The sequence below is a fragment of the Streptomyces wuyuanensis genome (genome assembly GCF_900103455.1).
Taxonomy (GTDB): domain Bacteria; phylum Actinomycetota; class Actinomycetes; order Streptomycetales; family Streptomycetaceae; genus Streptomyces; species Streptomyces wuyuanensis.
The window spans coordinates 341,303-397,547 of sequence record NZ_FNHI01000004.1 but is presented as its reverse complement, the minus strand read 5'-3'; the positions used below and the strand labels follow the sequence as shown (position 1 = coordinate 397,547).

Below are 56,245 nucleotides of genomic sequence, written 5' to 3'. Positions count from 1 at the left end.
ACTGGTCCTTCATGCTGGGTGAGGTCGCGCTCTACAGCTTCATCATCATCATCCTCACGGGTGTGTACCTGACGCTGTTCTTCCACCCGTCGATGAACGAGGTGGAGTACCACGGCTCGTACGTCCCGATGCAGGGCGTGCTGATGTCGGAGGCGTACGCCTCGACCCTGGACATCAGCTTCGACGTCCGCGGTGGTCTGCTGATCCGGCAGATCCACCACTGGGCGGCGCTGATCTTCCTCGCGGCCATGATGGTCCACATGATGCGCGTCTTCTTCACGGGCGCGTTCCGCAAGCCGCGTGAGATCAACTGGCTGTTCGGCTTCCTGCTGTTCGTCCTGGGCATGTTCACCGGTTTCACCGGCTACTCGCTCCCGGACGACCTGCTCTCCGGCACCGGTGTCCGCTTCATGCAGGGCGCGATCCTGTCCGTCCCGGTCGTCGGCACGTACCTGTCGATGTTCCTCTTCGGCGGGGAGTTCCCCGGCGGCGACATCGTGGCCCGGTTCTACTCGATCCACATCCTGCTGCTGCCGGGCATCATGCTCGGCCTGCTGGTGGCGCACCTGATCCTGGTCTTCTACCACAAGCACACGCAGTTCGCGGGTCCCGGCCGGACGAACAACAACGTGGTCGGCATGCCGCTGCTGCCGATCTACATGGCCAAGGCCGGCGGCTTCTTCTTCCTGGTCTTCGGCGTCATCTCGGTCATCTCGGCGATCGCCTCGATCAACCCGATCTGGGCGCTCGGCCCCTACCGGCCGGACCAGGTGTCCACGGGCGCCCAGCCCGACTGGTACATGGGCTTCTCCGAGGGTCTGATCCGTGTGATGCCCGGCTGGGAGATCAACCTGTGGGGTCACACCCTGGTCCTGGGCGTCTTCATCCCGCTGGTGATCTTCCCGCTGGTGCTGGCGACCATCGCGGTCTACCCGTTCATCGAGTCCTGGGTCACCGGGGACAAGCGCGAGCACCACATCCTGGACCGCCCGCGCAACGCCCCGACCCGTACGGCCTTCGGTGTGGCCTGGCTGACCTGGTACTTCGTCCTGCTGATCGGTGGTGGAAACGACCTCTGGGCGACCCACTTCCACCTGTCGATCAACTCGATCACCTGGTTCGTCCGGATCTTCTTCTTCGCCGGACCGGTCCTGGCCTTCATCATCACCAAGCGGATCTGCATGGGTCTGCAGCGGCGCGACAAGGACAAGGTGCTGCACGGACGCGAGTCCGGCATCATCAAGCGCCTGCCGCACGGTGAGTTCGTCGAGGTCCACGAGCCGTTGACGCAGGAGGCCCTGCACACGCTCACCGCCCACCAGCAGTACACGCCGCGCGAGATCGGCCCGACGGTCGACGAGAACGGCGTGGAGCGGAAGGTCTCCCGCACCGAGCGGCTGCGGGCGCGACTGAGCAAGGCGTACTACGGCAAGGACAACCAGGTCGCGAAGCCGACCGTCGAGGAGTACAAGGAGATCACGAGCGGCCACGGCCACCACTGATCCCCTTCGCCGGCCGCAGCGATCGCCACGGCTGCGGCACCACCCGGCGAGAGAGCCCCGTCCATCCGATGGACGGGGCTCTTCCGCGTCCCGGGGATCGATAGGGTGGAGGCATTCCCATCCGGACGGACCCAGGAGCGACCATGAGCGCTGTGACCCCCGCAGGAGGATCCACCGCGGCGGGCCTTTCCTGGCCCGAGGTGCTGGACTCCCTCCTGTACGGACGTGACCAGAGCGCGGAGGCGACCGCCTGGGCCATGGACCGGATCCTGCGGGGCGAGGCGACCGACGCGCAGATCGCGGGCTTCGCCGTGGCCCTGCGGGCCAAGGGCGAGACCGTCGAGGAGATCTCCGGGCTCGTGCGGACGATGTACGAGCACGCCCGGACGATCGAGGTGCCCGGGCACACCGTCGACATCGTGGGGACCGGCGGCGACGGCGCCAAGACCGTCAACATCTCCACCATGTCCGCGATCGTCGTGGCCGGCACCGGCGCGAAGGTGGTCAAGCACGGCAACCGGGCCGCGTCGAGCGCGAGCGGTGCCTCGGACGTGCTGGAGAAGCTCGGCGTCAATCTCGAACTGACGCCGGAGCGGGTCGCGGCGGTCGCCGAGGAGGCGGGGATCACCTTCTGCTTCGCGGTGAGGTTCCACCCCGCGCTGCGGCACGTGGCGGCGGCCCGCAAGGAGCTCGGCATCCGCACGACGTTCAATTTCCTGGGTCCGCTGACCAACCCCGCCCGGGTCAGGGCCCAGGCGACGGGCGTGGCGGACGCCCGGATGGCCCCGATCATGGCCGGTGTGCTGGCCGCGCGCGGCTCCAGCGCGCTGGTCTTCCGCGGCGACGACGGCCTGGACGAGCTCACCACGACCGCGACCTCGCGGGTGTGGGTGGTCCGGGACGGCGCCGTGCGCGAGGAGACCTTCGACCCCCGGGACGTGGGCATCGAGCTGGTCCCGGTGGAGGCGCTGCGCGGCGCGGACGCCTCGTACAACGCGGATGTCGCCCGCCGGCTGCTCGCCGGGGAGACCGGGCCCGTGCGGGACGCCGTGCTGCTGAACTCGGCCGCCGCGCTGGCCGCGGTGGGGGAGGGCGAGGGAGACCTCGTGGAGCAGCTCAGGGCCGGTATGGCCCGGGCCGCGGAGTCCATCGACTCGGGCGCGGCGAAGCGGGCGCTGGACCGCTGGGTGGCCGCGAGCAACGCATGATGTGACGCGGGGCGCAGTCCGGATGGCGGACTGCGCCTTGCGCGCGGTCGGACGTGTGGCAGGATGCTGCCCAAGGTCATGAGTGACAGCGACTACGGCCCCGGCCCGCTGTCCGGCAACCCTCCGTCCGTGGCGGGGTGCCCCGGGTGAAGACCAGGCCGTGGGCAGCGAGGTCCGCGGCAAGCGCGGACCCCGCGGACATCGGTGAATGTCGCAGCCCTGGGGTCCTGGTCCTCGAGGAGCTGTCTCGTGAGCAAGCGAATGCGTTAGGGCCCGTCGGCCCCTTTCCTCCTCCGTACGTGCCTCTTGTGCCGTGCGTCGAGGCAACACCCGTATGCGGAGCGGCCGTTGTGTGCCGTCGTGCCGCGGTGCGGGTCCTTCACGCCAATTCGCCCCCACCTGCCGGGAGATATCGCCATGTCCGTGCGCCCGCACACCGCCGACACCGCCGGCCCCGCCGCCACCGTCGACAACGACCCCTGCTGTGACGCCCCGCTGCCGGTGCTCGGCCGGGACGTCACCGTCCCGCTCGTCACCGGCGGTGAAGTCACCTACGCCGCACTCGACTACGCCGCCAGCGCCCCCGTCCTGCAACGCGTATGGGACGACGTCGCCGCGTACGCCCCGTACTACGGAAGCGTCCACCGGGGCGCCGGGTACCTGTCGCAGCTGTCCACCGACCTGTTCGAGAACAGCCGGCTCACGGTCCACGAGTTCCTCGACTGCCGCGAGGGCGACCAGGTCGTGTTCACCCGGTCGACGACCGACTCGCTGAACCTGCTGGCCCGCGCGCTCCCCGAGGGCTGCGAGGTCTTCGTCTTCGAGACCGAGCACCACGCCTCCCTGCTGCCGTGGACGAACGCGCGGGTGACGTACCTGAACGCCCCGCGCACCCCGGGCGAGGCGGTCCGGACGCTGGAGTCGGCGCTTGCCGGCCGCGACCCCCACGGCCCCGCCCTGGTCTGTGTGACCGGTGCGTCCAACGTGACCGGTGAACTGTGGCCGGTACGCGAACTGGCCGCCGCGGCGCACGCCCACGGGGCGCGCATCGTCCTGGACGCCGCCCAGCTCGCCCCGCACCACCGTGTCTCCGTGCGGGACCTGGACGTCGACTGGGTCGCCTTCTCCGGCCACAAGCTGTACGCGCCGTTCGGCTCCGGTGTGCTCGCCGGGCGGGCGGACTGGCTGCAGGGCGCCGAGCCGTACCTCGCGGGCGGCGGTGCCTCGCGGAGGGTCGCGCGCCGGACCGACGGCGGCGTGGACGTCGAGTGGCACACCACCGCGGCCCGCCACGAGGCCGGTTCGCCGAACGTGATCGGCGCCTACGCGATCGCCTCCGCCTGCAGGGCGCTCACGGAGGCCGGGTTCGACGCCCTCGTCGAGCGTGAGCGACACCTCGTCGCGAAGGTCCTCGCGGGTCTCGCCGAGGTGCCCGAGGTCCGGGTGCTGTCGTTGTTCGGCGACGACTCCCCCTCGCGTTCCGCCGGGGAGACCCCCACCCGGGTCGGCGTGATCTCCTTCGTCGTGGAGGGCTGGAACAGCTCGCACTTCGCCGCCGCCCTGTCCGCCGAGTACGGCATCGGCGTGCGCGACGGACTGTTCTGCGCCCACCCGCTGGTCCGCACGCTGCTGGGAAGCGAACCGCAGGAGGTGGGCGAGTGCGGTGCCCCGGATGCCGAGCCGGGCGAGCGGAGCGGCGTGGGAGGCTCCCCGGCCGACGGCCCGGCGAGGTCGCTGAACGCGATCCGGGTCAGCTTCGGGGCCGGCACGCCGGACGAGCACGTGGAGCGGTTCGTCACGGCGGTGAGGGAGCTGGTTCGCGACGGTGCGCGGTGGAACTACCGCACCGAGGACGGGCGTTGCGTTCCCGCCGTGTGAGCGGCTCGGGCTGACGGCGCCGGCCGGGGCGCGGGCGGGCTGCGCGGCCCGAGGGGCTCCGTCGGAGCCGGCGGCCACGGCGGTCCGGGCCGCCGGCGCCCTCCCGTTCGGGGGCCGTTCGGCGCCGCAGCGGCCGGCGGAGCGAGCCGCGCTCGCAGCAGGATCATCCGCATCGCGCGCTCGGCCGCGTCGGCGAGGAATTCGCCGGCGCGGCCGAGCGCCTCGTCCGCACGGGGGGCGGGCACGATCGTGGCGTACGCATCGACTCCGGCCCCCCGGACCTCGTGTGCGCCGTGCCCCAGCGTGCCGGCGAGCGCCGGCACCGGGCGCCCGGCCCGCTTGGCGCGACGTGCCGCCTCGGCCGGGATCTTGCCGTGCGGGGTCTGGCCGTCTAGGTCGCCCTCGTCGGTGACGACGAGATCGGCCGTGGCGAGGCGGGCGTCCAGGTCCGGATGGTCCAGCAGCACGTCGAACCGGGGCGGCAGCCGCGCCCCGACGGCGGCGAGTTCGGCGCCAGTCCGCCCGAGGCCCCGGTGCCGGGGACAGCCGGAGGTCGGGCGCATCGGCCGCCCCGGCACATCGCGGGTCAGTGGCCGCCGCCCACCGCTCCGGCACCGCCGACGGCTCCTCCACCCGGACCGGGCCGGTGCCGGCGGGGGCTTCGTGTCGGGGGACTCGCGTCCGGGCGCGGCGGCCCGCCCGTGGCGGCCCGGCCAGCCCCGAGGCAGCGGGGCTCATCCGCGGGCGGGGCGGCCGTGCGCAGGGGGCGGGCCGGTGCCCTCGAGTACCGCCCGTCGCGCCGACGCCGTCCGCCCCGGCTCCGCCCGTCCGCGGGGACGAGGCATACGGACGAGTGCGCCGGCCGGTGCCGGCCCCTTCGTCCGCCCGTCCGCCGGACTCCGGTCGTACCCGGTGCTACGCGTCGAGCCCGATCGCGAACGCGGCCTCCAGGTCGTGCTGGGAGTACGTGCGGAACGCGACATGGGTGTCGGTCGCTTCGACGCCGGGGATCTTGCTGATCCGGCCCGGGATCACATCGGCCAGGTCGTCGTGCTTCGCGACCCGCACCATCGCGATCAGGTCGTACGTGCCGGTGACCGAGAAGACCTCGCTGACGCTGTCCAGGGAGGCGATCGACTCGGCGATCTCGGGGATGCGGTCCACGCTGGTCTTGATGAGCACGATCGCAGTGATCACGGCTGTCTTTCTCCCTCGGTGGCCGCTGCTTGGGCCTTCACTCTAGCGGCCTGCCGGTAGCGGCCCCATGCGTAGAGGAACCCGATGCCGAACCCCACCAGATGCGCCAGATACGCCACCCCGGGGCCCGAGCCCGAGCTCTGCGCCTCCGCCAGCCACTGCAGCACGAACCAGAAGACCAGCACGATCCAGGCGGGGAAGCGCAGCGGCAGGAAGAAGAGGAAGGGGTAGAGGCTTGTCACCCGGGTCCTCGGGAAGAGGCAGAGAAAGGCGCCCAGCACACCCGAGATGGCTCCGGACGCCCCGACGAGCGTGTGGTCCGACTCGGCGTTGGCCGCCGCGTACGCGAGGAGCGCCAGATAGCCGCAGCCCAGGTAGAAGAGCGCGAACTCCACGTGCCCCATGCGCTCCTCGACCATGGCGCCGAAGACGTGGAGGAAGAGCACGTTGCCGAGCAGGTGCAGCCAGCTGCCGTGCACGAAGAGCGCGGTCAACGGGGTGAGCAGGGCCCTCGGGGAACCCTGAAGCAGCTCGCTCGGGATCACGCCCCAGCGTTCGAAGTAGAGGGTCTGGGCGGTGAGCAGGGTGTCCCCGGTGCCGTACGACGGGTTGAGCCCGGAGACCGGGCCGAAGAGGAACAGGAGGCAGCACAGGCCGATCGCTCCGTAGGTCACCACCGGGCCGGTCGCCACGCCCCGTACCGCCGTCCACCGATCGATCATGTCCAGAGCATGGCGTACCGGGACCGAAGCGGGCAGACCGCCTCGCCGTGTCACGGCGGACCCGTGAGGTCGTAGGGTTACGGGCAGTACGCACGAGGAGACGAGGACGGCTCGATGACGACGGTACCCATGCCGACGGCCACCACCCGGTGGCGCTGCACCCTGTGCGGCAACCTCACCCGCTTCGACGTGACCCGGTCGTCCAAGGTCGTCGAGTACGTCCATCTGGATCTCGCGGGGGAGCCCAAGGTGGAGGAGCGTGAGGTGGTGAGTGAGACCATCGAGTCGGTCCGCTGCCGCTGGTGCAACGCCGTGGACCAGATCGAACTGGTGGACAGGCCGGGCAGCGGTTCCTGACGGAGCCGCGCGGACCCGTGGGAAGACAGTGGGGTGACGGATCGTGGAGCAGCCCGAGAGCGGCACCGGGCCGGCCGGTGCCGGCGACGCCGCCGAGGCGCTCGACCGCCCGCTGCCGGAAGCTGTGCGGCGACGGGTCGTCGCACTGGTCTCGGACGCCTTCGGCGGGCTGACCGTCACCGAACTCCCCGCCCAGTTGCGGCAGTACGCCCGGTTCACCCCGACCCGGCGGGCGAAGTACGCGGGCAACGCCATGGCCGCGGCCCTGGAGGGCGACCCCGTCTTCCGGCAGCGCATCGGTGAACGACTCCGCGATTCCCAGCCCGAGCTCGCCGCCGCCCTGGAGTCCGGGACGCCGCCCGCGGCCGCCGACCCCGTGGACGTGGCGGCGGCCGCCTACGTGCTGCGGCCGGCCGGCTGGGTCAAGCTGGTGGCCGCCGCCGGCGAGGAGGCCCAGCGCGTCGACGCCGAGCGTGCGGACGAGGAGAGCCGGCGCGAGCTGGAACGGCTCCGCGAGGAACTGGACCGGCTGAAGGCGCAGCACAGGGCCGAAACCGAGCGGCTGCGCACCGAGCTGGACTCGGTCCGCAAGGAGTCGGACGCGCTGCACCGCAAGCTGCGCAGCGCCCAGAGCGACGTCAAGCGCGCGGAGGCGGCCGTGCGCCGCGGCAACGCCGAGAACGAGGGCGCCAGGGCCGAGGCGCACGCCCAGGTGTCCGCCGCCGAGAGCGAGGCGCGCCGGCTCAAGGCCAGGCTCGCCGAGGCGGAGGCCGCGGTCGAGGCCGGCCGCAAGGCCGCCCGCGAGGGCCGGTCCATCGAGGACATGCGGGTGCGGCTGCTGCTGGACACCGTGCTGGACGCGGCCTCCGGGCTGCGCCGTGAACTGGCCCTGCCGCCCGCCTCCCTGCACCCGGCCGACACCGTCGAGGCGGTGGAACCCGGCCGGATGACCCCCAAGGACATCGCGGCGCGCGCGCTGTCCGAGACCGACCCGGCGATGCTGGACCAGCTGCTCGCGCTGCCCCAGGTGCATCTGCTCGTGGACGGCTACAACGTCACGAAGACCGGCTATCCGACGATGCCGCTGGAGAAGCAGCGGCTGCGGCTGCTCGGCGGCCTCGCGATGCTGGCCGCGCAGACGGGCGCCGAGATCACCTGTGTCTTCGACGGGGCCGAGCTCGCCGCGCCGGTGCTGCTGGCGCCCCCGCGCGGGGTGCGGGTCCTCTTCTCCAAGCCCGGCGTGACCGCGGACGAGCTGATCCGTCAGCTGGTCCGGGCCGAGCCCCCGGGCCGGCCCGTCGTCGTGGTGTCGACGGACCGCGAAGTCGCCGACGGGGTGGCGAAGGCCGGGGCGAGGCCGGTCGCGTCCGCGATGTTGCTGAAGCGGCTTTCGCGCGTCTAGTGCGACTGGTAACTCCTGTACTTAATGCCCGATTTCGCGGAACGTACCGTCAAGTCGCCGCTACTGCCCGTGTGGTGTGTGTAAAGAATGCGCTTCGTGGGCCAGATTTTTCTCATGAGGATTTGAACTGATCACAGGAAGGTCACTAGGGTCAGGCCTCGAACCTTCGCGCGGTTGATCATCCATCCGGGATGACAGCGAAGGAACCGCCGATTTCGCGCAGTTCACCCCTTTTTCGCGGGGAGTCGAGTGTGCGCGGAGCCCGGGATCCAGCCCCCACGGCCCGGCAGGCGGCTCGAGGAAGAAGGAGCTCGCCTTCGTGGCGTCCCACCGTCGTCCCAAGCAGCCGAGCCGCACCCGTGTGACCGTGCTCACCGCGACCGCCGCGGCGGCCGTCGCCCTCACCTCGCAGGCCGCCCAGGCAGCTCCGGCCAAGCCGAGCAAGGACGAGGTCAAGGCCAAGGTCGACGCCCTCTACCACGAGGCGGAGAAGGCGACCGAGGACCACAGCCTGGCCAAGGAGCAGCAGACCAAGCTCCAGAAGGAGATCGACGCGATCCAGGACCGCGTCGCCCGTGGCCAGGACGAGCTCAACACCATGCGGGACAAGCTCGGTTCGGTGGCCAGCGCCCAGTACCGCTCCGGTGGCATAGACCCGTCCGTCCAGCTCTTCCTCTCCGGCGACCCGGACACGTACCTGGACAAGGCGTCCGCGATGGACCAGCTCGGGGCCAAGCAGGCCACCGCGCTCGAGGACATCCAGTCGAAGCAGCGCGACCTCGCCCAGCAGCGCGCCGAGGCCACCCGCAAGCTCGGCGACCTCCAGGACGTCCGCAAGACGCTGGGCGAGAAGAAGGCCAAGATCCAGGGCAAGCTCTCCGAGGCCCAGAAGCTCCTCAACACCCTGACCGCCGCCGAGCGGGCGAAGATGGCGGAGGAGGAGGAGCGCGCCAGCCGCGCCGCCGGTGAGCGCGTGGACCTCGGCAACGAGGTGCCGGCCTCCCAGCGCGGTGCCGCCGCCCTGAACGCCGCCGCCACCCAGCTGGGCAAGCCGTACGTCTCCGGCGCCGAGGGCCCCAACTCCTACGACTGCTCCGGGCTGACCCAGTGGGCGTACCGCCAGGCCGGCGTGGGTCTCAGCCGGACCACCTACACCCAGCAGAACGACGGCGTGAAGATCGGCCGCAGCCAGCTCAAGCCGGGCGACCTGGTCTTCTTCAACGGCCTTTCGCACGTGGGCCTGTACGCGGGCAACAACCAGATCCTCCACGCCCCGAAGCCCGGTACGGTCGTGCGCTACGAGTCCATGGACTACATGGGCACCTTCCAGTTCGGCGTCCGGATCTGACGCTCCTCCAACTGGCGCCCAATCGGGCGAATTACGGTATGCGCCGCTGACGGTGCGCCCCGCCGGTGACCTGTGGTCTCCCGCGGGGCGTCACTGTATGTGCCCGATGCCGCTTTTGGCCGACCTCTTCCCCCGCCGTTACTGTCTGCCGCGCAGCAGCCGCTCAGGCTGCGTCCAGCGGAAGGGAGTACGGCTCCTGTGGCGTCCCATCGCCGACCCTCAGCGTCCGGTTTCGACCGAGGCGCCCGGGTCACCCTCCTTTCGGCCGCGGCGGCGACCGCCGCGGCCGCGCTCGGTACCGCACCGGCCGGAGCCGACCCCGCCGGCGGTCCCGCCGCCACCCGCGCCCAGGTCGACCGGCTCTACGAGCAGGCCGAGAAGGCGACGGAGCAGTACAACGAGGCGGGGGAGCACGCCGGCGAACTGCGCGCGCAGGTGGCCCGGGCCCAGGACAGGGCGGCCCGCGGGCAGGAGGACATCAACCGGATGCGCGACACGCTCGGTTCCGTGGCCGGGGCCCAGTACCGCTCCGGCGGGGTGGACCCGGCGCTCGCCCTGCTGCTCTCGGGCGATCCCGACACGTACCTCGACCGGGCGGCGGTGCTGGACCGGCTCGGCGACCGGGAGGCGACCGTCCTGAGCGACCTCCGGCGGGCCCAGCGGCGGCTCGGCCAGGAGCGTTCCGAGGCCGCCCGCAAACTGTCCGAACTGGAGCGCACCAGGAGCGCCCTGGCCCGCCACAAGCGGACCGTCGAGGCGAAGCTCGCCACGGCCGAGCGGCTGCTGGCCTCCCTGCCGGCGTCGGATCGGGCGGCGTACGGCCGGGCGTCGCGCTCCGGCCGCATCCCCGACCTGTCGGGCGGGGCGGGGCCCTCGTCCGCGCGTGCGGCCGCGGCCGTGGCCGCCGCCCAGAGCGCCGTCGGGAGGCCGTACGTCTGGGGTGCCAACGGGCCGAGCGGCTTCGACTGTTCCGGCCTCACCCAGTGGTCCTACGCCCAGGCCGGCGTCGGACTGCCCCGCACCTCCCAGGCGCAGCGGTACGCCGGGCAGCAGGTGCCGCTGTCCCAGGCGCGGCCCGGCGACCTGGTCACGTACCGCTCCGACGCCAGTCACGTGGCCATGTACGTCGGCAACGGCCAGGTCGTCCACGCGCCCTACCCCGGGGCGGCGGTGCGCTACGACCCGGTGGGGATGATGCCGATCGCCTCGGTGACCCGGCCCTGAGCGGGGCGGGGGCCGGCCGGGTCCCACCAGCGGTCGGCCGGGTCCCACCGGGAGCGACGCTTTCCGGGCCCGCTCCCTGCCGGGCCGCGGTCCCTCACGGTCCGGGCCCGGACCGGCCCGGCCGACGGTTCGCCTACCATCGGCAGGGTGGCTGGTCAGGGGCGTTTCGGACGGACGGCGGGGCGGCGGCGCGGGGCGGCGCTCGTTCTGACCGCGCTCGTCCTGGCCGGGTCCCTGCTGACGGGCGGCTGCGCCGACGGGCCGCGCCGGGACACCACGGCCCAGGAGGTCCAGCGCACGCTCGACGCCCGTGCCGCCGCGGTGCTCCGCCACGACGAGGCGGGCTATCTGGCGGCACTCGACCCCTCGGCCCGGCAACTGGCGGCGGTGGGGCGCGCGGAGTTCGCGAACCTCGCGGAAGTGCCGCTGGGCTCCTGGGAGTACCGGGTCACCCACGCAAGGAGCTCCGGCGGCCGGGCCACCGCCGACGCCGAGCTGCGTTACCGGCTCGACGGGTACGACACCTCGCCCGTGACCGCCGAGCGCCGTCTGGAGCTGGCCGAGCGGGACGGCCGCTGGTACATCACCGCCGACCGCCCGGGCCACGGCGGCGGACAGCAGCTCTGGCAGCAGGGCGACGTCGAGGTGGTGCGCGGTACGCGCAGCCTGGTGCTCGGGGTCGGCCAGCCGTCGGCGCGGCTCGAGCAGATGGCGGCGGAAGCCGACCGGGCCGTCCCCGCGGTCTCGGCCGCCTGGGCCGGGGCCTGGGCGGGGCGGGTGGTGGTCATGGTGCCGGCGTCGCTGGAGGCCATGGGACGTCTGCTCGGTGCCCCCGCCGCGGAGTACCGGGGCATCGCGGCGGTCACCACGGGCAGGGCGGGCCCGCCGGGGAAGGGCGACGGCCCGCTGCCCGCGGACCGGGTGACCGTCAACCCGGAGGCGTACGGACTGCTCGGCGACCTCGGGCGGCGCGTCGTCCTCACCCATGAGACCGCGCACGTGGCGACCCGTGCGCACACGTCCGCGTCCACCCCGCTCTGGCTCTCCGAGGGCTTCGCCGACTGGGCCGCCTATCGCGGCACCGGCGGAGATCTCCGCCAGGCGGCCCCGGAACTGCGCCGAGCGGTCCTCGGCGGAGACGTCCCCGCCGCGCTCCCCACGGACGCCGACTTCCGCTTCGGCGGTGACGCCCGGGTGCTGGGCCGCGCCTACGAGGGCGGCCGGCTGGCCTGTGAGCTGATCGCCGACCGCTGGGGCGAGGACCGGCTGCGCGCGTTCTACCGGGCGGTCGGTGCTTCCGAGGCGCGCGACGGGGCGGTCGAGTCGGCGCTCGACGAGGTGCTGGGCACGAGTCCGGAACGCTTCACGGCGGACTGGCGGGAGTACATGGGCGAGCGGTTGGGGTGAGGCGTGCGGCGCCGCCGCGTGGGCGAGCGGGGCGCAGGGGTGCCGCCGTGGCGTGCGGAGCCGGACGCGGATCCCGCCGGCGTACGGACCCGGGCCGGGGTTCCGGCCGCGGGGCCGTGCCCGTACCGCGTCAGGAACCGACGGCGGCCGTGTCGCGGCCGGAACGGGCCGGCAGCGCTCGCCGGCGCCTCCGGCCCCGCGCCGGAACCGTGCTCGCCCAGAGGCGGCGGCACGCCAGCAGCGCGGCCGCGACGAGGAGGCCGTTGCGGGCCGCGAGGACCGCGATCCCCTGGGGGTCGCTGGAGACCACCTTGTCGAACCAGACGGGGAACTCCAGGAAGGTGAGCCCGGTGGCGACCAGCACCAGTAGCGCGGGCAGGGCCATCCGGCTCGACCGGAAGGCGAGACAGACCGCGGCCAGCCCGAGCAGCCAGATCATGTACTGGGGGCTGATCACGCGGCTCGTCGTCGTGAAGAGCAGCACGGCCGTGAAGGCCGCGTCCGCCGGGGTGGCCGCCGAGAAGTCCGACGCCCGCAGCCGCCACACCGCCAGCCAGCCGAACGCGGCCGCGGTGAGACCGAGCGCCATCGCGCTGACCAGGGGGACGTAGGGGCCGAGGAACTCCACCGAGCCGTAGTTCAGCAGCACCTGCCCCTCCCAGCCGAAGTGCCGTGCGACGTGGAAGACGAGCGCGCCCAGTGACTCGACCTCGGTGCCCCGGTCCCGCTGGAAGCCGAGGAACGCCAGCGCCCCGGGCATCGACGCGGTGAGGACCAGCAGCAGGGCCCCTGCCGTGACCGCCGCCGCGGCCCAGGCGCGCCTCTGCCGCAGCCCGGCCAGCAGCAGCACCGGCCACACCTTGAGCATCGCGCCGAACCCGGCCAGCGCACCGGCGACCGCGGGCCGGCGGGCGGCGGCGAACAGGGCCGCCACCGCGACCGCGGTCACCATCAGGTCGTAGCGGGCGTACGCGGTCGGACCGAGCAGCGGCACCCCCGCGATCCAGAACCACATCCCCTTCGTCGATCTGCCGGGCCGCCGCCCCGCGTACAGCAGCAGACCCAGGACCAGCGCGTCGCAGACCAGCGCCAGCACGAAGAAGGCGCGGACGTAGTCCAGGAACGGCAGCATGCCGGGGGAGAGGATCGCCAGGGCGGCCGCGGGCGGGTACTGCCAGGTGACGTCGTCCAGCGGGTACGTGCCGGTCCTCAGCACCTCGTACCAGCCCCGGTAGATCACGGCGACGTCGCTGGTCACATCGGGGCCGCGGACGGGGAGGGCCTTCAGGACCCAGAGCAGCAGCAGCGACCTGGTGAGGGCGAAGGCGGCGACGGCCGCGGCGAGAGAGCCCCCGGACGCGGAGGGACCGGCCGCGGTTCTCCCCGCTGCGGCGGAACGCCCTGTGCCTTTCATGATCACCCCGTGCCGTTCGATCGGTCCCGTGCCCTGCGCGCTGCCCCGGCTGCCATCCCGGCCCGGCTGCCATGATGCCGGTCACGCCGGTCCGCCCGCGATGAGGCGTGGCCGCCGTTGGTACTGTCGGCGGCGATGGACAAGACCCTGATCGTGACCAACGACTTCCCGCCGCGTCCCGGCGGCATCCAGGCATTCCTCCACAACATGGCGCTGCGCCTGGACCCCGAACATATCGTCGTCTACGCCTCGACCTGGAAGCGCGGTCGCGAGGGCGCCGAAGCGACGGCCGCGTTCGACGCCGAGCAGCCGTTCACGGTGGTCCGCGATCGCACGACGATGCTGCTGCCCACCCCGCGCGTCACCCGCCGCGCGGTGGGGCTGCTGCGGGAGCACGGGTGCACGTCGGTGTGGTTCGGGGCCGCCGCCCCGCTCGGGCTGATGGCGCCCGCGCTGCGCAGGGCCGGTGCGCGGCGTCTCGTGGCCACGACGCACGGCCACGAGGCGGGTTGGGCCCAGTTGCCCGGATCCCGGCAGCTGCTGCGCCGGATCGGCGAGGGCACGGACACGATCACCTACCTCGGCGAGTACACGCGCTCGCGGATCGCCGCGGCGCTGACGCCCGAGGCGGCCGGACGGATGGTGCAACTGCCGCCGGGCGTCGACGAGAAGACCTTCCACCCGGGTTCGGGGGGCGAGGCCGTACGCGAACGGCTCGGCCTCACCGACCGCCCGGTGGTCGTCTGCGTCTCCCGGCTGGTGCCGCGCAAGGGCCAGGACACCCTGATCCGGGCCATGCCCGCGATCCTCGCGAAGGTGCCCGACGCGGTGCTGCTGATCGTCGGTGGCGGGCCCTACGAGCAGGACCTGCGGAAACTCGCCGAGACCACGGGCGTGGCGGCCTCGGTCCGCTTCACCGGACCGGTCCCGTGGGAGGAACTGCCCGCGCACCACGGTGCCGGCGACGTCTTCGCCATGCCGTGCCGCACACGGCGCGGCGGGCTGGACGTCGAGGGCCTCGGCATCGTCTACCTGGAGGCGTCGGCGACGGGCCTGCCGGTCGTCGCGGGCGACTCGGGCGGTGCGCCCGACGCGGTGCTCGACGGCGAGACGGGCTGGGTCGTCCGCGGCGGCTCCCCGGAGGAGTGCGCGGACCGCGTCGTCACTCTCCTCCAGGACCCCGGCCTGCGCCGCCGCATGGGCGAGCGGGGCCGCGATTGGGTCGAGGAACGCTGGCGCTGGGACCTTCTGGCGGACCGCCTGAGGGCTCTGCTCTGACCCGGGTGATCCGGACGGACGCCGCTCGTGCGACCGGGGGGCGTGCGGCGCGGCCCGGACCGGGTGCCAGGGGGCGCGGCGGGCGGTGGCGTCGGCGGGACGGGCGCGCCGCCCGCGTAGCCGCCCCCGCGCGCACACACGCCCCGCCGGGCCCGCACGGTCCCGGCCACGGCCGCCCGCGCGGCGCGAATCGCGCTCTTGCGCCCCGCGAAGAAGCTCCGCGCAGCGGATAGGCGGAAGCGGAAAATCCGCACATGCTGCGCAACATGACACCGAATCTGACGCGCCGTCACCTCCTTGGTCTCGGCGCCCTCCAGACCGCAGCCGCGCTCGGCCTCACCCGTATCGGCCCCGCGGGCCCGGCCCACGCGGCGACCGCCTCGGCGTCCCGCCGGACCGGATCCGCCGACCACACGCCCGCCCTCGTCATCGGCTCCGGCTACGGAGCCGCCGTCACCGCCCTTCGCCTCGGCGAGGCCGGAATCCCCACCCTCGTCCTGGAGATGGGCCGGCTCTGGGACACCCCGGGCCCCGACGGGAAGCTCTTCTGCACCACCGGCTCCCCGGACCACCGCTCGATGTGGTTCCGTACGCGCACCGAGGCCCCGCTCGCCCAGTTCCTCTGGCTGGACGTCGTCAACAAGGACATCAGCCCCTACCCCGGCGTCCTCGACCGCGTGCGCTTCGACAGCATGTCGGTGTACGTGGGCCGCGGCGTGGGCGGTGGATCTCTGGTGAACGGCGGGATGGCGGTCGTCCCCCAGCGCGCGTACTTCTCCGAGATGCTGCCGAACGTCGACGCCGCCGCCATGTACGACCGGTACTTCCCGCTCGCCCGGCGGATGCTGGGCGTCAACACCGTGGACCCGGTGTGGTTCGAGTCCACCGAGTGGTACCGCTTCTCGCGGGTCTCCCGGAAGCACGCCGCCAACGCCGGTCTGAGGACCGTCTTCGTCCCCAACGTCTACGACTTCGGGTACATGCAGCGCGAGGCCGCCGGCCAGGCCGTCCGGTCCGCGCTCGCCGGAGAGGTCATCTACGGCAACAACCACGGCAAACGCAGCCTCGACAGGACCTATCTCGCCGCCGCGCTGGGCACCGGCAACGTCACCGTCGAGACGTTGCACCGGGCCCGTGCGGTGCGAAGACAGCCGGACGGCACGTACGTCGTCACCGCCGACCGCATCGACACGACCGGCAAGGTCGTCGCCACCCGCGACATCGGCTGCACCCGGCTGTTCCTGGGTGCCGGCAGCCTCGGCTCCACCGAACTCCTGCTGCGCGCCCGGGATTCGGGCGCGCTGCCGGACCTCAGCGAGCACCTCGGCACCGGATGGGGCACCAACGGCAACGTCATGACGGCCCGGGCCAACCACATCTGGGACACCGTCGGCGCAAACCAGGCGACCATGCCGGTGATGGGCATCGACGACTGGTCCAACGCCGCCAACCCCGTGTTCGCCGAGATCGCCCCGCTGCCGATGGGCTTCGAGCACTGGATCAGCCTGTACCTGGCGATCACCAGGAACCCGGAGCGCGGCACGCTCTACTACGACGCCGCCACCGACGCGGCAAGGCTCAGGTGGACCCCGGCGCAGAGCAGGGTCTCCGTCGACGCCGCCAGGAAGCTGTTCGACCGCATCAACCTCAGGAACGCCACGATCTACCGCTACGACCTGTTCGGCGGCAACAAGACCTTCGCCGACGACTTCACCTACCACCCGCTCGGCGGGTGCGTGCTCGGCCGGGCCACCGACGACCACGGCCGGGTCCGTGGCGCCCCCGGGGTGTACGTCACCGACGGAGCCCTCGTGCCGGGCTCCATCGGTGTCAATCCGTTCCTCACGATCACCGCGCTCGCCGAGCGCAACATCGAGCGGGTCCTCGCCGAGGACTACGCCCGGTAGATCGCCTCGATCTCGTCCGCGAAGTCCTTGGCCACCACGTTGCGCTTCAGCTTCAGCGACGGCGTGATGTGGCCGGCCTCCTCAGTGAACTGGGAGCTGAGAACCCTGAATTTCCGCACCGATTCAGCCTTGGAAACCGCGGCGTTGCCCTCGTCCACCGCCCGCTGGATCTCCGCCAGCAGTTCCGCGTCCTCGCGCAGCGACGCCGCCGTCGAACCGGCCGGCTTGCCGTTGTCGGAGACCCAGCGGGCCAGGAACTCCTCGTCGATCGTGACCAGCGCGCCCACGAACGGCCGCCCGTCGCCCACGACCATGCACTCCGCGACCAGCGCGTGCGCGCGGATGCGGTCCTCGATGACCGCCGGTGCGACGTTCTTGCCGCCCGCCGTCACCAGGATCTCCTTCTTGCGGCCCGTGATCGCGAGGTAGCCGTCCTCGTCGAGCGTGCCGATGTCACCGGTGTGGAACCAGCCGTCGGCCAGCGCCTCAGCCGTCGCCGCCTCGTTGTTCCAGTAGCCGGTGAAGATGTGCTCGCCGTGCAGCAGCACCTCGCCGTCGTCGGCGATCCGCACCACCGACCCCGGCAGCGGCTGCCCGACCGTACCGATCTTCTGCCGGTCCCACGGGTTGAACGCCGTGGCCGCGCAGGTCTCCGTGAGGCCGTAGCCCTCCAGCACCGTGAAGCCGATGCCGCGGAAGAAGTGGCCGAGCCGCTCGCCCAGCGGGGCACCGCCCGAGACCGCGAACTCGCCGCGCCCGCCCAGCACCGCGCGCAGCTTGCTGTAGACGAGCTTGTCGAACACCTTGTGCTTGAGCTTCAGCCCCAGCGGCGTGCCCTGCGGGGTGCCGATCGCACGGCTGTACTCGATCGCCGTCGTGGCGGCCTTGTCGAAGATCTTGCCCTTGCCGTCCGCCTGCGCCTTGGCCCGAGCCGAGTTGTAGACCTTCTCGAAGACGCGCGGGACGCCGAGGATCAGCGTCGGACGGAACGAGGCGAGCTCGTCGGTGAGGTTCTTGATGTCCGGTACGCAGCCGAGTTTGATCGGCGCCATCACCGACGCGACCTCGACCATGCGCCCGAAGACGTGCGCGGCGGGCAGGAAGAGCAGGACCGAGCTGTCACCGGTGCGGAACAGCGGCTTCAGCCGCTCGACCAGGTTGCCGCACTCCGCGAAGAACGCGCGGTGCGTGAGCACACAGCCCTTGGGGCGGCCCGTGGTGCCCGAGGTGTAGACGATGGTCGCCGGGTCGTCGGCCTTGGCGAACGCGCTGCGCTCGTCGACCGTCTCGTCGGGGATCTCCGACCCGGCCTCGGTGAGCTGCGCGACCGCGCCGCCCTCGATCTGCCACACGTGCCGCAGCGCCGGCAGGGTGACGCGCACGGACTCGACGGCCGAGGCGTGTGCCTCGCTCTCGACGATCACGGCGACGGCGCCGGAGTCACCGAGGATCCACTGCACCTGCTCGGGCGAGCTGGTCTCGTACACCGGGACGGTCACACCGCCGGCGCTCCAGATCGCGAAGTCGAGCTGTACCCACTCGTAGCGGGTCCGCGACATCAGGGCCACCCGGTCCCCGGGCTGCACGCCCGCGGCGATCAGGCCCTTCGCGGCGGCCCGCACCTCGGCGAGGAACTGTGTGGCGGTGACGTCGGTCCAGGTCCCGGCAACCTTTCTGCCCATGACCGCGACCTCGGGATGCTGCGTCGCATTGCGGCGGATGAGATCCGTCAGATTGCCGTCCGTCGGGACCTCGTACAGGGCCGGAAGGCTGAACTCACGCAAGACTGCTGCTCCTCATCGGGCGCCGGCGCCACGGCTCTGTGTGAACGCACCGGGGACTGCCCGGACGTTACCCATCAGTACTCAGTTCCGGATAGGGGGTCCCGGCCAGATGTTCCCTGCGTCACACCTGTGTGCCGCACCATCCCGAACACTATTCCACCTGTCGGACGACTTGGAAGTAACCGCAGGTCCGGTGCCTCTCTACGAGGAATCGGGCGACCGCTCTAGGGTGATCGGCATGCGAGTTCATGTGGTAAGTGACGTGCACGGCAACGCGACGGATCTGGCCAGGGCCGGAAACGGGGCCGACGCTCTGATCTGCCTCGGGGACCTCGTGCTCTTCCTCGACTACGCCGACCACTCGCGCGGCATCTTCCCCGATCTCTTCGGGGTCGAGAACGCCGACCGGATCGTCGAGCTGCGCACGGCCAGGCGCTTCGAGGAGGCCCGCGCGTTCGGCCGCAGCCTCTGGGCGGGCCTCGACCGGGACGCCGCGATCCTCGGCGCGGTGCGCAAGCAGTACAGCGAACTGTTCGCCGCGTTCCCCACTCCGACGTACGCCACCTACGGCAACGTCGACGTGCCGGCCCTGTGGCCGGAGTACGCGCGCCCGGGCACCACCGTCCTCGACGGTGAGCGGATCGAACTGGGCGGGCTCGTCTTCGGCTTCGTCGGCGGCGGTCTGCGGTCCCCGATGCGCACCCCGTTCGAGATCTCCGACGAGGAGTACGCGGCCAAGGTCGAGGCGCTCGGCGAGGTCGACGTCCTGTGCTCGCACATCCCGCCGGAGGTGCCGGAGCTCACCTACGACACGGTCGCCCGCCGCTTCGAGCGCGGCAGCGCCGCCCTGCTCGACGCCATCCGCCGGACCCGGCCCCGGTACTCCCTCTTCGGGCACGTGCACCAGCCGCTGGCACGGCGCATGCGGATCGGCGCCACCGAGTGCGTGAACGTCGGGCACTTCGCGGCGACGGGGCGGCCGTGGGCCCTGGAATGGTGACCGGCCGCGGCGCGATAGATTGCACACCGCAACCCCGTCCGGCGTTCACTGGAGGAGCCACGGCGATGGCGGAACACACCAGCTCTAGCATCACCATCGACGCGACACCGGCCGATGTCATGGGGGTGATCTCCGACTTCGCGCGCTACCCGGAGTGGACCGGCGAGGTGAAGGAGACCGAGGTCCTGGAGAAGGACGACCAGGGCCGTGCACTGCAGGTCCGGCTGGTGCTCGACGCCGGCGCGATCAAGGACGACCACGTCCTCGCCTACACCTGGACCGGGGACGACAAGGTCTCCTGGACGCTGGTCAAGTCCCAGATGCTGCGCGCGCTGGACGGCTCCTACGCGCTGAAGCCGGTCGCCGGCGGCGAACGGACCGAGGTCACGTACCAGCTGACCGTCGACGTCAAGATCCCCATGCTCGGGATGATCAAGCGCAAGGCGGAGAAGGTCATCATCGACCGAGCCCTGGCCGGTCTGAAGAAGCGCGTCGAGTCCGGTCCGAAGGCCTGAAGCCGCCCCTCCATGCGCACCGTTTTCGTCACCGGCACCGGCGGGGCCGGCCGGAGCACCGTCGCCGCCGCCCTCGCCCTTGCCGGGGTGCGCAGGGGCGAACGGGTCATGCTGCTGTCCGACGAGCCGTCCGACGCGCTCCAGGGCACGGACTCCGGGGCCGTCGGGACCGACGGACCGGGCCCGGCGGGCTCGGAGACCCGTGCACCCGGCCCCACCGTCGCCCGCGTCGACTCGGGCGCCGACTTCCGCCACGAGTTCCTCACCTTCCAGGAGCGGGCCGGGGCCGTACTCGACCTGCTCGGCGCCGCACCCCTCGAGGACGGTGAGCTGACGGAGCTCCCGGGCAGCGAGCAGTTCGCGCTGCTGCGAGCCCTCAGGCACGCGGCCGTGAGCGGCCACCACCTCCTGGTCGTCGACCTCCCGCCCGTGCGTCAGGCCGTCGCCCTGCTCGCCCTGCCCGAGCAGCTGCGCCGCTACCTCCGCCGGCTGCTGCCCGCCGAGCGCCAGGCCGCCCGCTCGCTGCGCCCCGTCCTCGCCCAGCTCGCGGGCGTGCCGATGCCGGCGCAGTGGCTCTACGAGACGGCAGCCCGCTGGGACGAGGAGCTGGCCGTCGTCCAGGCACTGGTCGAGAGCCCCGACACCTCGGTCCGCCTCGTCGTCGAACCCGGCCCCGAGGCCGCCGACCGTGCTCTGCGCACCGCCCGGCTCGGCCTCGCCCTGCACGGGCCAGCCCCGGACATGGTGATCGCCAACCGGATCGTCCCGGCCGGCTCCGGCGACCCGTTCCTCGCGGCCCTCTCGGGCCGGCAGCAGAGCGCGCTCAAGGGCTGGCGCGAGGAGTTCGGCGCCGTACCTGTCCGCGAGGTGCCGCACACCGGGCGTGACCCCCGGCGGCCCGGCGAACTCGCCGACCTGCTCGACGGGCCCGCCGGCAGCACCCTCGAACCCGTCCCAAGAACCCCCTGGACGGTCGAGGACCGCCGGGCCGAGGACGGTGTCCTCGTCTGGCGGCTGCCGCTGCCGGGAGCCGTCAAGGACCGCCTGCAGCTGGTCCGCAGGGACGACGAACTCTTCCTGACCGTGGGCCCGTTCCGCCGCATCCTGCTCCTGCCGTCCGTGCTGCGCCGCTGCACCGTCAGCGGTGCCGCACTCCGGGACGGCGAGCTCCGCATCCGCTTCGAGCCCGACCCTGGGCTCTGGCCGCGCAGTCGCTGAACGGTCCCCTTCCGTTCGGGTACCGTCGACGTACGAGGCACTTTCCGAGGAGTACGCCATGAGCGATGCCACCGAACGTCCCGCCGTCGACGCCGACGCCTGGGCGACGGCGTGCGCCGAGGACCTGCAGGAGGAGCGGGCCCGCCGCAGGGAGCGGTACGGGCAGCAGACCACCGGCACGGCGGGCGAGGAGCTCCGCAAGCTGCTGGACGCGGTCGCCGAGAAGATGTCGTCGCTGCAGAACCCGCTGTTCGGCCTCGCCGGGCAGGGGGCCGTGCAGCAGCTGATCGGCCAGGCGAAGTCGGCCGTAGAGCCGGTCATCGAGCGCAATCCGCAGGTCTTCGACCATCTCGCGGCCGCGGGCAACGAGCTGCTGGCCGCGTACCGCTCCGCCGTGGAAGGCCACGAGCGACGCTGGACCCGGAACGAGCCGTCCGGAGGAGCGGACGGAACGGACCGCCAGGACCGGCGGGACGAGGGCCCCGGCCCGAGTGAGAAGATCGACCTGGACTGAGGCCGGGACTCCCTCCGGTACGGTTGCCTTAGCGGGGCTCGACCGAAAACTGAGGGACACATGGGACTCACCATCGGCGTCGACATCGGCGGCACCAAGATCGCGGCCGGCGTGGTCGACGAAGAGGGCACCATCCTTGAGACACACACGGTGCCCACTCCGCCGACCGCCGAGGGCATCGTGGATGCGATCTGCTCGGCCGTCACCGGAGCCGGTAAAGGGCACGACATCGAGGCAGTCGGCATCGGCGCCGCCGGCTACGTCGACGACAAGCGTGCCACCGTCCTCTTCGCACCGAACATCCAGTGGCGGCACGAGCCGCTGAAGGACAAGGTGGAGCAGCGCGTCGGCCTGCCGGTCGTCGTGGAGAACGACGCCAACGCCGCGGCCTGGGGCGAGTACCGCTTCGGCGCCGGCCAGGGCCACAACGACGTCATCTGCATCACGCTCGGCACGGGCCTCGGCGGCGGCATCATCATCGGCAACAAGCTGCGCCGCGGTCGCTTCGGCGTGGCCGCGGAGTTCGGCCACATCCGGGTCGTCCCCGACGGCCTGCTGTGCGGCTGCGGCAGCCAGGGCTGCTGGGAGCAGTACGCGTCCGGGCGCGCACTCGTCCGCTACGCGCGCCAGCGCGCGGCGGCGTCCCCCGAGAACGCGGCGATCCTGCTCGCCCTCGGCGACGGCACGCCCGAGGGCATCGAGGGCAGGCACGTCAGCGAGGCGGCGCGCCGGGGCGACAAGGTCGCCGTCGACTCCTTCCGCGAGCTGGCCCGCTGGGCCGGCGCGGGGCTGGCCGACCTGGCGTCGCTGTTCGACCCCTCGGCGTTCATCGTCGGCGGCGGTGTCTCGGACGAGGGCGAGCTGGTCCTCGACCCGATCCGGAAGTCCTTCCGGCGGTGGCTGATCGGCGGACAGTGGCGCCCGCACGCGCAGGTGCTCGCGGCCCAACTCGGCAACAAGGCGGGCCTCGTCGGCGCGGCGGACCTGGCACGCCAGGGCTGACGACCGCACCCTTCCGGCGCCTGCCGTCCCCTCCGGGGGCGGCAGGCGCCCGCTTGTCGTCCTGCGGCCGGAGCCCTTCGGACGGCAGGTGGCGACGTGGCGCGCGGCGTCCGGCGCCGGTGGCGCCGGGGTGAGCCGAACCGCCCGGCGTGGAGAGGCCGGAGCCCTTCGGGCGGTGAGCCCGCAGCGCTTGGCTCCGGCGCGCCCGGTGCGCGGGCCGGGGCAACGGGGCCGGAGCCCGTTATCTTGAGGCACATGGTGACGTCCGTGCCGCGTCCGCTGCCCAACTCCCGCACCGAGCCCGACGGTTCGGTCGTGATCCGGGTCCTCAGCTACAACATCCGCTCCATGCGGGACGACGAGGACGCCCTCGCGCGGGTCATCCGCGCCTGCCGGCCCGACCTCGTCTTCGTCCAGGAAGCGCCCCGCTTCTTCCGGTGGCGCAAGCACGCCGCCCGTCTCGCGGCCAAGAGCGAGCTGGTGATGCTGAGCGGCGGGGCGACCGCCGCGGGACCGCTGCTGCTGTGCTCACTGCGGGCGACCGTCGAGCGCACCGAGGACGTTCTGCTGCCGCGTACCCCGGGTCTGCACCGGCGCGGCTTCGCCACCGCCGTCGTCCGGGTCGGCGGAGCCCGGCTCGGGCTGCTCTGCTGCCATCTGAGCCTGCAGACCGACGAGCGCTATGCCCAGGCCGGAATGCTGCTCGACCGGCTCGCCGCGATGGACGTGCCGCACGCGATCGCCGCGGGGGACATCAACGAGCGGCCGGGCGGGCGGAGCTTCCGGCGCCTCGCCGCCGGCCTCCAGGACGCCTGGGCGGTCAGCCCCTGGGGCGGTGAGTACACCTCGACCCCGGTCGATCCGCACCAGCGGATCGACGCGGTCTTCGCGACCCCCGGCATCGAGGTCCTCGGCTGCGGCGTGCCCGTGGGGCTTCCCGGGGTCAGCGAGGCTGATCTGACGGCGGCCACGGACCACCTTCCGGTCCTGGCCGCCCTGCGCGTCCCCGCCGGTGCGGCCCCCGCGTCCCGGACGACGCCGGGGTCGCGCCGCTCGTGATCGACACACCCGGACCGCGCCCGGCGCTCAACCGCCGTCGCGCGCGATCCGCCCTGACGCCGCGACCCGTGGCGCCGGACCGCCGCGCCGCCTCCGTACACGCGGCTCCGTAGCGCCCCCGGCCCGGAAGCGCCCGGCCCCCTGCCCGGAGGTGCCCGTGCCGCCTGTCCGGAGGTGCCCGTGCCGCCTGTCCGGAAGTGCCCGGCCCCCCTGCCCGAGGGTGCCCGTGCCGCCTGTCCGGAGGTGCCGCCGGTCCCCGGTCCGGCACCAGGCCCTAGACGACCGCGCCGCGGCCCGGGTCTTCGTCGTCCTCGTCGTCCCCGTGCGACATCCGCGCCACCAGCGTGACGAAGCCGCCCAGGAAGCCGCCGATGCAGAGCGTGGTCAGCCACCACGTCATGTCCCAGCGGAGGATCACCGCGAGCAGCAGCAGCACGGGCCCGCCGATCACCGCCAGCCAGGCGAACTTCGCGGTCGTGTCGGCCTCCGGCAGCGGCGGGGGCTCCGGGGGCACGAAATGGCCCTCGTCGGACTCGTCCAGGTCGTCGTCGTCCGCCTCGGCGACCTCGTAGTCGCGCGGCCCGCCGCCCACTCCGGGCGCGAACACGACGGAGCTGCCCAGCGGCTTCCCCGGCCGCGGGCCCCCGTCCTCGTCGTCGCCCGTGCCGTCGTCCCCGCGGTCGCGGTCGCGGTCGCGGTCCTCGGCCTCGGACTCCGGCCCGTCGTTCCGGACGGCCTTCTCCAGGCCCGCGAGGTCCTCCACCGACTTGAACGGCTTCGCCCCCGGCGGATCCGCGGGCTCGTCCCCGTACCCGGCGACGATCGCCGCCCAGGCGGCCTCCTCGTCGATGGGCTGCGGCTCCCGGTCCCGGTCCGCGTCGTGCTGCTCAGCCACCGGTCGTGCTTCCCTTCTTGCCGACACTCGGAGCGAGGCGGCCGATGAACGCGTGGCTCTCCTCGAAAATCCGCTCCGCATCGTGGTCCAACGTCGCCACGTGGTAGCTCTGTTCCAGCAGCACCTCCCGGACGTCCGTCGACGACACCCGGCCGAGGATCCGGGCCGAGTCCGCGGGCGGCACCACATGGTCCTGCGGGCTGTGCAGCAGCAGCAGCGGCTGCGTGACCTGCGGCAGCTCGCCGTCGAGGAGCCGGAGGAAGTTCCGCAGCGAGTGCGCCGCGTGCAGCGGGACGCGGTCGTAGGCGACCTCGTCCATGCCCGCCTTCGCGATGTCGTTGGCCAGGCCCTTGGTCGTGCGGACGAGATGCCGGGCCACCGGCAGGGCGTGGGCCGCCGCACCGTGCACCTTGTTGGCCGGGTTCACCACCACGATGCCGCTGATCGCGTCGCCGTGCTTGGCGGCGAGCCGCAGGGCCAGCGCGCCGCCCATCGAGAGCCCGAAGACGAAGACCTGCTCGCACTCCTCACGCAGCGCCCGGAGCTCCCGGTCCACCTCCGCGTACCAGTCCTGCCAGCCGGTGACCGCCATGTCCTGCCAGCGGGTGCCGTGGCCGGGCAGCAGCGGCAGCGAGACGGTCAGTCCGCGCTCCGCGAGGTACTCCGCCCACGGGCGCAGCGACTGGGGGGAACCGGTGAAGCCGTGACAGAGAAGGACGCCGACCTCGCCACCCTCGTGGCGGTACGGCTCGGCTCCAGGAAGGACCGGCACCGGGGTCTCCTTTCAGGGCGGCCCGGGGGGCGTCCCCCCGGTGGGCAGACTCACCGTACGCGACGGGACCGACACCGACCAGGGCCGAGGCCGCCCGTCGCGGGACCACGGAGGCGAGCGCGGTACCGCCAGGGGTTAAGGTCTTTTCGACGGATACCAGGAAGGCACTCGAGTTGATCTACGGCGCAATGAAGTTCTCCATCGGCGGGGCACTGAAGCTCGCCTTCAGGCCTTGGGTGGAGGGCCTCGAGTACATTCCCGCCGAGGGGCCGGCGATCCTCGCGAGCAACCACCTGTCCTTCTCGGACTCCTTCTTCCTGCCCGCCGTCCTGGACCGCAAGGTCACGTTCATCGCCAAGGCCGAGTACTTCACCTCGCCGGGCGTGAAGGGCAAGCTCACCGCGGCCTTCTTCAAGGGTGTCGGCCAGTTGCCGGTGGACCGCTCCGGAGCGCGCGGCGCCGGCGAGGCGGCCATCAAGAGCGGCATGGACGTCATCGAGCGCGGTGAGCTCTTCGGCATCTACCCGGAGGGCACCCGCTCGCCGGACGGCCGGCTCTACCGCGGGAAGCCCGGCGGTCTGGCGCGGGTCGCGCTCGCCACCGGCGCGCCCGTCATCCCCGTCGCGATGATCGACACCGAGAAGATCCAGCCGCCCGGCAAGGTCGTCCCCAAGCTGATGAGCCCGGGGATCAGGATCGGCAAGCCGCTCGACTTCAGCCGGTACCACGGGATGGACCACGACCGCTTCATCCTGCGCTCGGTGACCGACGAGGTCATGTACGAGATCATGAAGCTTTCCGGCCAGGAGTACGTGGACATCTACGCCACGGCGGCCAAGCGGCAGATCGCGGAAGCGGAGAAGGCGGCGAGGGAGGCCGCCAAGGAGGCGGAGCGGGCCGCGAAGGAGGACGGCGGGTCGGAGCGGGGCGGCGACCGCTAGCGTCGCTCGTCGGGCAGGACGGTTTGGGGGATCGGGGCATGGCCGGGCGCGAGCGGGTCGTACGCATGTCGGTCGAGCTGCCGCTGTGGCGTGCGCTGACCGCGTACCGCGTGCTGACCATGGGCTACGCGGTCCTCCTCTTCGTCTTCGCCGGTGACAAGTACGAGCGCCCCTGGGTGGCCGTCGGGTTCCTGGCAGTGATGGCCGGCTGGACGCTGGCGACGCTGCCCAGGGTGGCGAACGCGGCCGCCTGCACCAAGCGCTTCCTCGGCGCCGACCTCGCCGTCGCGCTCACCGGCATCCTGCTCACCCCCCTCGCCGACGCGCAGGCGCAGCAGATCGACGGCCCGACCCTGCCGTCGATCTGGACGGCGGGCTCGGTGCTCGCCTTCGCGATCAAGGGAGGCTGGCGCTGGGCGGGCTTCGCGTCCTCCCTGGTGGCGGTGGCCAACATCATCGAGCGCGGCGAGCCGAGCCGGGACACCTTCCACAACGTGCTGCTGGTGTGGGTCGCGTCCATCGCGATCGGGTACGTCGTCGAGGTCGCCCGCGCCTCCGAGCGCACCCTGGCCCGTGCCCTGGAGATCGAGGCCGCGACCCGCGAACGGGAGCGGCTGGCCCGCGACATCCACGACGGCGTGCTGCAGGTGCTGGCCATGGTGCAGCGCCGTGGCACGGCGATCGGGGGCGAGGCGGCGGAGCTCGGCCGGATGGCGGGCGAGCAGGAGGTCGCCCTGCGCACCCTGGTCGCAGGCGGGCTCGTTCCCGCGTCCCGGGTGTCGGAGGACGAGACCCAGGGCGCGGTCGTCAGGGTCGTGGACGAGCCGGACGGCGAGAGTGCCGGCGGCGAACGTCCCGTGGACCTCCGCACCCTGCTGGCGCCGCGGGCCGGGAGCCGGGTCACCCTGTCCGAGCCGGGCGCCCCGGTGCTGCTCCCGGCACTCGCGGCGAAGGAGCTCGCGGCCGCTGTCGGTGCCGCCCTGGACAATGTCCGCAGGCACGCCGGTGCGGACGCGCGGGCGTGGATCCTGGTCGAGGACTGGCCGGACGAGGTGATCGTGACCGTCCGGGACGACGGACCGGGCATCCCGGAAGGACGGCTCGCCCAGGCCGAGGGCGAGGGGCGGCTCGGTGTCGCGCTCTCGATCCGCGGCCGGCTGCGGGACATCGGCGGCAGCGCCGAGCTGATCTCGGTGCCGGGGCAGGGTACGGAAGTCGAGTTGAAGGTCCCGCGGGGGGCCCGGGGGAAGGCGGAACGATGACGGAGACGAGCGGGGCGGCGGAGCTGCCCGTCCGGGTCATGGTCGTGGACGACCACCCGATGTGGCGGGACGCGGTCGCCCGTGATCTCGCCGCGGCCGGCTACGAGGTCGTGGCGACCGCGGGCGACGGGCCGCAGGCGGTGCGCCGTGCCACGGCCGCGGGGCCGGACGTCCTCGTGCTCGACCTCAATCTGCCGGGTATGCCGGGCGTCCGGGTCTGCAAGGAGCTCGTGGGGGCGAACCCGGCCCTGCGGGTCCTGGTCCTGTCCGCCAGCGGCGAGCACGCCGACGTGCTGGAGGCGGTCAAGTCCGGGGCGACCGGCTATCTGCTGAAGTCGGCCAGCACGGAGGAGCTGATCGACGCCGTGCGGCGCACGGCCGTCGGCGATCCGGTGTTCACCCCCGGCCTGGCGGGCCTGGTGCTGGGGGAGTACCGGCGCCTGGCGACCGAGCCGGCGCCGGCCGCGGGACCCGACGAGCCGAAGGCGCCGCAGCTCACCGAGCGGGAGACCGAGGTGCTGCGGCTGGTCGCCAAGGGCCTCTCGTACAAGCAGATCGCGGAGCGGCTCGTCATCTCGCACCGCACCGTGCAGAACCACGTGCAGAACACCCTCGGCAAGCTCCAGTTGCACAACCGGGTGGAACTCGTGCGCTACGCGATCGAGCGCGGCCTCGACGACGCCTGACCCCGTCCGCCCTGCGGAGCCCGCCCGGCCTCGATACCCGATCCACTCGATGGAGTGAAGCTCGGGACGTCAACTGCCGTTCGCGTACCCGGAATTCACCTTTCGTACCATCCCGGAGTGACCTGGGTCACTACTAGCGTGGCTGACGAATATGGCCACGACGGCGAAGGGACCTTCCATGCGGGTCGGAGTACTGACCGGGGGCGGCGACTGCCCCGGCCTCAACGCGGTCATCCGCGGCATCGTCCGCAAGGGCGTGCAGGAGTACGGATACGAGTTCACCGGCTACCGGGACGGCTGGCGCGGGCCGCTGGAGGGCGACACCGTGCGGCTCGACATCCCGGCCGTGCGCGGCATCCTGCCGCGCGGGGGCACCGTTCTCGGTTCCTCGCGGACCAACCCCCTCAAGGCGGAGAACGGAATCCGCCGGATCAAGGAGAACCTCGCCAAGCACGAGGTGGAGGCGCTGATCGCGATCGGCGGCGAGGACACCCTCGGGGTCGCGGCGAGGCTCTCCGACGAGTACGGCGTCAAGTGCGTGGGCGTGCCGAAGACCATCGACAACGACCTGTCCGCCACGGACTACACCTTCGGTTTCGACACGGCCGTCGGCATCGCCACCGAGGCCATCGACCGGCTGCACACCACGGCCGAGTCCCACATGCGGGTCCTCGTGGTCGAGGTGATGGGGCGTCACGCGGGCTGGATCGCGCTGCACTCGGGGCTGGCGGGCGGGGCGAACGTCATCCTCATCCCGGAGCAGCGGTTCGACGTGGACCAGGTCTGCGCCTGGGTCACCTCCCGGTTCCGCGCCTCGTACGCGCCGATCGTCGTGGTCGCCGAGGGCGCGATGCCCAAGGACGGCGACATGGTCCTCAAGGACGGGACGCTGGACTCCTTCGGGCACGTCAGGCTCTCGGGCGTGGGCGAGTGGCTGGCCAAGGAGGTCGAGAAGCGCACCGGCAAGGAGGCCAGGACGACCGTCCTCGGCCATGTCCAGCGCGGCGGCACCCCGAGCGCCTTCGACCGCTGGCTGGCGACCCGCTTCGGCCTGCACGCCATCGAGGCGGTGCGCGACGGCGACTACGGCAAGATGGTCGCCCTTCGCGGCACGGACATCGTCCGCGTCCCGATCGCCGATGCGACGGCGAAGCTCAAGACGGTCGACCCGTCGCTCTACGAAGAGGTCGGCGTCTTCTTCGGCTGACGGCCGGACCGGCCGGGGCGGCGACCGGTACCGCCCCTGCCGGACCGCCGGACCGCTGGACCGGCGCTGACCATGGGTACGGCACGGCCCGGTCCGCCCGTCGACCGGCGGTCCCCTTGATCATCGTCCGTCCCGCGCGGGCTAGGGTGTGATCCGACTTTCCAAGGCCACCGGGGGGACCGTGTCACCTGTCAGTCGTCGTGCCGCGCTCGCAGCGGCCCTCACGGGCGCCGTCTCGGGAGTGCTTCCGTCACCGGCCCGCGCCTCGTCGCCGGCCTCTCCCGTGCCCCCGGCCGCACCCTCCGCGGTCGCGGCCGCCCCTGGCGCCCAGCCGTCCGCCACCGTGTGGGTGCACCGTCAGGACGTGAACGACGCGCGCTTCTTCCGCGCGGGGCTGGGCGGGCCGCTCACCGTGCGGAGGACCGGTACGGCCGGACCCGAGACCTACGAGGTCGCGGACGGGTTCGGCCCCCTCGCCACGCTCACCGCAGGGGCGCGTACGGTCACCGTGCGGGGGCTGACGCGCACCTTCACGGAACAGCAGAAGCCCTTCACCGACCGCTTCGACCGGGCCGTCACCGGCTGGGGCACCTCGCCCGGCGGCGGCAGATGGGCGACCCCCACCACCGGCAGGGCGGAGTTCCGCGTCGAGGGGGGAAGCGGCGCCGCCGTCCTGCTGGAGGACGGGTTCAGCCACGTCGCAACGCTCCCGGACAGCCTGGCGGACGTCGACGTGACCACCGTGCTCACCCTGGACCGGGCCCCGGCCGGTGACGCCGTCTCGGCCGCGGTCTGCTGCGCGTACACCGACGACGGGTACTACCGCGCCCGGCTGTCCTTCCTCACCACCGGCGAGGTCAGACTGACCCTCGAGCTGGAGAGGGCCGGCAACCCCGCGGCGGTGCTCGACGGCCCCGTCCAGGTGGGCTCGGGCTTCCGTCCCGGCGACCGCTGGCGCCTGCGCCTGGAGCGCACGGGGACCGCGCTGCGCTGCCGCGCCTGGCGCGACGGCGAGAACGAGCCCGCCACCTGGCAGGCCGCCGGGACGGACGGCACACTCGGCGCGGGCAGGACCGGCATCCGGGTCCTCGCCAACAAGGGCGGCACCGCCCTGCCGATGAAGGTGCTGGTCGGCGAGTTCACCGTCGCCGGCCGCCGGCCCGAACCCCCCGAGGTCACGCACGACCTGTGGGTGCGGCTGCTGGACGCGCCCTTCGACGGCACCCTGACCCCCGCCCTGGAACGGCGGCTCCGCGCCTGGGCGGGCGACACCTCCCCCGACGCCCTGGCCCACGCGGCCATGTTCCTGCCGCACGCGGCGGACGCGGTCGACCCCGTGCTGGGCACCCGCGTGCTCGGCGAGGCGGGGTACGGGCCCTTCGATGCGAAGACCGACGACGGTACCCGCGAGGTCGGCGCCGACTTCTGGGAGTACATGGGCCTGGACACCTGGACCTTCCCCAACGGCGAGGCACCGGCGCAGCCGGAGAACACGGGCCCGCAGAAGCGGTGGGCGGGCTTCCTCGACTGCTCCGGCTATGTGCGGATGGTGTACGGCCACCACATGGGCGTGCCCATGGTCAACCACCGGGACTTCGACGGCACCAACCTGCCTCGGGAGTCCGCCGACCAGGCGGCGAGGGGCCCGGGCGTCGTGGTCGCAGGCTTCACGGCCGACGGCGTCCCGGGACGGGTCCCGCCGCCGCTGGACGGACTGCTCGTGGGGGACCTGGTGTACTTCGACGCCTACGGGAGCGCCGACGACGATGACGGCGAGGGCGACGACCGCGGGACCATCGACCACGTCGGCATCCACCTGGGCCGGGACCAGCACGGCAGGCGCCGGTTCGCGTCCAGCCGCAAGACTCCCGACGGGCCGACGATGGCGGACCTCGGTGCGCTGTCCGTCCTGGACGCCGGGACCGAGTTGTACAGCAGAAGCCTGCGCGTCATCCGCCGCTTCTGAGCTCCCGCCGCGCTTCCCGCCGCATCCCGCGGGCCACCGCCCCGCCCCGCTGGCGCCGCCGCGGGGACGCGCTCCCGGAGCCCGTCCCCGCGGTCGCCGCCCCGCCTACACCGAGGTCTCCCTGACCACGGACGACAGCAGACCCCGGACGATCTCCGGCCCGCGCAGCGTCAGTACCGACTCGGGGTGGAACTGGATGCCCGCGAAACCCGGCCCGCGCAGCGCGTGGACCTCGCCCGACGGCGCGCGGCCCACCTCGACGCCGTGCAGGGACAGCTCCGCCGCCGCCCCGTCGTCGCACACGGCCGTGAAACTGTTGTAGAAACCGACCGTCTCCTCGGCGCCGAACAGCCCGATCCGCAGCTGTGCGCCCTGGAACGGCGTCTCCTTGCGGGCGATGCCCAGCCCCAGCTCGGCGGCGATCAGCTCATGGCCGAGGCACACCCCCAGCAGCCCGCCCCGGTGGCCGCGCAGCAGCTCCCCCGTGAGCGAGCGCAGGAAGCGCATCTTCGGGTCGGCCGCGTCCGACGGATCGCCCGGTCCCGGGCCGAGGACGACCGGTCCCGCGTGGGACAGCGCCGCCTCCCGTACACCCGGCTCGTCGTACCGGCGCACGGTCACCTCCAGCCCCGCTCCCCGCAGCAGGTGGGCGAGCATCGCGGTGAACGTGTCCTCGCCGTCCACCACCAGCGCATGGCCCGTGACCCGCTCCGGCAGGGACTGCATCCGCAGCCAGAACGGAGCCAGGTCCGCCCTGCGGGCGTCGAGCGCCGCCCGCACCCTGGGGTCGTCGGCCAGCCGCGGACGGGTCGTCTCCTCCCGCGCCGGCCCCGGGCGGACCCCCAGCGCGGCCAGCACCCCCGCCGCCTTGGCGTGTGTCTCCGCCACCTCGGACTCCGGGTCCGAGTGGCGCACCAGCGTCGCGCCGACCGGCACCCGCACCTCGCCCGACGCGGAGATGTCGGCGGTCCTGATCAGGATCGGCGAGTCGAGGAGCTGCGCACCGCCCGCGTCGACGCCCAGGAGCGCCAGCGCGCCCGCGTAGTACCCGCGCCCGCCACCGCCGTCCCGGCCGGCCGGCTCGTGGCGCTCGATGACCCGGCAGGCGTTCTGCACCGGCGAACCGGTGACCGTGGCCGCGAACATCGTCTCGCGCAGCACCTCGCGGACGTCCAGCGAGGAGCGGCCCCGCAGCTCGTACTCGGTGTGCGCGAGATGGGACATCTCCTTGAGGCGGGGCCCGACGACCACGCCGCCCATGTCGCCGACCGTGCACATCATCTTGAGTTCCTCGTCCACGACCATGGAGAGCTCGTCGGTCTCCTTGCGGTCGGAGAGGAAGTCCAGCAGCCCGTCGACCGTCGGCCCGCCCGCCGGGTAGCGGTACGTCCCGCTGATCGGATTCATCACGACGGTGCCGCCGGACATCCGCACGTGCACCTCCGGGCTCGCCCCGACGAGCGTGCGCCCGCCCGTCCCTCCGTCCCGTACCTCCGAGGAGGGCCGTCCGTCCCCGGTGTGGACGACGTACGTCCAGTACGCGCCGCGCTCGGTGGTGAGCAGCCGCCGGAAGAGCGCGAGGGCGTCCGCTCTGCCGAAGTCCGGGACGCGCCCGGTGAAGGTGCGCCGGATGACGAAGTTCGCCCCCTCGCCGCGCCCGATCTCGTCCTCCACCACGCGCCGGACGATCTCCGCGTACTCCTCGTCGCCGACGTCGAAACCGCCGTCCTCGACGTCCACCCCGTGCGCCGGCAGCCGGCCCAGCACCTCGTCGAGCGGCAGCTCGAAGGTCTCCTCGGCGACCAGCACGGACAGCGGCGTGCCGTCGTCCCGCACGTCGAAGCCCCGCTCGCGGATCTGCCGGAACGGCACCAGTGCGAGCGACGGGCGCTCGCCCACCGGGATGTCGGCGAGCCGCTCGACCTCCCGGACCGGGCCGGTCAGCACCTCCACGGTGTCGTGGTCGCGGCCCGGAGTGCGCCGGCGGAGCAGGGCGAACGGAGGAGCGCCGGGATTCAGCAGCCGGTCGAGGATGTGCATGGTGGGGTTCCTTCCGTGGTGGGAGGAACGGCCCGCCGAGACCCGTGGAAACGGGGAAGGCCGCCCCTCGGGCGGCCTTCGCGGAATTCTGTGCGCGCGATCGATCAGTGGGCCGCCGGGTGAGCGGTCCACCACCAGTTCCGGGTCGTCTGCGCGAACATGTCCGGAACCCTACCCCACCCGCGTCCCGTCCGCCGGTGGCCGCCGTCTCACTTTCTGGGCCACGGCGTGGACGGCGCCGTTCACCCCGTAATGTTGTCGGGGTGACCGTGAACGCTAAGCCCACCGCAACCGGTGGCAACACCTGGCGAAACCTGCCCGCGGCGCAGCAGCCCGAGTACCCCGATGCCGAGGCTCTGCGCGATGTGATCGCGGACCTCGAGTCGTATCCGCCGCTCGTCTTCGCGGGCGAGTGCGACCAGCTGCGCGCCCGGCTGGGAGCCGTCGCCAAGGGCGAGGCGTTCCTGCTCCAGGGCGGCGACTGCGCCGAGGCCTTCGACGCGGTGTCCGCCGACCACATCCGCAACAAGCTCAAGACCCTGCTCCAGATGGGCGCGGTGCTGACGTACGCCGCGTCCGTGCCGGTGGTCAAGGTCGGCCGGATCGCCGGCCAGTACTCCAAGCCGCGCTCGAAGTCCACGGAGACCCGTGACGGCGTGACGCTGCCGACCTACCGGGGCGACTCGGTCAACGGCTTCGAGTTCACCGAGGCGGCCCGGGTCCCCGACCCCGAACGCCTCAAGCGGATGTACCACGCCTCGGCGTCGACGCTGAACCTCGTGCGCGCCTTCACCACCGGCGGTTACGCCGACCTGCGCCAGGTGCACGCCTGGAACCAGGACTTCGTGAAGTCGTCCCCGTCCGGACAGCGTTACGAGCAGCTCGCGCGGGAGATCGACAACGCGCTGAACTTCATGAAGGCCTGCGGCACCGACCCGGCGGAGTTCCGCACCGTCGAGTTCTACGCCTCCCACGAGGCCCTGCTCATGGACTACGAGTCGGCCCTCACCCGGGTCGACTCGCGTACGGGCGACCTGTACGACGTCTCGGGCCACATGGTCTGGATCGGCGAGCGCACCCGTCAGCTCGACGGCGCGCACATCGAGTTCGCGTCGAAGATCCGCAACCCCATCGGGGTGAAGCTCGGCCCGACGACGACCGTCGACGAGGCGTTGCAGTACGTCGAGAGGCTGGACCCGGAGCGCGAGCCCGGCCGGCTGACCTTCATCGTCCGCATGGGCGCCGACAAGGTCCGGGACAAGCTCCCGGAGCTGGTCGAGAAGGTCACCGCCTCCGGCGCCACCGTGGCCTGGGTGACCGACCCGATGCACGGCAACACCTTCGAGGCGGCCTCCGGCCACAAGACGCGCCGCTTCGACGACGTGCTCGACGAGGTCAAGGGCTTCTTCGAGGTGCACAAGGCGCTGGGCACGCACCCCGGCGGCATCCACGTCGAGCTCACCGGTGACGACGTCACCGAGTGCGTGGGCGGCGGCGACGAGATCTTCGTCGACGACCTGCACCAGCGCTACGAGACGGCGTGCGACCCCCGCCTGAACCGCAGCCAGTCGCTGGACCTGGCCTTCCTCGTCGCGGAGATGTACCGCGACCAGTGACCGGACCGGCATGACGGTGGGGCGTGGATCGGTGTGATCCACGCCCCATCGTCGTACCCGGGGCTTTTGCGACCGGCGGGCGGCGGGTAAGGTTAGGTTTGCCTCACCGATCAATCGGGACGGGCACCACAGTCGATCTCGATCCCGCCGGGAGGTGAACCGCGTGTACGTCTGCTCGTGCTTCGGCATCACGGAGAAGCAGGTCAAGGAACACGCGGAGGCCGGTGCCTGCACCCCCCGCCAGATCGCCTCGGTCTCCAAGGCCGGCACCGACTGCGGTTCGTGCGTGCGCCGCATCCAGGGCATCCTCGGGCGGGGCACATGCCCGCGCCGCGAGCTGCTGGACCAGGGCAACGGTGCCGCCGCCGCACTGTCGGAGGACTTGACCCCGGCGGGCGTCGAGGCGGTCTCCCCGAGCCGGTTGCGCGAAGCGGCCTAGTCCGGCCGGTCCCGGGGCGGACGGGCTCTAGGATTCCGGCTGCTCGATCACCTGGGCGATGTACAGCGCCTCTCCGAGCTTCTCGACCAGTTCCAGCTGGGTGTCGAGGTAGTCGATGTGGTGCTCCTCGTCCGCCAGGATCGACTCGAAGATGTTCGCCGACGTGATGTCGCCCTTGCCGCGCATGACCTCGATGCCGCGTCGCAGCCGGTCGATCGCCTCCACCTCGACCTGCCGGTCCGCCTGGAACATCTCGGTGACCGTCTGCCCGATCCGCACGTGGAACAGCCGCTGGTAGTTCGGCAGCCCTTCCAGGAACAGGATCCGGTCGGTGAGTACCTCGGCGTGCTTCATCTCGTCGAACGACTCGGCCCGGGTGTACTTGGCGAGCTTCGTCCAGCCGAAGTTCTCCTGCATCTTCGCGTGCAGGAAGTACTGGTTGATCGCGGTCAGCTCGGCAGTCAACTGCTCATTGAGGAACTCGATGACCTCGGGGTCGCCCTGCATCGCAGAGGCTCCTTCCGCACGTGTGACTCGGGCAGGATGCGCGCATCCTCGCACCGTGATCGAAGGCCGTCCAGTAAGTGCCTCCTTAGTAGGAGTTGCCCGAATCGGCCCAGACCTGGTCATGACCACCCCTCCTGGTCTGTCACCATTGAAGGCATGGGTCAGCCGGAGAGCCGGGAACACCGGGCGTCAGAACAGTCCGAGCTACCCCCGGGGCAACGACTGCAGCGCGGCTGGCCGGTCACCCACTACGGGCCCGTCCCCAAGTTCAAGCCCGAGCGCTGGGAGTTCCGCGTATTCGGCGCCACCGCCGACGGTGACAAGCGCTGCTGGAACCACGAGGAGTTCTCGGCGCTGCCGTTCTCGACGGTCGTCGCCGACCTGCACTGCGTGACGAAATTCAGCATGCTCGGGGCCGAATGGGGCGGGGTGCCCGCTTCGACGATCGTCGAGCTCGCGCCGCCTGCCCCGACGGTCACCCACGTCATGGTGTGGGCCGAGTACGGCTTCAGCGCCAATCTGCGCCTCGCCGACTTCCTCTCGGAGCGCACGATCTTCGCCACGCACAAGGACGGCGAGCTGCTCACCGCCGAGCACGGCTTCCCGCTGCGCCTGATCGTCCCGCATCTGTACGCCTGGAAGGGCCCGAAGTGGGTTCGCGGCGTGGAGTACATGACGGCCGACCGCAGGGGATTCTGGGAGGAGCGGGGCTACCACAACATCGGCGACCCGTGGCGTGAGCAGCGCTATTCCTACCAGGAGGAGCCGGGCGACGGGCCCGAGTTCTAGTCCGGGGCGCCGGCCGGGCGCCGTGAGCCGGGCGGGAGGCCCGGAACCGGGCCGGGGTCGTCGCGGAGCTTCTTCAGCAGCGCCACGTCCGCCGCGTACGTCTCCCTGCCGTGCCGCCCACCGGGCGTCTCGATGATCAGCGGCACACCCGCGGCCGCGGGGTGGGCCATCAGCTCGCGGAACGCCTCCTCGCCGATGTGGCCGGCGCCGATGTTCTCGTGGCGGTCCTTGCGCGCCCCGACGACGTCCTTGGAGTCGTTGGCGTGGAACAGCCTCAGCCGGCCCGGGCCGACCGTGGCGACGAGCAGATCCAGCATCCGCCCGGCTCCGCCCGGTGCGGCGAGATCGTGACCGGCGGCGAACGCGTGGCAGGTGTCGAGGCAGACGCCGAGTCTCGGGTGCGCCTCCAGGGCCTCGAAGTACGGTCCGAGGTCCTCGGCCAGTGAGCAGAGCGAGAAGCCCTGCCCGGCCGTGGGCTCCAGCAGCAGGAACGGGTCGTCGTCGTGCGTCAGCTCGTCCAGCAGCGGCAGCACCAGCTCCCGTACCTGGGCGAGCGCCGTCTCCCGGGTCCTGCCCCCGGTCGCCGATCCCGTGTGCACCACCACACCCGCGGCGCCGATCTCCCGGCCGCGGAGCAGCGAGTGGCGCAGCGACTCCACCGACCGCTCGGCCGTGACCGCGCTGTGGGAGCCGAAGTTGATCAGATACGGGGCGTGCACGTACGCCGGTGTGCCGGTGGCCGCGTTACCGGTGCGGAACAGCTCGTCCTGCGCGGGGTTCCCCGCGGGGGTCGCCCAGCCCCGCGGATTGGCGACGAAGACCTGCACGGCCTCGGCCTCGATCTCACGGGCGTACGCCAGACCCGTCCTGGCCAGGCCTCCGGCCACGGGAACATGGGCGCCGACGGGGTTGTGCACGGTTGCTAGAGCCCCTTGGTCCGGATCGTGATCGTGCTGCCCTCGGCGGCCTGTCCGCCGCCCTCGACGGACTGGCTCTCGACGGTGTCGCCGAGGAACGGGAAGGCCCGCTCGACCTTGACCTCGAAGCCCGCCTCCTCCAGCTCGCGCCTGGCGTCGTCCAGCCGGTCGCCGGTGACGTCCGGGACCTCGACCATCCGCGGTCCCTTGGAGACGGTGAGGGTGATCGTGTCGCCGGTGGCGGCCTGTCCGCCCTCCGCGGGGGACTGCCTGGCGACGGCTCCCGCCTCCGCGGGGGAGTGGATCCGCTCCGGGGCCACCTTCACCTTCAGCCCGGCGTCCTCGAGGGTGCTCGTGGCGTCCTCGACGGAGTCGCCCGTGACGTCCGGTACGTCGACCGGCGAGCCCTTGCTGACGACGAGCGCGACCGCCGAGTCCGGCCGGCGCTCCGTGCCGGCGGCCGGCTCGGAGCGGATCACCGTGCCCTGGGCGGCCTCGTCGCTGAACTCCCTGGTGATCACGCCCGGTGCCAGGCCGGCCTTGCGCAGGGTGTTCCTGGCGTCGGCGAGCTTCAGGCCCTCGAGCTCCGGAACCTTGACGATCTCCGGGCCGCGCGAGATGACGAGCGTGACCGAGCCGTTGTGGCGGATGCGCCGACCCGGGTCGGGGTTCACGTCCATGACGGTGCCCCGGGCGTAGGAGTCGCTGAAGCCCTTCTGCACGGCCTCGACGTCCAGGCCGGCCTCGGAGAGCCGCTGCTTCGCCACGGCCTCGGTGCGGCCGAGGACCGTGGGCACCCGGGTGAACTGCCCGGAGTTGATGTACCAGACGCCCGCGCCGACACCGAGGACGAGCAGCACGCCGACGACGGCGGCGAGGACCCCGCGGCGCGGCGTCGGCAGCCGGCGGCCCCCGGAACGGGACGGCGGGGGACCGACGGGCGGCGTCTCCAGCCGGCTCGTCCGGTCGACCGCCCCGCCCGCGGTGGGCAGCGGCCGCGCGATCACGCTCGTACGGTCCTCGGAACCGGCGGACGTCCCGGCGTCCGGCGTCCTGGCCTGCGGCGGTCCCGCGTCCAGCTGGTCGTCGGTGAGCGCGGCACGGGCCTCGCGGGTCCGTCCGAGCAGGGCGACGGCGTCGTCCGGCCGCGACTCGGGGTCGCGGGCGGTGGCCGCCGCCACCAGGCCGTCCAGCTCCGGAGCCAGCCCGGGCACGGCGGCCGACGGCTGCGGCACGTCCTCGTTGAGGTGCCGGTAGAGCACCTGGGCCGGGGTGTCGCCGGAGTGCGGCTTGCCGCCCGTGAGCATCTCGTAGAGCACGACACCGCAGGCGTACACGTCGGCGCGGGTGTCGGCCGTGCCGGACTCGATCTGCTCCGGTGCGAGGTAGGAGACGGTCCCGAGCAGCGAACCCGTGGTGCTGGTCACGGAGCCCACGGCCCGGACCAGCCCGAAGTCGGCGACCTTGACCCGTCCGTCGTCCCCGATCAGGACGTTCTCGGGCTTCATGTCCCGGTGGACGAAGCCGGCCCGGTGCGCGGCGCCGAGCGCCGCCAGCACGGGCTCGAGGATGTCCAGCGCGGCCCGCGGCCGCAGCGCGCCCCGCTCCCGCAGCACGTCGCGGAGCGTGCATCCGGCCACGTACTCCATCGCGAGATAGACGTACGCGCCCTCGGCCCCCTGGTCGTACACGCCCACCACGTTCGGGTGGGAGAGCCGTGCCACCGACTTCGCCTCGCGGATGAAGCGCTCGACGAAGGAGGCGTCCGCGGCGAGCGCGGGGTGCATCACCTTGAGTGCGAGGACCCGGTCGAGCCGGGTGTCCACGGCCCGGTAGACCGTGGCCATCCCGCCGACGGCGATGCGCGCGTCGACGCGGTAGCGGCCGTCGAGCACCTGCCCGACGAGGGGGTCCTGAAGGGTCGTATCCACGCAGGCGAGTCTACGAGCCCGGACACCCCGCCCCGGCCCCCCGGCCGGGGCTGCAGCGGACCTGTGACGTGCGTCATCGGAACCACGGGCGTCATCCGAAGGTGTACCCCGTCCCCGGGGACGCGGCTCCTCCGAGGGCGTGCCCGGGGACGGGGCGCTCACCCCCGGCGGGTGCCCGGACCGCGTGCGCCCCGGGGCTGCGGCTCATCCGAAGGCGGGACGCTCCGGGTCCAGTGCCGCCCGCCCCTCGACCGGGGACGAGGCCTCGGCGAAGTGGCGGCGCGGGATGCGGCCCGCCCGGTGGGCGAGCCGGCCCGCCTCCACCGCGTGCCGCATGGCCTCGGCCATCACGACCGGTTCCTGCGCCCGGGTGACCGCGGAGGCCAGCATCACGGCAGAGCAGCCCAGCTCCATCGCCAGCGCCGCGTCCGACGCCGTGCCGGCGCCCGCGTCCAGGATCACCGGAACCCGGGCCCGCTCGGTGATCAGCTGGAAGTTGTGCGGATTGCGGATGCCGAGCCCGGAGCCGATCGGGGAGCCGAGCGGCATGATCGCGGCACAGCCCACGTCCTCCAGCTTCCGGGCCAGGACCGGGTCGTCGTTGGTGTACGGCAGCACGATGAAGCCGTCGTCCACGAGCACCTCGGCCGCGTCCAGCAGCTCGACCGGATCCGGCAGCAGCGTCCGCTCGTCCGCGACCACCTCTAGCTTGATCCAGCAGGTCCCGAGCGCCTCCCTGGCCAGCCGCGCGGTGAGCACGGCCTCCCCCGCGGTGAAGCAGCCCGCGGTGTTCGGCAGGACCTGGATGCCGAGGCGGTCGAGCACGGAGAGCACCGAGCCCTGCACGGTCGGGTCGAGGCGGCGCATCGCGACCGTGGTCAGTTCCGTGCCGCTGGCCACCAGCGCGCGTTCCAGCACGTCGAGGCTGGGCGCCCCGCCGGTCCCCATGATCAGCCGGGACGAGAACTCCGTCCCGCCGAGTACGAAGCGGTCGTCGGCCATGCCGTCAGCCTCCCTGCACCGCGGTGAGCACCTCGACGCGGTCACCCTCGCCGAGCAGCGTCCCGGGCCACTCGCCGCGCGGGACGACGGTCTCGTTGAGGGCGGCCGCGACCCCGGAGGGCGCGGCGGTGAGCGTGGCCACCAGCGCGTCGAGCGTGGTGCCGGCCGCGACGGAGCGCGGCTGCCCGTTGACGGACACGGTGTGCGTGGACGCGGTCATGCGGACACCTCCTGCTGGGCGGTGGAGAAGCGGCGTGGGGTGAAGGCGCGGGCCTCGTCCGGCAGTTCACCGGTGACCAGGGTGTGCGCCATGACGTCCCCGGTCACCGGGGTGAGCAGGACGCCGTTGCGGTAGTGGCCGGTGGCCAGCAGCAGACCGGGCAGCTCCGCCGGGCCGAGCAGCGGCGCGTTGTCCGGCGAGCCGGGGCGCAGGCCCGCCCCGGTCTCGGTCAGCGGCAGTTCGGTGATGCCGGGCACCAGCTCGTGCGCGTCGCGCAGCAGCTGGTACACACCGCCCGCCGTGACGGTGGTGTCCCAGCCGAGTTCCTCGCTGGTCGCGCCCACCACCAGCTCGCCGTTCTCGCGCGGCACGAGGTAGACGTGGCTGCCGCGCACCACGGCCCGGACCGTGCGCGACAGGAACGGGGCGTACGCGGGCGGCACCGTCAGCCGCAGCACCTGCCCCTTGACCGGCCGCACCGCGGGCAGCACCGCCGCGGGCACGCCCTCCAGCCGGCCGCTGAGCGTGCCCGCGGCCAGCACGACCTGGCCGGCCGGGATCTCGTCGCCGCCGGCCAGCACGGCCCCGGCGGCCCGGTCCCGTACCACCGACAGCCGCTCGACCCACCGCCGGTGGAAGACCACGCCGGCCCGTTCGCACGCCACCACCAGCGCCCTGGCCAGACGCCGGGGATCGATCTGGTGGTCGCCGTCCACCCGGAGCCCGCCGCGCACCCCCGGTGCCAGCATGGGCTCCAGCCGGCGGCACTCCCGCCCGCTGAGCCACTCGGACTCCAGTCCGAAGCGCCGTTGCAGCGCGTGCAGTTCGCGCAGATGCGCCCGGTCGTCCGCGTCGAGTGCCACGGCGAGCGTCCCGCAGGAGCGGTACCCGGTGTCCTCTCCGCTCGCCTCCTCGAGTTCGGCCACGAACCGCGGATAGCGGTCCGCCGAGGCGAGGTTCAGCCCGAGCAGCGTCTCCTCGCCGTAGTGGAGTTCCGTGACGGCCGCCAGCATGCCCGCCGCGACCTGCGCCGCTCCGCCGCCGGGCCGGGGGTCGGCAAGCGCGGTCCGCAGTCCCCGCTGGGCCGCCCGCCAGGCGGTGACGAGGCCGATGACGCCGCCCCCGATGACGAGGACGTCCGCGGCTGGTCCTGGTGTCGGATGTCCTGGATGCATACGCGTCCGGACCCTCCCTTCGCCGGCATGACCCGGATCAGGTTCGTACGGTCGGAGGCCGCCTCAGCCTCCCTCTCAGCCCGGTGCGCCGGGCTCCCGCGAGTAGCAGTACGGTGGCCAGCCTAACCCTCGTCGCCAACCCCCGGTAAGGGAGCCGTTGCCGTGGCCCGCTCGCTCGACGGACTCGTCCTCGCCCCGGTCGCCGACCAGGCGCCCGGTCAGGTCGGCACCCGGACCCGGTTCACCTACCACGAGGAGGACGGCCGGATCTGGGCCGACTACGCGGGCGGCGACGTGGTGCGCGGCCATCTCGTCGGCACCCGTGAGGGGGACCGGCTGGACTTCCGCTACGTCCAGTTGAAGCACGACGGAACGACGTCCTCCGGGCACTGCGTCTCCACCGTCGTCGACCTTCCCGACGGGCGGGTGCGGCTCGACGAGACCTGGGAGTGGGAGTCCCGGCAGGGGTCCGGCACGAGCGTCGTGGAGCAGCTGCCTTCCTGACGTGTCGTCAGGTGGTTAGGGTGGCCCGGTGAGTGAGAGCGAGCAGACGGCGCCGAGCCGCCGTGTCGTCATCGTCGGGGCGGGCATGGCCGGCGTGCAGACCGCCGTGGCCCTGCGCGAACAGGGCTTCACCGGCGCCATCGGCCTCATCGGCGCCGAGCCGCACCAGCCCTACGACCGGCCGCCGCTGTCCAAGGCCGTCCTGCTCGGGAAGTCCGAGCACTCCGCGTTCGACGTCGACTTCGACGCGCTCTCGGTCGACCTCCGGCTCGGCCTCGAGGTGAGCGGTCTGCGCCCGGGGGAGCACGAACTCGACACGCCGGCCGGGCCCGTTCCGTACGACGTCCTGGTCATCGCCACCGGCGCGGAGCCGGTCACCCTCCCCGGCACCGAGGGCGTCCCCGGGGTCCATCTGCTGCGCACCCTCGACGACGCGGAGCGGCTGCGCCCGGTGCTGGAGCGCCGCCACCACATCGTGGTCGTCGGCGCCGGCTGGATCGGCGCCGAGTTCGCCACCGCCGCCCGCGAGGCCGGCTGCGAGGTCACCGTCGTCGAGGCCGCCGACCGCCCGCTGCCCGGAGCTCTGCCGGCCGAAATCGCCGCACCGATGGCCCGGTGGTACGCGGAGGCCGGAGCCGAGCTGCTCACCGGCGCGCGCGTCGCCGCCGTCGAGCCGGGCGCCGTGGTCCTCGAGGGCGGCCCGCGGCTGCCCGCCGACGCGGTCGTCGTCGGCATCGGCGCCCGGCCGGCGACCGGCTGGCTCGCCGGCTCGGGCATCGAGCTGGGCGCCGACGGCTCGGTCACCGCGGACGAGCGGCTGCGCACCTCGCTGCCCGACGTGTACGCGGTCGGGGACTGCGCCTCCTTCCCGTCGGGCCGCTACGGGAGGCGGCTGCTGGTCCACCACTGGGACAACGCGCTCCAGGGGCCCCGCACGGTCGCGGCCAACGTCGTCGGCGCCGACACCGGGGAGGGGAGCGAGCCGGGGGAGATCTACGACCCGGTGCCGTACTTCTGGTCGGAGCAGTTCGGCCGCTTCGTGCAGTACGCCGGTCACCACGGCGCGGCCGACGTTCTCGTGCGCCGGGGCGACCCGGACGACGCCTCCTGGTCGGTGCTGTGGCTGCGGGACGGGGCCCTGGTCGCCGTGCTGACCGTCGGCAGGCCGCGGGACCTGGCCCAGGGGCGCAGGCTCATCGAGGTCGGAGCCAGGATCGACGCGGAGCGCGCCGCCGACCCGGCCGTCCCCCTGAAAGCCGCGGTGCTCTGACCGGAGGCGGTGCCCTGACCGGGGGCCGCGGTGCTCCGAGCGGCCGGCCGCACCCCGCGGAAGGTGACGTTCCCGGGCTTCCGGGGCCTTCGGAGGCGGCGCTGGGGTGTCGCTTGTCCCTCTGAAGGCCGCAGCTCGACCGGGCCCCGCTACCGACTGTCGGTCCGGGATGGCACGCTTGGTCCCGTGACCGAGATTGACGCAAAGATCGATGCTCTCGTCCCCGCCTGGCTCCACCTGCCCGACGTCGCGGAAAAGCTCGACGTCGAGGTGACGCGCGTACGGCAGCTGGTCAAGGAGGGTCAGCTGATCGCCGTGCGCCGCGGTGAGAACCGGACGCTCCAGGTCCCTGCCGCCTTCATCAAGGGCGGCAAGGTGGTCAAGGGCCTCTCCGGCACCCTGACGCTCCTGAAGGACGACGGCTTCACCGACGAAGAGATGCTGGAGTGGCTCTTCACACCGGACCCGACCCTGCCGGGGACCCCCGCGGAGGCGCTCAGCGAGAATCGCGGCACGGAGGTGAAGCGCCGGGCCCAGGCGCTCGCCGTCTGACGTCGTCCCGAGCACGTCGCCGCCGGCGTCCCTGACACACCAATCTGGATGCGGTGCGCGCACCGGGCCGGACCGTCCGGTCTCGGCGCGTGCACCGCCGACCCACCCCGGGGGGTACCAACCATGTCCGCATCCCGCGCGGCGCTGTCCGACGCCCGGCTCTACCTCTGCACGGACGCCCGCAAGCGCCAGGGCGACCTGCCGGAGTTCCTGGACGCCGTCCTCTCCTCCGGGGTGGACGTCGTGCAGCTGCGCGACAAGGGCATGGAGGCCGGCGAGGAGCTGGAGCACCTCGCGGTGTTCGCCGACGCCTGCCGCAGCCACGGCAAGCTCCTCGCGGTCAACGACCGGGCCGATGTCGCCCACGCGATCGGCTCCGGCGTGCTGCACCTCGGCCAGGGCGACCTGCCCGTCCCGGCGGCCCGGGCGATCCTCGGCGGCGAGGTGCTGATCGGGCGCTCCACCCACGCCCGCGAGGAGGTCGACGCGGCAGCCGCCGAGCCGGGAGTGGACTACTTCTGCACCGGTCCCTGCTGGCCCACGCCGACCAAGCCGGGCCGGCCCGCCCCCGGCCTCGACCTGGTCCGGTACGCGGCCTCGCTCGGCCAGGACCGCCCCTGGTTCGCGATCGGCGGGATCGACGCCGGCAATCTCGACGAGGTCCTGGAGGCGGGTGCCCGCCGGGTCGTCGTCGTCCGGGCGATCACGGAGGCCGACGACCCCGCCGCTGCCGCCGCCCGTCTCGCCAAGCGGATACGGGCCTACGCGCAGTAGGCCGATTCATGAGCGATCCGTGTCCGATGGGTGGAATGCGGTTGGGAGACCGCTGCCCCGTGGATAACCTGCGACTATGGCCCTCGGCACAGCATCCACCCGGACGGATCGCGCACGCACCGTGCGCGAACTGCTCGAAACCGGCAAGACCTCGTACTCCTTCGAGTTCTGGGCGCCCAAGACCGAGAAGGGCGAGCGGAACCTCTGGAACGCGCTGCGGCGTGTCGAGGCGGTGCAGCCGAACTTCGTCTCGGTGACGTACGGCGCCGGGGGATCCACCCGCGCGGGCACGGTCAAGGCCACCCAGCAGATCGCCGCCGACACCACGCTCACCCCGGTCGCGCACCTCACCGCGGTGAACCACTCCATCGCCGAACTGCGCAACATGATCGGCCAGTACGCGGACGCAGGGATCAGGAACATCCTCGCCGTCCGCGGCGACCCGCCCGGCGACCCGATGGGCGAATGGGTCGAACATCCCGACGGTGTGCGGTACGCGGCGGAGCTCGTCCGGCTGATCAAGGAGTCGGGCGACTTCTGCGTCGGAGTCGCGGCCTTCCCCGAGATGCACCCCCGCTCCGGCGACTGGGAAACGGACATCGGGCACTTCGTGGACAAGTGCCGCGCCGGTGCGGACTACGCGATCACGCAGATGTTCTTCCGGGTGGAGGACTATCTGCGGCTGCGCGACAGCGTCGCCGAGGCGGGCTGCGAGACCCCGATCATCCCCGAGATCATGCCCGTCACCAGCGTGAAGCAGATCGAACGGTTCGCCCAGCTCAGCAACGCGTCGTTCCCCGCCGAACTCGAACAGAGGATCCGCGCCGTCGCGGACGACCCCGCCGCTGTACGCTCCATCGGTATCGAGTTCGCGACGGAGTTCTGCGCCCGGCTGCTCTCCGAGGGTGTCCCCGGGTTGCACTTCATCACGCTCAACAATTCCACCGCGACGCTCGAAATCTACGAGAATCTCGGACTGCACCAGCAGTCGTGAACGGCCGCACCGCCGCAACCCCGGGCGGAAGGCCGCAGGAGAGGGGCGGGCATGGGCTGGACGGCGCTCTACATCGCGTTCGGCATTGTCGCGCTGTGGCTGCTCGGCGAGGTGCTGCTGCAGTACAAGGCGCGGCTGCGCTGGCGGCTGGTCGCGTTCGTCGGCTTCCTCGGCGTGGTCGTCGGTGTGCTGCTGCCGAACATCATCGTGATCGGCGTCGGCGCGGCCGCGTTCGCGGTCGGCCAGACGTACGTCACCCTCTCCTTCCGGCGCGGCTTCTCCACCGGCTGGGCGCTGGGCGGGAGCCCGGGCTCCAGCCGCCGCCGCAGGTCGGGTGCCGCCCCGGTCGACCGTGATCCGGTGCTCGAGGTGACCGGCATCGACTACGAGGACTCCTACGACCGGGACCGCCCGGGTCCGCCCGCTCCCGCCACGGAGGAGCCCCCGGCCGCCGCGGCCGACACCGTCTACGAGCCGCAGCCGCTCCCCGACGACACCGGGCAGTACGGCATCTACTCGGACGCGCCCTACGCGGCGGACCACACCGAGGGCGGCGAGGGCGCGGCCCACTACGGCGGCTACCCCTCCGGCTACGCCGACGCCTACGCCCAGGGGCAGGGGTACCAGCAGCCGGCCGGGGCCCACGACGCGTACGCCGGTTCGTACGACTACGGCACCGGGCAGCAGCAGTACGCCGCCTACTCCGATCCGTACGCCGACGGCGCCCAGGGCTACGGCTCGTACGACAGCTACGGCGGCCGGCAGCAGTACGCGGACCCCTACGCCTCGCAGGGCTACAACGAGACGCCGCCGGGCGGCGTGTGGGTGCCGCTGCAGCGCGACGGCGACCAGGTCCCGCCGCCGGCCGACCAGCCCTCCGAGTACGGCTACGACCCGGGCTACCAGAACGACCCCAACGGCCAGACCTACCGCTACTGAGGCCCGGCCGCCCCGGCCGGCCACCCCCGCGCGGAGCCGAGCCCGACTCGCCTCCGGCCCGTGCCTCCCGCGGCGGGGTGTGCGGGTCGCGCGTACCCGTATGGCGCGGGGGATCAGCTCACTGTGAGCCGCGGAAGTCCGCGCCCTCCACGATGAGGCCGGCCACCAGCGCGCCCGACATCCCGCTGTGCGCGAGACCGCCGCCGGGGTGCGACCAGCCGCCCGCGAAGTACATCCCGGGCACGGGTGACACGTTCGCGGCGGGCAGCAGTGCCCCGCCCGCTCCGGCCAGGGCGGGCCCGGGCACCCGGGGGGAGCCCGTCTCCCGGAAGGTGTCCTCGGGCGTGCGCACCTCGCGCCACAGCAGCCGCTCCCGCAGGCCCGGGACGGCCGCTTCCGCGGCCGCCGTCATCCGGTCCGCGAACGCCTGCGCGTCCGTTGCGTCGCCGGCCCACGGATCGTCCGGCGTCCGGTCGCCTGCTCCGGCGGGGACGGTCGCGGTCACCGTCACCGCCTCGTGGCCGGCGGGCCGCAGCCGCTCGTCGTCCGGCCGGAGCACCACGACCGTCGGCCGCTCGCACAGCCGCCCGGCGGCCAGCCCCGCCGACTCCCCGGCCCGGTCGGGCGAGTGCACCACCGTCCGGTGCGCCGCGCCCTCCTTGCGGGCGCCGCGCAGGGCCAGACAGACCGTGACCCGCCCGGTTCGCAGCGCCGACTGGTGGTGCGGCCACTCGTCCTGGGAGCCCCACGGCAGGACCTGGTCCCGGTAGAGCGCGGGGACGGGCGCGCCCGCTACCACGTGATCGGCCCCGGCCGTGCGGCCGTCCGCCAGTACCACCCCGACCGCCCGGCCGTCCTCGATCCGTACGTCCGTCACCTCGGCGCCGAGGACGAACTCCACCTTGCGCGCGAGGCACCGCTCGTGGACCGCGTCCGCGAGCGCCCGCATCCCGCCCCGCACGTACCAACTGCCGAAGGTCTGCTCCATGTACGGCAGGACGGCGGCGGACGCCGGGGCCGAGGCGGGATCGAAGCCGTACGCCAGGGCGTGGCTATCCAGCAGCGCAGCCAGCCGCGGATCGCGCAGCTCACGCCGGCCCACCTCGGCGAGGGTTCGCGCCGGGCGGCGCAGGAGCCCGCCCCTGAGCGCCGGATAGGGGTCCCCGGCGAAGAGGGAGGTGTCCGCGGGCAGCGGCTCCTCCAGCAGCGGCCGTCGTGAACGGTCCCAGGCGTCCCGCGCCCGCCCCAGGAAGTCGCCCCAGCGCTCGCCCGCTCCGGCGCCGAGCGCCTCGTCCAGCGCCGAGACGACGCCCGCGCGCGAGGCGTTCGGCAGGGTCACGGCCGTGCCGTCCGAGAAGACATGACGGCTCGCCGGGTCGACCTGGACCAGTTCGACGCACTTCTCCAGCGGCTCCTTGCCGGTCTTCACGAAGAAGTCCCGCCAGACGGCGGGCAGATGGAGCAGGCCGGGGCCGGTGTCGAAGGCGAAGCCGTCACGCTCGAACCGGCGCACCGCGCCGCCGTACGTGTCCGCCCGCTCGTACACCGTCACCCGGTGGCCCGCCACGGCCAGCCGGGCAGCGGCCGCCATGGCGCCCATCCCGGCGCCGATCACCACAATCCGTGCCATGTCAGGGACTGTATCGGCCGCCTCCGACAGTCAACGGGGTGGTGGCCCCTGCAGGCCGGCGGCGACGCGTCTCTCCTCCCGGCGCTGGGCGCGGCGCCGGAGGAACCGGCGGATCCGCGAAGCGAGGAACACCAGTATCACCAGCCCCAGCGCGAGCAGCGTCGCCGCGATGATCGCCGCCGGCAGCGGATGGAAGAGGGCGAGCGTGACGATCCCGGCGACCCCGAGGTCCTCCGCCGTGCTCACGGCGATGTTGCTGAACGGCTCGGGGGAGGTGTTGACCGCCATCCTGGTGCCGGCCTTCACCAGATGGCTCATCAGGGCCGTGGTGCCGCCGACCGCGCCGGCCGCGAGCTCCGGCAGGGATCCGCTCTCCCCTGCCAGCAGCGCCGCCACCACCGCTCCGGCCACCGGCCGGATCACCGTGTGGACCGAGTCCCACGCCGAGTCGACGTACGGGATCTTGTCCGCGACCGCCTCGCACAGGAAGAGCACACCGGCCGCGCTCAGCACGTCGGTGCGTTGCAGCGACTCGGGCACCTCGTCGGTGAGCCCGGCGGCGCCGAACAGGCCGAGCAGCAGGACCACCGCGTACGCGTTGACGCCGCTGGCCCAGCCGCTCGTGAAGACCAGGGGGAGTACGGACACGGACGCGATCGTAACCAGCCCGCACCCCGTGCGGGTGGGGATGAGCACGGGCCTCTGAGTATCCGTACCTAGTGCGGGAGATGAGTAGGCGCGCGGATGAGGGCCGACCTGCCCGGACGGGAGAGTGGAGGCCACGGAAGGGGCGCGGCGCCGGCACCGCCGGCACGGGGCGGCGGAACGGCGCGGCGCACCTGCCGAACGGGGGTTGCCCGGACCCGGAGGAACAGAGGTACGGGGCAACGGGGGAACGACGGGGGAATCGCCGGTGCGGCGAAGCTCGGGGGGATCGAGCTTCACCGCACCGGCTCTCGTCGTTCGTGTCGCCGGCGCCCTGCCGGCGGTGCGGTCACCGGCCCTCACGGCCGCCCGTGGGGGACCGGGGACCGGTCGGGCCTCAGCAGCCGCCGACCCGGCCGTGCAGCAGCCGGGACAGGGCCGCGTGGACGTCGTCGAGCGACCGCTCCCGCTGGAACGCCTGCCAGTCGAGCGCCGCCACCAGCACCATCCCGACCAGCGCCGCGGCGGTCAGCGGGATGTCGATCTCCTCGCTCAGCTCACCCCGCTCGACGCCTTCCCTGAGCACCGTCTCGACAACGGCCACCGCCTGCTGACGGACCACCATCAGCGTCGACTGCCAGGCCCGGTTCGTGCGCCACAGCTCGGCGACGTACAGCTGTGTGAAGGCCGGGTAGCGGTCGATGAAGACCAGACCGGCCCGGATCATCCCGTCCAGCGCCTCGATCTTGGTCCCGCCGCGGCGCTCCGCCTCGTCGGCCGCCTCCTGCAGGGAGGCGGTCAGCAGGCCGACGCCGAACCGCAGCAGCTCCTCGAAGAGTTCGGTCTTGCTCTTGAAGTTGTAGTAGACCGTGCCCTTGGCCACGCCGGCCCGCTCGGCGATCTCGTCCACCGTGGTGGCGGAGAAGCCCTGCTCGGCGATCAGGGTCACCGCCGCCTCGTAGAGCTTGGCGCGCGTGGCCTGTCTCCGGGTGCTGCTGCTGTTCATGGTGCCGATTCTCACAGGTCCGCCCGGATCACAGGCTCAGCTCGGGGTGAAGACGGTCGAACGTCCACACCTGCTTGCGCCGCGCCGACACCGCGGTCAGGGCGAGCGCCCCGGCGGTGAACGCGACGAGTACGGCCACGGCCTGCCACACCGGTCCGGCTCCGCCGCCCGTGATGAGCCTGCGCAGCGCCTCGACCACGTACGTCATCGGCAGGAAGGGATGCACGGCGTTGAAGAACGGCGGGCTGGTCTGGACGGGGTACGTGCCGCCCGCAGAGGTCAGCTGCAGCATCAGCAGCGCGAGCACCAGGATCCGGCCGGCCGCGCCGAAGCGGGCGTTGAGCCACTGGATGATCGCCGCGAAGCAGCACACGACCAGCGCCAGGAAGCCGACCGTTCCGGCGGCGCGGGCCATCTGAAGTCCGAGACCCCAGTGGAGCACCGCCATCAGGGCACCGACCTGGAGCAGTCCGATCGCGGCCACCGGCAGCCAGCCGGCGACGGCGATCCGCCAGGCCGAGGCGCCGGCGGCCAGGGCGCGCCGGTTGAGCGGCTGGATCAGCATGTACGCCACCATCGCGCCCACCCAGAGGGAGAGCGGGATGAAGTACGGGGCGAAGCCCGTGCCGTAGTTGTCCGCCTTGTGCAGGGACTGGGAGGCGAGCTGCACCGGGTCGGCCATCACGTCCGTGCGGCGGTCGCGCTCCTGCTTGTCGTAGTCGGGGATCCTGCCGACGCCGTCGTTGAGTCCGCCGGCCAGCTCGCCCGAGCCGTCGACGAGTTTGAACATGCCGCCGTCGAGGTCGTGAGCACCGTTCTTGAGCTTGCCCACGCCGGTGTCCAGGTCGCTGGATCCGGTGCGCGCGCTGCCCAGTCCCGTGTGGAGGTCGCCGGCGCCCTTGGCGACCTTGTGCGCGCCGGAGTTCAGCCGGTTGACGTCCGCGACGGCCTTCTCGACGTCCTCGTCGAGGGTGGGGGAGCGGTCGGCGAGGTCCTTGGCCATCTTCTGGATCTTGGCGAGACGGGCGTCGAGCCGCTCGAGTTCGCCGCTGTTGTCCCGCACCAGCTTGGCGACGTCGTCGGCGACCGCCGCGGAGTCGGCTGTCGCGGTCTTGGCCTTCTCCAGCACGGAGCAGACGGCGGGGTCGGGCAGAACGGCGTCCTCGCAGCGGGACTTGTGCAGCGCGGCCGCCTTGTCGGCGGCGTCGTGCGCCTTGGTTGCCGCGGCGGGGGCGGTCGTCACGAGGAGGTCGAGATGGCTGCGCGCGGCGCGGGCGCCGTTCTCCACGAAGCGCGCGTGCTCGCCGACCGTCGCGCCGTCGTCCTTGATGTAGGGCCGGACGTCGGCCGCGATGGCGTTGACCTTGTCGGCCAGCCGCTGGGTGCCGGCGGCGACCTCGCGGGCGCCCTTCTCCAGCTTGTCCGCACCGTCGTCGAGGCGGGTGATGCCGCCCTTGAGCTTGCCGCTGCCGTCCTTGGCGTCCTTCAGGCCGTCGGCGAGCTCCTTGGAGCCCTCCTTCGCCTTGCCGATGCCGCCCTTGAGCTTGTCGGCTCCCTTGGCGGCCTTCTCGGTCGCGTCGTGGATGTCGGAGAACGAGATGAAGATCTTGTCGAGGAACGAGCGGGACGCGTTCTTGGACGCGGACTTGCGCACCTCGGCGAAGACGGTGCGGGATATCTGCCCGACGATGTAGTTGTTCGCGTCGTTCGTCCGCACCTGCAGCGCCCCGGTCTCCGGCGCGTCACCGGAGGCGGACGCGATGCGCTTGCTGAAGTCGGCGGGCATGGTCAGGGACAGGTAGTACGTACCGTCCTCGACGCCCTTGCGGGCCTCCTGGGAGCTCACCTCGTGCCAGTCGAAGACATCGCTCTCGCGCAGGCCCTCGGTGATCTCGTCGCCCGCGGCGATCTTCTTCCCGGCGGCGGTCGCGCCCTTGTCGGCGTTGACGAGCGCCACGGGAATCCTGTCGAGCCGGCTGTACGGGTCCCAGAACGACCACAGGTACAGCGCGCCGTAGAGCAGCGGAAGCAGCAGGATCGCCACGAGCGCGGCCCGCGGCAGCTTGCCCCTGCCGAATCGCTTCAGCTCAAGCGCGGCCAGTTTCGGCGAGCGCATCGGCCGCCCCCTCCTCGGTCTCGTTCGTCTTCCCGGTCCTGCCGCCGCGCACGGGGTCGCCGGTGCCGGTGCCTGCGGCTTCTGCGGTCGTGCCGGGTTCTGCCCCGGTGGCCGGGGTGGTGCCGGTGTCCGGGGTCGTGCCGGGTTCCGTGCCGGTGGCCGGGGTGGTGCCGGTGTCCGGGTCGGCGGTGGCGGCCTCGGCCGGGGACGCGACCGGCTCCGCCTCGGTGGCCTCGGCAGCCCCGGCGGTCCCGGCGGTCCCGGCGGCCTTGGCCGCAGGAACCACCTCGATGCCGGGGGCCGTCCCCTCCGGCGCCCCGTCGCCGGGCTTCCCGGCCGCGGCCGAGTGGGACGCCCCCGTACCCGTGCGGACCACGACGGCGTCCTTCGGCGCCTCGCTGCAGACCATGAGCACCGTCGTGCCCTCGGCCGCGATGTCCCGGAGGAGTCCCCACGCCTGCGCCCGGTCCGCCTCGGAGAGCTTGAGGTCCGCGTCGTCGACGGCCAGCAACCGCGGACGGCCGATCAGGGCGAGGGCCACGGAGAGGCGGAGCGCCTCGAGCCGCTCGAGATCCCTTACGGCCGTGCGCCCCCCTTTCGGCAGGGCGTCCACCTCGAGCCCGACGCTCGCCAGGGCTTCTTCGATCCGCGCCCGGGCCGCCGCGGCCCGTTCCCCCGGCGGCCGCAGCAGCGCCCGGAGCGAACCGTCGAACCGCCGCTGCATCAGCGCACGCTCCCGCAGATGCTCGGCGACGGTGAGCGCCGGGTCGAGGTCGCTCACCCCCGGGACCGGGCCCAGCGCGCTGATGCGGCGGACGGCCGCCATCTTGCGCGGCAGCCGCAGCCCGCCCACCTCCGCGTGCCCATCCGTCGGCTTCATGCGTCCGGTGAGTGCGAGCAGCAGGCAGGTGCGGCCCGAGCCGGACGGGCCCTCGATCGCGACGAGCGAGCCCGGGCCGGCCTCGACGTCCACCCTCCGGAACGCCCAGCCGCGCGGCCCCTCCAGGCCGAAGCCCTCGGCTCGTACGGCTGCCCCGTGTGGGCTGTCCACGCGGCCTCCCCCTTTTTTTGAACTGACTGGTCAGTGCAAAAGCTACTCCGAACCCGGGAACGAAGCAAAACGGGTGGGGAGTTCGGCGGGGATTCAGCGGTCGCGCGGTTCGACTCCCGCCACCATCTCGGCGAGCCGGGCGCAGACGCGCTTGATCTCCTCGTGGGTCTGGTTCCGCTCGGTGATGACGGCCGCCATCAGCAGCGCCGTCAGTGCGGTTGCTCCGTTGAAGGCCTGCAGCGTGACCATGTTCGCGAACAGGTCGTGCCCGGCGAACGGCCCGAACCGCCTGGCCGCGGCCATGATCGCGAGAGTCGACACCACCAGCGCGCACGGAGCGGCCCCTGCCAGCTGGAACCGGAAAGCCGCCCAGATCAGGCACGGGAAGACCAGGAACAGCAGCGACGAGTTGGTCGTCGAGGTCGCCAGCAGCGTGACGCCGAGCGTGCAGAGCCCCAGTGCCGCCGCCTCCGTCCAGCGGGCCGGCCCCGCGGGGACGGGCCACCGGGCCCGGCGCAGCACGAGCAGGAACGGCGTGACGACCAGCACCCCCATCGCGTCCCCCGTCCACCAGACCGACCACGCGGGCCAGAAGCGATCGGGATCCAGCCCTCCGGCCAGGACCAGGGTCGTGGCGCCGACGGTCGAACTGACGAGCATGCCGCCCAGCGCCCCGAGGAAGACGAGCGCCAGTACGTCCCGCAGCCGGTCCAGTTCCTGCCGGAACCGCGCCCGGCGCAGCATCAGGTACGCGCAGACCGGTGCGGCGGTGTTCCCGGCGGCGATGGCCAGCACCGCGAAAGGCGTCGGGCCGATGGAGAAGTTGACCAGGAACGCGCCGAGCGCGATACCGGGCCAGATCCGCAGCCCGAAGAACAGCAGACCGGCGAGCGCCACGCCCGTCGGCGGCCACAGCGGGGTGACCTGGCCGCGCACCAACTGCTGGAGCAGCCCGAGCCTGGCGGAGCCGTAGTAGAACGCGGCCACAGCGAGGATCCGCAACGCCAACGAGCCGTAACGCCGGATCTCCTCATTGCGCACGACAGCAGTTTCCTTCGCCGGTGACGGGGCGGCGAGTCGGCCGCGTCAGGGCCTGCCGGAGGGGCCGGAGGAGGGGGCCGGGCCGTCGTAGCGGACCACGAGCACCGCGGCGTCGTCCCGGTGGCCGGTCAGGTCGGCCACTTTGATGACTGCGGAGGCGAGCACGTCGGGGTCGGCGTCGAATCCGGTCCGCACCAGCTTGGCCACCTCGGCCAGACCGGCCTCCATCGGGTAGCTCGGCCCCTCCACCACCCCGTCCGTGAGCAGGACGAGCACGCCCGGCTCCATCAGCCGCCGGTGCGTCACCGGGTACCGCTCGCCCACCAGGATCCCGAGGGGCGGACCACCCCGGTCCAGCGCGACGCCGTAGCCGCCGCCCGCGGTGGCCCACACCATCGGCACATGGCCTGCCCGGGACACGTGGAGATCGCGGGTGACCGGGTCGAACCTCAGGAAACAGCAGGTGGCGAACAGGCCGTAGCCCATCGAGATGAGCAGGTCGTTGGCACGGCCCAGCACCTGGCGCGGATCGCTCGTCGCCTGGGCGAGTGCCCGCAGGCTCGTGCGGACCTGCCCCATGAACGCGACCGCCTCCATGTCGTGTCCCTGGACGTCGCCGATCGCCAGTCCGAGCGATCCGTCCAGCATCACGAAGGCGTCGTACCAGTCGCCGCCCACGTCCAGCCCGTCCCCGGCGGGCGCGTAACGGGCCGCGATCCGCAGACCCGGAAGCTCCGGAAGGGCCGGGGGGAGCATGTGGCGCTGCATGGCCACGGCCAGCTCGACACGGGCCTGCTGGAGCCTGATCCGCTCCAGGGCCTGGTCCACGAGACGCCCGAGGGTGACGAGGAGGGCCTGCGCACTTTCGGGCGGGTCACCGCGTCGTTCCCGCATGACCGCTCCGGGATGTCCCACATGCTCCGCCGTGCTCCTCGAATCACCTTAGCCCGGCGGCCGTCCGGCCCGCTCGCCCTTGTCGGCGGGCCCGCACACAGAGGGCGGGAGACCCCCTTCGCCCGGGACAAGCCCAGGTCAGGGCGAATTGTCAGTGGTGGCCACCACCATGGTTCACGTACGGCCGGAGTGCCGTCACCCGACGACAGGAGGCTCGTCATGGCCAGCTCGTACGCCGCTGCCGCACGTCGGCCCCGCGCAGGCGGCCCTGCCCCCTCACCGACCGGATCCGCGAGCGACGTCCACCCCGTGCTGCGGCGTTCGTCCGCGCCCCCTGCCGCACTCGACCTGCTCGCCCAGGCGAGGGCGGGGCTGGAAGACGCCGCGCGCCTGGAGACCCCCAACGAGCGGTACGCCACCGCCCATCTCGCCGCGCTGCGCACCGCCGCGGCCGTCCTGGCCGCGCGCGGGCGGCCGGAGACCACCCCCCGCCGCCGGGCACGCATACGCTCCGCCTGGGAGGTCCTG

52 protein-coding genes, 1 pseudogene and 2 riboswitches (2 of these 55 cut by a window edge) are annotated in these 56,245 nt (G+C 72.8%); of the genes and pseudogenes, 31 read left to right on the top strand and 22 right to left on the bottom strand.

What is annotated here, in order from left to right; translation table 11 throughout:
- From qcrB to BLT82_RS08980, 3 genes are all read left to right on the top strand, one after another.
- Window positions 1-1,502 carry the 3' portion of a cytochrome bc1 complex cytochrome b subunit gene (gene qcrB, locus BLT82_RS08990; protein WP_093653330.1) on the top strand. The gene continues 121 nt to the left of window position 1, outside the view, so the window shows 1,502 of its 1,623 coding nt (coding positions 122-1,623); its start codon lies beyond the left edge, outside the window; the stop codon is at window positions 1,500-1,502.
- Between the two features lie 143 nt (window positions 1,503-1,645).
- On the top strand, window positions 1,646-2,710 hold the full coding sequence (trpD, locus tag BLT82_RS08985) for an anthranilate phosphoribosyltransferase (RefSeq protein WP_093653329.1): 1,065 nt from the start codon (window positions 1,646-1,648) through the stop codon (window positions 2,708-2,710).
- 74 nt (window positions 2,711-2,784) lie between these two features.
- Window positions 2,785-2,902: riboswitch (SAM riboswitch) on the top strand.
- 225 nt (window positions 2,903-3,127) lie between these two features.
- Entirely contained in the window at window positions 3,128-4,588 is a 1,461-nt protein-coding gene (locus BLT82_RS08980) for an aminotransferase class V-fold PLP-dependent enzyme (RefSeq protein WP_093653328.1), read from the top strand.
- Here BLT82_RS08980 and BLT82_RS08975 read toward each other — a convergent pair.
- The 3 genes and pseudogenes from BLT82_RS08975 to BLT82_RS08965 all read right to left on the bottom strand — a co-directional run.
- Window positions 4,549-5,239: pseudogene (locus BLT82_RS08975) on the bottom strand (glycerate kinase); the annotation flags it as partial. The gene BLT82_RS08980 and the pseudogene BLT82_RS08975 sit on opposite strands and share 40 nt — an antisense overlap.
- Before the next feature lie 264 nt (window positions 5,240-5,503).
- On the bottom strand, window positions 5,504-5,785 hold the full coding sequence (locus BLT82_RS08970) for an Lrp/AsnC family transcriptional regulator (protein WP_017949877.1): 282 nt from the start codon (window positions 5,783-5,785) through the stop codon (window positions 5,504-5,506).
- Window positions 5,782-6,507, bottom strand: a complete 726-nt coding sequence (locus BLT82_RS08965) for a rhomboid family intramembrane serine protease (RefSeq protein ID WP_093653327.1) — start codon at window positions 6,505-6,507, stop codon at window positions 5,782-5,784. Before BLT82_RS08965 ends, BLT82_RS08970 begins: the two co-directional genes overlap by 4 nt.
- A 114-nt stretch (window positions 6,508-6,621) precedes the next feature.
- Here BLT82_RS08965 and BLT82_RS08960 point away from each other — a divergent pair, with 114 nt between their 5' ends.
- From BLT82_RS08960 to BLT82_RS08940, 5 genes are all read left to right on the top strand, one after another.
- Window positions 6,622-6,864 carry a hypothetical protein gene (locus BLT82_RS08960; RefSeq protein WP_093653326.1) on the top strand — a complete coding sequence of 81 codons (243 nt, stop codon included), beginning with the start codon at window positions 6,622-6,624 and terminating at the stop codon, window positions 6,862-6,864.
- Between the two features lie 43 nt (window positions 6,865-6,907).
- On the top strand, window positions 6,908-8,266 hold the full coding sequence (locus tag BLT82_RS08955; protein ID WP_093653325.1) for an NYN domain-containing protein: 1,359 nt from the start codon (window positions 6,908-6,910) through the stop codon (window positions 8,264-8,266).
- Window positions 8,267-8,585: 319 nt separating this feature from the next.
- Entirely contained in the window at window positions 8,586-9,614 is a 1,029-nt protein-coding gene (locus BLT82_RS08950) for a C40 family peptidase (protein ID WP_093653324.1), read from the top strand.
- Window positions 9,615-9,812: 198 nt separating this feature from the next.
- On the top strand, window positions 9,813-10,838 hold the full coding sequence (locus BLT82_RS08945) for a C40 family peptidase (RefSeq protein WP_093653323.1): 1,026 nt from the start codon (window positions 9,813-9,815) through the stop codon (window positions 10,836-10,838).
- Between the two features lie 147 nt (window positions 10,839-10,985).
- The gene (locus tag BLT82_RS08940; RefSeq protein WP_093653322.1) at window positions 10,986-12,245 is read left to right on the top strand and encodes a gluzincin family metallopeptidase; all 1,260 of its coding nucleotides are present in this window, start codon (window positions 10,986-10,988) and stop codon (window positions 12,243-12,245) included.
- A gap of 130 nt (window positions 12,246-12,375) precedes the next feature.
- Here the strand turns inward: BLT82_RS08940 and BLT82_RS08935 are convergent, their stop codons facing one another.
- The gene (locus tag BLT82_RS08935; protein WP_093653366.1) at window positions 12,376-13,659 is read right to left on the bottom strand and encodes a glycosyltransferase 87 family protein; all 1,284 of its coding nucleotides are present in this window, start codon (window positions 13,657-13,659) and stop codon (window positions 12,376-12,378) included.
- Between the two features lie 135 nt (window positions 13,660-13,794).
- On the opposite strand from BLT82_RS08935, the gene BLT82_RS08930 reads away from it, so the two are divergent.
- Complete coding sequence (locus tag BLT82_RS08930; RefSeq protein ID WP_093653321.1) at window positions 13,795-14,937, top strand: glycosyltransferase family 4 protein; 1,143 nt, start codon at window positions 13,795-13,797, stop codon at window positions 14,935-14,937.
- A 266-nt stretch (window positions 14,938-15,203) separates the two neighbouring features.
- On the top strand, window positions 15,204-16,844 hold the full coding sequence (locus BLT82_RS08925) for a GMC oxidoreductase (RefSeq protein ID WP_455431871.1): 1,641 nt from the start codon (window positions 15,204-15,206) through the stop codon (window positions 16,842-16,844).
- On the opposite strand, the gene BLT82_RS08920 is transcribed toward BLT82_RS08925, so the two are convergent.
- Entirely contained in the window at window positions 16,832-18,628 is a 1,797-nt protein-coding gene (locus BLT82_RS08920; protein ID WP_093653319.1) for an AMP-dependent synthetase/ligase, read from the bottom strand. The genes BLT82_RS08925 and BLT82_RS08920 overlap by 13 nt on opposite strands.
- 238 nt (window positions 18,629-18,866) lie before the next feature.
- Between BLT82_RS08920 and BLT82_RS08915 the strand changes: the two genes are divergently transcribed.
- The 6 genes from BLT82_RS08915 to BLT82_RS08890 all read left to right on the top strand — a co-directional run bounded on the left by BLT82_RS08915 (window position 18,867) and on the right by BLT82_RS08890 (window position 23,936).
- Window positions 18,867-19,628, top strand: coding sequence for a metallophosphoesterase family protein (locus BLT82_RS08915; protein ID WP_208867794.1), 762 nt, complete (start codon window positions 18,867-18,869; stop codon window positions 19,626-19,628).
- A 65-nt stretch (window positions 19,629-19,693) separates the two neighbouring features.
- Window positions 19,694-20,143, top strand: a complete 450-nt coding sequence (locus BLT82_RS08910; protein WP_093653318.1) for an SRPBCC family protein — start codon at window positions 19,694-19,696, stop codon at window positions 20,141-20,143.
- A 12-nt stretch (window positions 20,144-20,155) separates the two neighbouring features.
- Complete coding sequence (locus BLT82_RS08905; RefSeq protein ID WP_093653317.1) at window positions 20,156-21,361, top strand: ArsA family ATPase; 1,206 nt, start codon at window positions 20,156-20,158, stop codon at window positions 21,359-21,361.
- A 58-nt stretch (window positions 21,362-21,419) separates the two neighbouring features.
- Window positions 21,420-21,875 carry a DUF5304 domain-containing protein gene (locus BLT82_RS08900; RefSeq protein WP_093653316.1) on the top strand — a complete coding sequence of 152 codons (456 nt, stop codon included), beginning with the start codon at window positions 21,420-21,422 and terminating at the stop codon, window positions 21,873-21,875.
- Between the two features lie 60 nt (window positions 21,876-21,935).
- A complete protein-coding gene (locus tag BLT82_RS08895; RefSeq protein WP_093653315.1) occupies window positions 21,936-22,877 on the top strand; it encodes an ROK family glucokinase in 942 nt (313 codons plus the stop codon).
- Window positions 22,878-23,132: 255 nt separating this feature from the next.
- Entirely contained in the window at window positions 23,133-23,936 is an 804-nt protein-coding gene (locus BLT82_RS08890; RefSeq protein ID WP_093653314.1) for an endonuclease/exonuclease/phosphatase family protein, read from the top strand.
- Between the two features lie 274 nt (window positions 23,937-24,210).
- On the opposite strand, the gene BLT82_RS08885 is transcribed toward BLT82_RS08890, so the two are convergent.
- Window positions 24,211-24,831, bottom strand: coding sequence for a hypothetical protein (locus BLT82_RS08885; RefSeq protein ID WP_093653313.1), 621 nt, complete (start codon window positions 24,829-24,831; stop codon window positions 24,211-24,213).
- A complete protein-coding gene (locus BLT82_RS08880) occupies window positions 24,824-25,603 on the bottom strand; it encodes an alpha/beta hydrolase (protein ID WP_093653312.1) in 780 nt (259 codons plus the stop codon). Before BLT82_RS08880 ends, BLT82_RS08885 begins: the two co-directional genes overlap by 8 nt.
- Window positions 25,604-25,791: 188 nt before the next feature.
- On the opposite strand from BLT82_RS08880, the gene BLT82_RS08875 reads away from it, so the two are divergent.
- The 5 genes from BLT82_RS08875 to BLT82_RS08855 all read left to right on the top strand — a co-directional run bounded on the left by BLT82_RS08875 (window position 25,792) and on the right by BLT82_RS08855 (window position 31,665).
- Complete coding sequence (locus tag BLT82_RS08875) at window positions 25,792-26,544, top strand: lysophospholipid acyltransferase family protein (RefSeq protein WP_093653311.1); 753 nt, start codon at window positions 25,792-25,794, stop codon at window positions 26,542-26,544.
- Between the two features lie 38 nt (window positions 26,545-26,582).
- Window positions 26,583-27,806 (top strand): MacS family sensor histidine kinase, encoded by a 1,224-nt coding sequence (macS, locus tag BLT82_RS08870; RefSeq protein ID WP_093653310.1) that lies wholly within the window; start codon window positions 26,583-26,585, stop codon window positions 27,804-27,806.
- A complete protein-coding gene (locus BLT82_RS08865) occupies window positions 27,803-28,492 on the top strand; it encodes a response regulator (RefSeq protein ID WP_093653309.1) in 690 nt (229 codons plus the stop codon). The genes macS and BLT82_RS08865 overlap by 4 nt, the downstream gene beginning before the upstream one ends.
- 178 nt (window positions 28,493-28,670) lie before the next feature.
- Window positions 28,671-29,699, top strand: a complete 1,029-nt coding sequence (locus tag BLT82_RS08860) for a 6-phosphofructokinase (RefSeq protein WP_093653308.1) — start codon at window positions 28,671-28,673, stop codon at window positions 29,697-29,699.
- Window positions 29,700-30,063: 364 nt separating this feature from the next.
- Window positions 30,064-31,665, top strand: a complete 1,602-nt coding sequence (locus BLT82_RS08855; protein WP_093653307.1) for an NlpC/P60 family protein — start codon at window positions 30,064-30,066, stop codon at window positions 31,663-31,665.
- A 105-nt stretch (window positions 31,666-31,770) separates the two neighbouring features.
- Here BLT82_RS08855 and BLT82_RS08850 read toward each other — a convergent pair whose 3' ends face one another.
- Both BLT82_RS08850 and BLT82_RS38795 read right to left on the bottom strand, forming a co-directional pair.
- Window positions 31,771-33,705: an anthranilate synthase family protein gene (locus BLT82_RS08850; protein WP_093653306.1), complete on the bottom strand. Its 1,935-nt coding sequence runs from the start codon at window positions 33,703-33,705 to the stop codon at window positions 31,771-31,773.
- A 104-nt stretch (window positions 33,706-33,809) separates the two neighbouring features.
- Window positions 33,810-33,866 carry a trp operon leader peptide gene (locus BLT82_RS38795; RefSeq protein WP_093653364.1) on the bottom strand — a complete coding sequence of 19 codons (57 nt, stop codon included), beginning with the start codon at window positions 33,864-33,866 and terminating at the stop codon, window positions 33,810-33,812.
- 102 nt (window positions 33,867-33,968) lie between these two features.
- Here BLT82_RS38795 and BLT82_RS08840 point away from each other — a divergent pair, with 102 nt between their 5' ends.
- Together BLT82_RS08840 and BLT82_RS08835 are read left to right on the top strand one after the other, a co-directional pair.
- Window positions 33,969-35,321 (top strand): class II 3-deoxy-7-phosphoheptulonate synthase, encoded by a 1,353-nt coding sequence (locus tag BLT82_RS08840; protein ID WP_093653305.1) that lies wholly within the window; start codon window positions 33,969-33,971, stop codon window positions 35,319-35,321.
- 163 nt (window positions 35,322-35,484) lie between these two features.
- On the top strand, window positions 35,485-35,760 hold the full coding sequence (locus BLT82_RS08835; protein ID WP_404203407.1) for a (2Fe-2S)-binding protein: 276 nt from the start codon (window positions 35,485-35,487) through the stop codon (window positions 35,758-35,760).
- A 27-nt stretch (window positions 35,761-35,787) separates the two neighbouring features.
- Here the strand turns inward: BLT82_RS08835 and bfr are convergent, their stop codons facing one another.
- Window positions 35,788-36,267 (bottom strand): bacterioferritin, encoded by a 480-nt coding sequence (bfr, locus tag BLT82_RS08830; protein ID WP_093653303.1) that lies wholly within the window; start codon window positions 36,265-36,267, stop codon window positions 35,788-35,790.
- 156 nt (window positions 36,268-36,423) lie between these two features.
- Between bfr and BLT82_RS08825 the strand changes: the two genes are divergently transcribed.
- The gene (locus BLT82_RS08825; RefSeq protein ID WP_093653302.1) at window positions 36,424-37,056 is read left to right on the top strand and encodes a sulfite oxidase-like oxidoreductase; all 633 of its coding nucleotides are present in this window, start codon (window positions 36,424-36,426) and stop codon (window positions 37,054-37,056) included.
- Here BLT82_RS08825 and BLT82_RS08820 read toward each other — a convergent pair.
- From BLT82_RS08820 to thiO, 5 genes are all read right to left on the bottom strand, one after another.
- Window positions 37,053-37,973, bottom strand: a complete 921-nt coding sequence (locus BLT82_RS08820) for a deoxyribonuclease IV (RefSeq protein WP_093653301.1) — start codon at window positions 37,971-37,973, stop codon at window positions 37,053-37,055. The genes BLT82_RS08825 and BLT82_RS08820 overlap by 4 nt on opposite strands.
- Window positions 37,974-37,978: 5 nt before the next feature.
- Entirely contained in the window at window positions 37,979-39,904 is a 1,926-nt protein-coding gene (gene pknB, locus BLT82_RS08815; RefSeq protein WP_208867784.1) for a Stk1 family PASTA domain-containing Ser/Thr kinase, read from the bottom strand.
- Between the two features lie 204 nt (window positions 39,905-40,108).
- On the bottom strand, window positions 40,109-40,906 hold the full coding sequence (locus BLT82_RS08810) for a thiazole synthase (protein WP_093653299.1): 798 nt from the start codon (window positions 40,904-40,906) through the stop codon (window positions 40,109-40,111).
- Window positions 40,907-40,910: 4 nt separating this feature from the next.
- Window positions 40,911-41,126, bottom strand: a complete 216-nt coding sequence (gene thiS / locus BLT82_RS08805) for a sulfur carrier protein ThiS (protein WP_093653298.1) — start codon at window positions 41,124-41,126, stop codon at window positions 40,911-40,913.
- Window positions 41,123-42,301 (bottom strand): glycine oxidase ThiO, encoded by a 1,179-nt coding sequence (gene thiO / locus BLT82_RS08800; protein WP_093653297.1) that lies wholly within the window; start codon window positions 42,299-42,301, stop codon window positions 41,123-41,125. The genes thiS and thiO overlap by 4 nt, the downstream gene beginning before the upstream one ends.
- A riboswitch (TPP riboswitch) is annotated at window positions 42,299-42,411 on the bottom strand. (Overlaps the previous gene by 3 nt.)
- A 52-nt stretch (window positions 42,412-42,463) precedes the next feature.
- Here thiO and BLT82_RS08795 point away from each other — a divergent pair.
- The 6 genes from BLT82_RS08795 (at window position 42,464) to BLT82_RS08770 (ending at window position 47,334) form a co-directional block, all read left to right on the top strand.
- Window positions 42,464-42,805 (top strand): avidin-fold protein, encoded by a 342-nt coding sequence (locus BLT82_RS08795; protein WP_093653296.1) that lies wholly within the window; start codon window positions 42,464-42,466, stop codon window positions 42,803-42,805.
- A gap of 85 nt (window positions 42,806-42,890) precedes the next feature.
- Window positions 42,891-44,075 carry an NAD(P)/FAD-dependent oxidoreductase gene (locus BLT82_RS08790; protein ID WP_244291892.1) on the top strand — a complete coding sequence of 395 codons (1,185 nt, stop codon included), beginning with the start codon at window positions 42,891-42,893 and terminating at the stop codon, window positions 44,073-44,075.
- A 186-nt stretch (window positions 44,076-44,261) separates the two neighbouring features.
- On the top strand, window positions 44,262-44,627 hold the full coding sequence (locus BLT82_RS08785) for an Rv2175c family DNA-binding protein (RefSeq protein WP_093653294.1): 366 nt from the start codon (window positions 44,262-44,264) through the stop codon (window positions 44,625-44,627).
- A 123-nt stretch (window positions 44,628-44,750) separates the two neighbouring features.
- Complete coding sequence (thiE, locus tag BLT82_RS08780; protein WP_093653293.1) at window positions 44,751-45,401, top strand: thiamine phosphate synthase; 651 nt, start codon at window positions 44,751-44,753, stop codon at window positions 45,399-45,401.
- 76 nt (window positions 45,402-45,477) lie between these two features.
- Window positions 45,478-46,395, top strand: coding sequence for a methylenetetrahydrofolate reductase [NAD(P)H] (gene metF / locus BLT82_RS08775; RefSeq protein ID WP_093653292.1), 918 nt, complete (start codon window positions 45,478-45,480; stop codon window positions 46,393-46,395).
- A gap of 51 nt (window positions 46,396-46,446) precedes the next feature.
- The gene (locus tag BLT82_RS08770; protein ID WP_093653291.1) at window positions 46,447-47,334 is read left to right on the top strand and encodes a hypothetical protein; all 888 of its coding nucleotides are present in this window, start codon (window positions 46,447-46,449) and stop codon (window positions 47,332-47,334) included.
- Window positions 47,335-47,452: 118 nt separating this feature from the next.
- Here the strand turns inward: BLT82_RS08770 and BLT82_RS08765 are convergent, their stop codons facing one another.
- The 7 genes from BLT82_RS08765 to BLT82_RS08735 all read right to left on the bottom strand — a co-directional run bounded on the left by BLT82_RS08765 (window position 47,453) and on the right by BLT82_RS08735 (window position 55,717).
- On the bottom strand, window positions 47,453-48,964 hold the full coding sequence (locus tag BLT82_RS08765) for a phytoene desaturase family protein (protein WP_208867782.1): 1,512 nt from the start codon (window positions 48,962-48,964) through the stop codon (window positions 47,453-47,455).
- Between the two features lie 30 nt (window positions 48,965-48,994).
- On the bottom strand, window positions 48,995-49,612 hold the full coding sequence (locus BLT82_RS08760) for a DUF4126 domain-containing protein (RefSeq protein WP_093653363.1): 618 nt from the start codon (window positions 49,610-49,612) through the stop codon (window positions 48,995-48,997).
- Window positions 49,613-50,006: 394 nt separating this feature from the next.
- Entirely contained in the window at window positions 50,007-50,615 is a 609-nt protein-coding gene (locus BLT82_RS08755; RefSeq protein WP_093653289.1) for a TetR/AcrR family transcriptional regulator, read from the bottom strand.
- Window positions 50,616-50,643: 28 nt separating this feature from the next.
- Entirely contained in the window at window positions 50,644-52,731 is a 2,088-nt protein-coding gene (locus BLT82_RS08750) for a YhgE/Pip family protein (RefSeq protein ID WP_093653288.1), read from the bottom strand.
- Complete coding sequence (locus tag BLT82_RS08745) at window positions 52,703-53,782, bottom strand: ATP-binding cassette domain-containing protein (RefSeq protein ID WP_093653287.1); 1,080 nt, start codon at window positions 53,780-53,782, stop codon at window positions 52,703-52,705. Before BLT82_RS08745 ends, BLT82_RS08750 begins: the two co-directional genes overlap by 29 nt.
- 93 nt (window positions 53,783-53,875) lie before the next feature.
- Window positions 53,876-54,823: an MASE1 domain-containing protein gene (locus BLT82_RS08740; RefSeq protein WP_093653286.1), complete on the bottom strand. Its 948-nt coding sequence runs from the start codon at window positions 54,821-54,823 to the stop codon at window positions 53,876-53,878.
- A 45-nt stretch (window positions 54,824-54,868) separates the two neighbouring features.
- The gene (locus tag BLT82_RS08735) at window positions 54,869-55,717 is read right to left on the bottom strand and encodes a PP2C family protein-serine/threonine phosphatase (protein WP_093653285.1); all 849 of its coding nucleotides are present in this window, start codon (window positions 55,715-55,717) and stop codon (window positions 54,869-54,871) included.
- 219 nt (window positions 55,718-55,936) lie between these two features.
- Here BLT82_RS08735 and BLT82_RS08730 point away from each other — a divergent pair, with 219 nt between their 5' ends.
- Window positions 55,937-56,245, top strand: partial view of an SAV_6107 family HEPN domain-containing protein gene (locus BLT82_RS08730; RefSeq protein WP_093653284.1) — the 5' portion only. 267 nt of this gene lie beyond the right edge of the window; 309 of the gene's 576 nt are visible here — the first part of the coding sequence; it begins with the start codon at window positions 55,937-55,939; its stop codon lies off the right edge, out of view.

Bases quoted from the DNA above. Each gene is read 5' to 3' on its own strand.
- BLT82_RS08755 (WP_093653289.1), bottom strand. From the start codon at position 50,615: ATGAACAGCAGCAGCACCCGGAGACAGGCCACGCGCGCCAAGCTCTAC.
- BLT82_RS08790 (WP_244291892.1), top strand. From the start codon at position 42,891: ATGGCCGGCGTGCAGACCGCCGTGGCCCTGCGCGAACAGGGCTTCACC.
- BLT82_RS08965 (WP_093653327.1), bottom strand. From the start codon at position 6,507: ATGATCGATCGGTGGACGGCGGTACGGGGCGTGGCGACCGGCCCGGTG.
- BLT82_RS08890 (WP_093653314.1), top strand. From the start codon at position 23,133: ATGGTGACGTCCGTGCCGCGTCCGCTGCCCAACTCCCGCACCGAGCCC.
- BLT82_RS08905 (WP_093653317.1), top strand. From the start codon at position 20,156: ATGCGCACCGTTTTCGTCACCGGCACCGGCGGGGCCGGCCGGAGCACC.
- BLT82_RS08825 (WP_093653302.1), top strand. From the start codon at position 36,424: ATGGGTCAGCCGGAGAGCCGGGAACACCGGGCGTCAGAACAGTCCGAG.
- BLT82_RS08980 (WP_093653328.1), top strand. From the start codon at position 3,128: ATGTCCGTGCGCCCGCACACCGCCGACACCGCCGGCCCCGCCGCCACC.
- BLT82_RS08935 (WP_093653366.1), bottom strand. From the start codon at position 13,659: ATGAAAGGCACAGGGCGTTCCGCCGCAGCGGGGAGAACCGCGGCCGGT.
- trpD (WP_093653329.1), top strand. From the start codon at position 1,646: ATGAGCGCTGTGACCCCCGCAGGAGGATCCACCGCGGCGGGCCTTTCC.
- BLT82_RS08960 (WP_093653326.1), top strand. From the start codon at position 6,622: ATGACGACGGTACCCATGCCGACGGCCACCACCCGGTGGCGCTGCACC.
- macS (WP_093653310.1), top strand. From the start codon at position 26,583: ATGGCCGGGCGCGAGCGGGTCGTACGCATGTCGGTCGAGCTGCCGCTG.
- thiO (WP_093653297.1), bottom strand. From the start codon at position 42,301: ATGCATCCAGGACATCCGACACCAGGACCAGCCGCGGACGTCCTCGTC.
- BLT82_RS08910 (WP_093653318.1), top strand. From the start codon at position 19,694: ATGGCGGAACACACCAGCTCTAGCATCACCATCGACGCGACACCGGCC.
- thiE (WP_093653293.1), top strand. From the start codon at position 44,751: ATGTCCGCATCCCGCGCGGCGCTGTCCGACGCCCGGCTCTACCTCTGC.
- bfr (WP_093653303.1), bottom strand. From the start codon at position 36,267: ATGCAGGGCGACCCCGAGGTCATCGAGTTCCTCAATGAGCAGTTGACT.
- BLT82_RS08875 (WP_093653311.1), top strand. From the start codon at position 25,792: ATGAAGTTCTCCATCGGCGGGGCACTGAAGCTCGCCTTCAGGCCTTGG.
- BLT82_RS08915 (WP_208867794.1), top strand. From the start codon at position 18,867: ATGCGAGTTCATGTGGTAAGTGACGTGCACGGCAACGCGACGGATCTG.
- BLT82_RS08735 (WP_093653285.1), bottom strand. From the start codon at position 55,717: ATGCGGGAACGACGCGGTGACCCGCCCGAAAGTGCGCAGGCCCTCCTC.
- BLT82_RS08930 (WP_093653321.1), top strand. From the start codon at position 13,795: ATGGACAAGACCCTGATCGTGACCAACGACTTCCCGCCGCGTCCCGGC.
- BLT82_RS08770 (WP_093653291.1), top strand. From the start codon at position 46,447: ATGGGCTGGACGGCGCTCTACATCGCGTTCGGCATTGTCGCGCTGTGG.
- BLT82_RS08765 (WP_208867782.1), bottom strand. From the start codon at position 48,964: ATGGCACGGATTGTGGTGATCGGCGCCGGGATGGGCGCCATGGCGGCC.
- BLT82_RS08900 (WP_093653316.1), top strand. From the start codon at position 21,420: ATGAGCGATGCCACCGAACGTCCCGCCGTCGACGCCGACGCCTGGGCG.
- BLT82_RS08895 (WP_093653315.1), top strand. From the start codon at position 21,936: ATGGGACTCACCATCGGCGTCGACATCGGCGGCACCAAGATCGCGGCC.
- BLT82_RS08850 (WP_093653306.1), bottom strand. From the start codon at position 33,705: ATGCACATCCTCGACCGGCTGCTGAATCCCGGCGCTCCTCCGTTCGCC.
- thiS (WP_093653298.1), bottom strand. From the start codon at position 41,126: ATGACCGCGTCCACGCACACCGTGTCCGTCAACGGGCAGCCGCGCTCC.
- BLT82_RS08925 (WP_455431871.1), top strand. From the start codon at position 15,204: ATGACACCGAATCTGACGCGCCGTCACCTCCTTGGTCTCGGCGCCCTC.
- BLT82_RS08750 (WP_093653288.1), bottom strand. From the start codon at position 52,731: ATGCGCTCGCCGAAACTGGCCGCGCTTGAGCTGAAGCGATTCGGCAGG.
- BLT82_RS08810 (WP_093653299.1), bottom strand. From the start codon at position 40,906: ATGGCCGACGACCGCTTCGTACTCGGCGGGACGGAGTTCTCGTCCCGG.
- BLT82_RS08865 (WP_093653309.1), top strand. From the start codon at position 27,803: ATGACGGAGACGAGCGGGGCGGCGGAGCTGCCCGTCCGGGTCATGGTC.
- BLT82_RS08860 (WP_093653308.1), top strand. From the start codon at position 28,671: ATGCGGGTCGGAGTACTGACCGGGGGCGGCGACTGCCCCGGCCTCAAC.
- metF (WP_093653292.1), top strand. From the start codon at position 45,478: ATGGCCCTCGGCACAGCATCCACCCGGACGGATCGCGCACGCACCGTG.